Genomic DNA, 55,177 nt, shown 5'->3' with positions numbered 1-55,177 from the left:
GACCTGCGGCTCGGGCTGGAAGCCCTCGGGAGCGCCGACGCGGACGTGCATGCCCGCGGTGGCGCCGGCGAGCAGGTACGACTGGCCCATGTTGCTGCGACCGTCGCCGACGAACGCCACGGTCAGCCCGGCGAGGGTGCCCTTGGACTCGCGGATCGTCTGCAGGTCGGCGAGCAGCTGGCAGGGGTGGAAGTCGTCGCTGAGGGCGTTGACCACGGGCACGGTCGTGCCGGCCGCCATCTCCTCCAGGCCGGACTGGGCGTAGGTGCGCCACACGATGGCCGAGACCATGCGCTCGAGCACGCGGGCCGTGTCGGACGGGGTCTCCTTGCCGCCGAGCTGGCTGTTCGCCGTGGCGATGATGAGCGGGCTCCCGCCGAGGTCGGCGATGCCGACGGCGAACGACACCCGCGTGCGGGTCGACGACTTGTCGAAGATGACGGCGACGGTCTGCGGGCCCTCGAGCGGACGCTGCGACCAGCGGTCGCGCTTCAGCTCGTCGGCCAGGTCGAGCACCTCGAGCTGCTCGGCGGGGCTCAGGTCGTCGTCGCGGAGGAAGTGGCGGGTCATGCGAGACCTTTCAGGACGGAGGAGAAGATGCGGGTGAACTCGGCGACCTCGGCGGCGCCGACGATCAACGGCGGGGCGAGGCGGATGCTCGAGTCGTTCGGGGCGTTGACGATGAGGCCCGCCTCGAGGCACCGGGCGGCGATCTCGGCGGCCACCGGCTGCGACAGGCCGACGCCGACGAGGAGGCCGAGCCCGCGCACCTCGGCGACGAGGGGCGACTGCAGCCCGGTGATCGCCGCGCGGAGCTCGTCGCCGCGGACGACCGCGTTCTGGACGAGGCCCGACGCCTCGATCTCGCCGATGACGGCGTTGGCCGCGGCGGTGGCCAGCGGGTTGCCGCCGAACGTGCTGCCGTGCTGCCCCGCCTCGAACAGGTCGGAGGCGTCGCCGAACGTGACCAGGGCCCCGATCGGGACGCCGCCCGCGATGCCCTTCGCGACCGTGACCGCGTCGGGCGTGACGCCGAGCTGCTGGAACGCGAACCACGAGCCGGTGCGCCCGATGCCCGTCTGGATCTCGTCGAGCACGAGCAGGGCGCCGTGCTGCGTCGCGAGCTCGCGCGCCCGGGCGAGGAACCCGTCGGGCAGGTCGACGACGCCGGCCTCGCCCTTGATCGGCTCGACGAACAGCGCGGCGACGTCGTCGCCCATGGCAGCCTCGAGCGCCTCGATCGTGGTGTCGATGTGCTCGACGCCGGGCATCATGGGCTCGAACGGCTCGCGGAGCGCGGGCTTGCCGGTGAGCGCGAGCGACCCCATCGTGCGGCCGTGGAACGAGTTCTGCAGCGCGAGGATGCGCGTCCGACGGCCGTCGCCGCGGTTCAGCCGGGCGAGCTTCACGGCCGCCTCGTTGGCCTCCGCGCCGCTGTTGCCGAAGTAGACGCGGCCGCGGTCGCCGGCGCCCGTGATGCGGACGAGGGTCTCGGCGAGCTGGAGCTGCGGGGCCGTCGCGAAGTAGTTCGACACGTGGATCAGGGACGAGGCCTGGGCGCGGATCGCCTCGACCAGCACGGGGTGCGCGTGCCCGAGGGCGTTGACCGCGATGCCGGCGAGGAAGTCGAGGTAGCGCTTGCCGTCGGTGTCCCAGACCTCGCAGCCGAGCCCGCGCTCGAGCATCACCTTCGGGGTGGACAGGGATCGCATGAGCGAGTCGCCGAACCGGCGCTGCCAGGTACCGCCCTGGGTCTGTGTGGTGGTCACGACTGTCCTTCCTTCTCGGTGCCGGACGATCCGGCGCTGGCGTGGTGGGTGACGACGGGGGCCGACGCGCGGTCGTCGGGGACGACCTCGGTGCCGGAGCCCCGCTGGGTGAAGACCTCGAGCAGGATCGAGTGCGGGATGCGGCCGTCGATGATCGTGGCGCCGCCGACGCCCCCGACGACCGACTCGAGGCATGCGGTCATCTTCGGCACCATGCCCGACTCGAGGCTCGGCAGCAGCTCCGTCAGGGCGCTGACGCTGATCGCCTCGACCAGCGACTCGCGGTCGGGCCAGTCGGCGTAGAGCCCGGCGACGTCGGTGAGCACGACGAGCTTGCGGGCGCCGAGCGCGATCGCCAGGGCGCCGGCCGCCGCGTCGGCGTTGACGTTCAGGGCCGAGCCCTCCTCCGCCTCGTTCGTCGCGATCGACGACACGACCGGGATGCGGCCCGCACGGATCTCGTCGAGGACGGCGTCGGGTCGCACCACGGTGACGTCGCCGACGTGGCCGAGGTCGACCGTCTCGCCGTCGACGACGGCCCCGCGCCTCCGGCCCTCGAACAGCGTGGAGCCCTCGCCCGAGACCCCGCGGGCGAGGTCGCCGTGCTCGTTGATGAGGTCGACGATCTCGCGGTTGACCTCGCCGGCGAGCACGTCGCGGACGACGGAGATGGCCTCGGTGCTCGTGTACCGGTAGCCGCCCCGGAAGTCGCTCTCGATGCCGGCGGCCTCGAGGGCGGCGGAGATCTGCGGCCCGCCGCCGTGGACGACGACCGGGTGCAGCCCGGCGTAGCGGAGGTAGACCATGTCCTCCGCGAAGGCGCGCTTCAGGGCGTCGTCGACCATGGCGTTGCCGCCGAACTTGACGACGACGACCTGACCGCTGAACTCCTTGAGCCACGGCAGCGACTCGATGAGCGTCGCCGCCTTGACCGCGGCGAGTTCCTGCTCGCCGCCCCCTGCTCTCTCGTGCGCAGCCATCAGCTGGAGTACGCGCTGTTCTCGTGCACGTAGTCGTGCGTGAGGTCGTTCGTCAGCACCGTGGCCTGCTCGGCTCCCGTGCGGAGGTCGACGAGCACGTGCACCGAGCGGGGCGTCAGGTCGACCTCGTCGACCGGGCGGTCGGGGGCGCCGGCGTGGCAGACGCGCACGCCGTTCATCGAGACGTCGACGTCGTAGGGGTCGAACGCCGCCTGCGTCGTGCCGATGGCGGCCAGGACGCGGCCCCAGTTGGGGTCGTTGCCGAAGACCGCGGCCTTGAAGAGGGCGTTGCGGGCGATCGAGCGCCCCACCTCGACGGCGTCGTCCTCGCTCGCGGCGCCGACGACCTCGATGCGGATGTCGTGCGAGGCGCCCTCGGCGTCGCCCTGCAGCTGCTCGGCGAGGTCGGCGCAGAGCTCGGCGACGGCGGCGGCGAACTCGGCCGGGTCGGGGACGACCTCGGACTCGCCGCTCGCGAGGAGCACGACCGTGTCGTTGGTCGACATGCAGCCGTCCGAGTCGAGGCGGTCGAAGGTCGTGCGCGTCGCGGCCCGCAGCGCGGCGTCGAGCTGGTCGGCGGGCACGTCGGCGTCGGTCGTGAGCACGACGAGCATGGTCGCGAGGCCCGGCGCCAGCATGCCCGCGCCCTTGGCCATGCCGCCGACCACCCACCCGCCGCGCGCGACGGTGGCCTGCTTGGGGCGCGAGTCGGTCGTCATGATGGCCGTCGCCGCGTCGAGCCCGCCCTCGGTGCTGAGCGCCGTCGCCGCCTCGGCCGAGCCGGCGAGGACCTTGTCGCGGAACTCCTGACCGCCGACGCCGATGAGCCCGGTGGAGCAGACCACGACGTCGCCGGCCGAGACGCCCAACGCCTCGCCGACCGTCTCGGCCGTCGCGTGGGTCGTCTGGAAGCCGGCCGGACCGGTGAAGCAGTTCGCGCCTCCCGAGTTGAGGACGACCGCCTCGACCACGCCGTCGGTCAGCACCTGCTGCGACCAGAGCACGGGGTGGGCCTTCGCCCGGTTGCTCGTGAAGACGGCGGCGGCGGCCTTGCGGCGACCGGTGTTGACCACGAGGGCGACGTCGGGACGGCCCGAGGCCTTGAGGCCGGCGGTGACGCCGGCGGCGGTGAATCCCTGGGCGGCTGTGACGCTCACGGGGCGACTCCGTTCACGGTGAGGCCGGTCGCCTCGGGCAGGCCGAGGGCGATGTTGGCGGACTGGACGGCAGCGCCGGCGGTGCCCTTGACGAGGTTGTCGATGGCGCTGACCACCACGAGGCGGTCGGCGTCGTCGTCGACGGCGAGCCCGAGCAGGGCGGTGTTCGCGCCGACGGTGTCGGCGGTGCGCGGGAACTGGCCGGCCGGCAGGAGGTGGACGAACGGCTCGGACCCGTAGGCCTGCTCGTACGCGGTGCGGACGTCGTGCTCGCCCACGCCCGGCGACAGGGTCGCGGTCGACGTCGCGAGGATGCCGCGCGACATCGGAACGAGCACCGGCGTGAAGGAGATGCTGACGTCGGTCGCCCCGGCGGCCCGCAGGTTCTGCTGGATCTCGGGGACGTGACGGTGCGTCCCGCCGACGCCGTAGGCCGAGGCGGAGCCCATGAGCTCGCTCGCGAGCAGGTGCGTGGCCAGGGCCTTCCCGGCCCCGGAGGGACCGACCGCCAGGACGCTCACGAGGTCGGTGGCCTCGACGAGCCCGGCGCGGACGGCGGGCGCCAGGGCCAGCGTGACCGCGGTCACGTTGCAGCCGGGGACGGCGACGCGGCGTGCGCCGACGAGGAGGTCGCGCTGGCGTGCGCCCGCGCCCTCGAGCACGAGCTCGGGCAGGCCGTAGGCCCAGGAGCCGTGGTGCTCGGTGCCGTAGAAGCGCTGCCAGGCGGCCGCGTCGGTGAGGCGGTGGTCGGCACCGCAGTCGACGACGAGCACGTCGTCGTCGAGCTGGGCCGCGACGGCCCCGGACTGGCCGTGGGGCAGCGCCAGGAAGACGACGTCGTGACCGGCGAGGTTCTCGGTCGTCGTCTCGACGAGCGTCAGGTGCGCGAGCGAGCGCAGGTGCGGCTGGAGCGCGATGAGGGGCTGACCGGCGTTGCTGTGGGCCGTGACGGTCTGCACGTGGAAGTCGGGATGCTCGGCGAGGAGGCGGAGCAGCTCGCCTCCGGCGTAGCCGCTCGCGCCGGCGACGGCGACGGAATGTGGCATGGGTCCACCCTAATGTTCGAGTCGGTCGAGGATCGGGGGCGGCGACGCCGGGCGAGTGTCAGTCGCGGAGCGCCGCCCCCAGTCGCTCGGACGCGAGCCGGACGGCCCCCTGCTTGGCCTCGGTCGCCTCGGCGGCGGTGAGGGTGCGGTCGGGTGCACGGAAGCGGAGGGCCACGGTGAGCGACTTCGAGTCGTCGGGCAGGCCCGCTCCCCGGTAGTCGTCGACCAGTCGCGCCGACTCGAGCAGCTCGCCCGCGCCCTCGCGCACGACGGCGAGGACGTCGCCCGCGGGCACGTCGACGGCGACGACGAGCGACAGGTCTTGGGTCGCTGCGGGGTAGGACGAGATGGCGGCGGGCGTCACGTCGACGTCGCTGAGCGCCAGCACGCGGTCGAGGTCGACCTCGCCCACGGCCACGACGCGGGGCAGGTCGAGCTCGCCGGCCAGCGCCGGGAGCAGCTCGCCGGCCACGCCCACGACCTCGCCGGCGACCAGGACGTCGGCGGTGCGGCCGGGGTGCAGGGACGGGTGCGTGCCCTGACGGAACGTCGCCTCGGCCCCCGCGGCGCGGACGGCCGTGCGCAGGTGGTCGAGCACGTCGGCCAGCGACGCGGCGACCGCTGCCTGCCCGGGCTCGCGGTCGACGGACGTGCCGAGCGCGAGCACGGCGAGGTGGCGGGGCTGCGGCGGCAGGCTGGCGGCCAGGGCGTCGAGCACCTCGGCGGTCGGCTTCTCGGCACCGGCCGGGACGGACGACGTGCCGTACGACGCGCCGTCGACCGGGAGGAAGACCGTGCCCGACTCGAAGAGGGCCAGGTCGACGAGGCCACGCGCCGCGTTGCGGCGGGCGACGTCGAGGAGACCGGGCACGAGCGAGCGCCGGAGCTCGGGCGCCGCGGTGTCGAGCGGGTTCGCGAGGCGCACGGCCGGGGCCGCACCGCCCTCGACGGCCCCGAACGAGGCGTTCTGCGCGGAGGAGACGAAGGGGTAGGCGGAGACCTCGACCAGTCCCGTCGCGGCGAGCGACGACGCGACCTGGCGGCGGAGTCGCTGCTCGCGGGTGAGGCCACGGCCTGGAGGCGCGACGGGAAGCACCGACGGGATGCGGTCGTAGCCCGTGATGCGAGCCACCTCCTCGACGAGGGAGGCGGAGTCGACGAGGTCGGGTCGCCAGGTCGGCGGCGTGACGAGCCAGCCGTCGTCGCGGGGCTCGACGGAGGCGCCGATCGCGGTCAGCGCGTCGACCACCTCGGTCTCGGTGTACTCGACGCCCATGAGGCTCGAGGCCCGGTCGCGGGCCAGGCGCAGGGCCGGAGGCGCGACCGACTCGTCGAGGACCGACCCGAGCGGATCGGCGGTGCCGCCGGCGAGCTCGACGAGCAGGTCGACGACGCGCTGCGCGGCCACGGCCGACACGGCGGGGTCGACGCCGCGCTCGAAGCGACGCGACGCCTCGCTGGGGAGCTTGTGGCGACGGGCGGTGCGGGCGATCGACACCGGGTCGAAGGTCGCCGCCTCGACGAGGACGTCGGTGGTGGAGGCTCCGATCTCGGTGCGGGCGCCGCCCATGACGCCGGCCAGGCCGACCGGCCCGGTGCCGTCGGCGATGACGAGGTCTTCGCCGTGGAGGGAGCGCACCTGGCCGTCGAGCGTCTCGAGCGTCTCGCCCGGGGCCGCGCGGCGCACCACGAGGCCGCCGTCGAGGGCGGAGAGGTCGTAGCCGTGGATGGGCTGGCCGAGCTCGAGCATCACGTAGTTCGTGACATCGACGGGCAGCGAGATCGAGCGGACCCCGGCGAGGCGCAGCCGCGACCGCAGCCACGGCGGCGTCGGACGGGACGCGTCGACGCCGCGGACGACCCGGGTGACGAACGTCGCGACGGCGGCGCGTCCGCGGACGGGCGCCTCGTCGACGACGGCGACCTCGAAGCCCGTCGCGCCGACCGGCTCGAGGGCGAGGGCCGGGTCGCGGAACGTCGCGCCGGTGGCGTGCGAGTACTCGCGGGCCACGCCGCGGATGCTGAACGCGTAGCCCCGGTCGGGCGTGACGTTGATCTCGACGGCGGCGTCGTCGAGCCCGAGCAGCGGGATCGCGTCGGTGCCGACCTCGGGGTCGAGCCCGAGGGAGCTGAGCAGGAGGATGCCGTCGTGCTCGTCGCCGAGGCCCAGCTCGCGGGTCGAGGCGATCATGCCGTCGGAGACGTGCCCGTAGGTCTTGCGCGCGGCGATGGGGAACGGCCCGGGCAGCACGGCACCGGGCAGCGAGACGACGACCTTGTCGCCGACGACGAAGTTGTGCGCGCCGCAGACGATGCCGCGGACGTCGTCGGGACCGACGGCGACCTGGCACCAGTTGATCGTCTTGCCGTTCTTCTGCGGCTCGGGCGCGAGCTCGAGCACCTGGCCGACGACCAGCGGACCGGTGACGTCGCCGACGTGCACGTCTTCTTCTTCGAAGCCGACCGACACGAGGGCGGCGTGCAGGTGCTCCAGCGTCACGTCGTCGGGCAGGTCGACGTGCTCGCCCAGCCAGCTCAGCGGAACCCGCATCAGACCACCATCCCGAACTGCTCGCTGAACCTGACGTCGCCCTCGACCATGTCGCGCATGTCGTTCAGGTCGTTGCGGAACTGGAGGGTGCGCTCGATGCCCATGCCGAACGCGAAGCCCTGGTACTCGTCGGGGTCGATGCCCGCGGCGCGCAGCACGTTGGGGTTGACCATGCCGCACCCGCCCCACTCGACCCAGCGGGCGCCGCCCTTGGCGCCGGGCTGCCAGACGTCCATCTCGGCGCTCGGCTCGGTGAACGGGAAGTAGTTGGGGCGCAGGCGGATCTGCGCGTCGGCGCCGAACATCGAGCGCGCGAGGTGCTCGAGCGTGCCGCGGAGGTGCGCCATCGTCAGGCCGCGGTCGATCGCGATGCCCTCGATCTGGGTGAAGACGGGGGTGTGCGTCGCGTCGAGCTCGTCGGTGCGGTATACCCGGCCCGTGGCCACGTTGTAGACCGGCAGCTGCTTCGACAGGAGCGTGCGGATCTGCACGGGCGAGGTGTGCGTGCGCAGCACGAGGTGCTCGTCGACGGGGTCGACGAAGAAGGTGTCTTGCATGGCGCGCGCCGGGTGGTCGGCGTCGAAGTTCAACGCGTCGAAGTTGAACCACTCGTGCTCGAGCTCGGGGCCCTCGCTGACCTCCCACCCCATGCCGACGAAGAGGTCGACCATCAGCTCTTGCAGCAGCGCGAGGGGGTGGCGGGCGCCCGCCCGGCGGCGGCTGGGCAGCGCGGTGACGTCGACGGCCTCGCCGGCGAGCCGCGCGGCCTCCTCGAGCTCGGCCAGCTCTGCCTCGCGGGCGGCGACGGACTGGCCGACGCGGGCCCGGGCCTGGCCGACGAGCTTGCCGGCCGCGGCCTTCTGGTCGTTCGGGAGGTCGCGGAGCCCGGCGTTCATGCGTGCCAGGACGGACGCCTCCCCCACGTGCTGGGCGCGGGCGGTCTTCAGCTCGGCGACGGAGGCGGCGGTCGTGACGGCCGCGAGCGCGGCGTCGACCGCCGACGCGACGGCGTCTTCGGAGATGGGGACGGTGTCTGACACGAGAACCAAGCTTAGCGATCGTTCGGGGGCCGGCCCGCGCCTCCCGGTCGGGAGGTGCCGGAGGCGCGGGCCGGGTCGGCTGGGGAGGGGTCAGGGGGCGGTGGGCTGTGCGGCGCCGGTGGCGGCGTCGACCTCGGGACGGCCCGCGCGGGCGAGGAGGCCGGGCCCGCCGAGGCCGCCTCGGCCCCGACCGCGCCCGCGGACCACGCCGCGTCGCCCGGTGCGACGGTCGACGATGCGCACCACCCACGACAGCAGGAGGTTCGTCACGAGGTACACCACGAGCACCACGGCGAAGAGGGTGAACGTGTACCGGCTGCCGTAGTACGTGCCCAGGTACGTGAGGCCCTGACGGGTCAGCTCGACGTAGCCGACGATGTACCCGAGCGAGGTGTCCTTCAGCAGGACGACGAGCTGCGCCAGGATGATCGGCAGCATCTGGCGGAACGCCTGCGGGAACTCGATCAGGAACCGCGTGCTCGTCGGCGTCAGCCCGAGGGCGAGCCCGGCTTCGCGTTGGCCCTTCGGCAGCGACGCGATGCCGGCACGCAGGGCCTCGCCGATGAGGGCGCCGTTGTAGATCGACAGGGCGATGACGACGGCCCAGAAGGCCCCGGTCGAGAAGACCAGCAGGATGAACAGCATCATCAGCAGCACGGGCATGCCGCGGAAGAACTCGAGCACCACAGTCGTGGGCACCCGCACCCAGCGGCTGCGCGCGGTGCGGAGGAACGAGAAGAGGACGCCGACGACGACCGCGAGCACCGAGGCCAGCGCGGCGGCGCGAAGCGTGTTCAGCCAGCCTCGGCCGATGGCGCGCCAGAGGGCGAGGTCTTGCAGGATGTCCCAGCGGCTCGGGTCGAGCACCCCGGGCGTCACGGCGCCGTTGGCGCTGACCCGGGGGCGGCCGAGCAGGTACAACACGTACCCGACGAGGGCCAGCACGAGGACGACGCCGACGACGGAGACGATGCGAGAGCGACGCCGGGCGACGGGACCGGGTGCGTCGTAGAGGACGGTGGTGCTCATCGGAGGGCTGCGACCTTCTGCTCGACGACGGCGGCGACGCGGCCGAGCGTGACGGTGATGACGAGGTAGAAGAACGCCACCGAGAGCAGGACCGTCACGACGGCGTCGCCGCGGTCGTTGGCGATGAAGCGACCGGCCGCGAACATCTCGGCGACGAAGAACGCCCCGGCCACGGAGGTGTTCTTGGTCAGGGCGATGAAGACGTTGATGAGCGGCGGCACGACCATGCGGAGGGCCTGCGGCATGACGACGAGCGTCAGCGTCTGGCCGAAGCCGAGGCCGATGCTGCGCGCCGCCTCGGCCTGCCCGACCGGCACGCCGTTGACGCCGGAGCGGATCGCCTCCGCGACGAAGGGCGACGTGTAGACCGTCAGGGCGATGATCGCCAGCGGGAAGTACGACCCGAAGTCGACCCCGAGGTACGGCAGCACGAACGCGCAGAAGAAGAGCACGAGCGTGAGGGGCACGTTGCGGATGCCCTCGGTCCACGCCGTCGCGGCGGCCCGCAGCGAGGCGACGGGCGAGATGCGCATCGCGGCGACCACGGTCCCGATCACGAGCGCGCCGAGCCCCGAGAGCACGAGCAGCTGCAGCGTCGTGACGAAGCCGGCCCAGAAACGGGGCCAGTTGTCGGTCACGGCGTCGAAGCCGGGGATGACGTCCAAGGGGTTCACGGGGTGGTCTCCAGGTCGAGGCCGCACGACCGGTCAGGTCGCACGGCGGGTCTGCGAGGGCGCAGGAGGCGGTGGCGGGCACCGCGCGCAGGTCGCGTCGCGGTGCCCGCCGGGTGTCTCAGTAGCGGTCGATCGCCGGCGGGGTCGGCGTGGGCAGCACGGCGCCCGCGGTCTTCTCCCACAGCTCGTCCCAGGTGCCGTCGTCCTCGGCCTCCTGCAGCGTGTCGTTCACGAACTCGCGGAACTCGGTGTCGTCGAGCGCCAGGCCGATGCCGTAGGGCTCCTCGGTGAACGGGGCGTTGACGACCTCGAACTCGCCCTCGTTCTGGTCGGCGAGGCCCGCGAGGATCACGTTGTCGGTGGTGACCGCCGCGACGGCGCCGGTGCGGAGGGGCTCGAGGCAGTTCGAGTAGGTGTCGGTCGCGATGACGTCGCTCGTGTACTCGGCGATGTTCGCCTCGCTCGTCGAGCCGCTGACGGTGCAGACGGCCTTGCCCTCGAGGTCGTCGGGACCCTCGATGCCCTCGGGGTTGCCCTCGAGCACGAGGAGGTCCTGGCCGGCCTGGTAGTACGGGCCGGCGAACGAGACGACCTGCTTGCGCGCGTCGTTGATGGTGTACGTCGCGATGACGAGGTCGACGTCGCCGTTCTGGATGAACGGCTCGCGGTTGGCCGACACGGTCTCGACCCAGGTGATGTCGTCCGCGGCGATGCCGAGCTTCGCGGCGATGAGCTTGCCGATCTCGGGGTCGAAGCCCTCGGGCACCCCGTCGGGGTTCGAGAGGCCGAAGAGCGGCTGGTCGAACTTGGTGCCGATGGTGATCTCGCCGGCCTCGGCCAGGCGCGCCATGGTGCTGCCCTCGGCGAAGTCGGCTGGCGTCTCGACGTCGACGGCCGGGGCCGACGAGTCGGTGCAGGCCGTCAGGCCGAGCACCACGACGGCGGCTGCGGCAGCGGCGACGAATCCCTTGCTGAGTCGCATTCTGTTCTCCTTGCTGGGTGACCCGGGCGTCGGACGACGACCGGGAGTCAGTGGGTGAGGATCTTCGACAGGAAGTCGCGGGCGCGCTCGGACGCCGGGGCGGTGAAGAACTGCTCGGGCGTGGCCTCCTCGACGATCTGGCCGTCGGCCATGAACACGACGCGGTCGGCCGCCTTGCGGGCGAAGCCCATCTCGTGGGTGACGACGATCATGGTCATGCCGTCCTTCGCGAGCTGCACCATGACGTCGAGCACCTCGGTGATCATCTCGGGGTCGAGGGCGCTGGTGGGCTCGTCGAGCAGCATCACCTTCGGGTCCATCGCGAGGGCGCGGGCGATCGCGACGCGCTGCTGCTGCCCGCCGGAGAGCTGGGCGGGCATCTTGCCCGCCTGGTCGGCCACCCCGACGCGCTCGAGCAGCTCCATGGCGCGCTTCTCGGCCTCGGCCTTCGAGCGTTTGCGCACCTTGACCTGGCCGAGCGTGACGTTCTCGAGCACGGTCTTGTGCGAGAAGAGGTTGAAGCTCTGGAAGACCATGCCGACGTCGGCGCGCAGCTTCGCGAGGCCTGCGCCCTCCTCGGGCAGGCGGACCCCGTCGATGGTGATGAGGCCGTCGTCGATGGTCTCGAGCCGGTTGATCGCCCGGCAGAGGGTCGACTTGCCCGAGCCGCTCGGCCCGATCACCACGACCACCTCGCCGCGGCCGACCGTCGTCGTGACGTCCTTGAGGACGTGCAGCTCACCGAAGTGCTTGTTGACGTGGTCGACGACGACGAGAGGTTCCATGCGCCCACACAACCAGACGGTCGTCAGGGGAACAAACTCACAGCTGATTCGTAACAGAACCGAAACGAGCCGTCTGGCAAGCTCAGGAGCGGTGCGCGAAGGCGCTCTCGTACAGACAGACGGAGGCGGCCGTCGCCAGGTTCATCGACTCGGCGTGGCCGTAGATGGGCACCACCACCGCACGGTCGGCACGCGCGAGGTCGTCGTCGGTGAGGCCTCGGGCCTCGTTGCCGAAGAGCCAGGCGGTCGGCTTCGCGAGCAGCCCCTCCTGGCGCGCCTCGAGGAGGTCGCCGCCCTTGACGTCGGCGGCGAGCACCTGCACGCCGGCCTCCGCGCAGCGCGCGATGACGCTCGCGAGGTCGACGCCGAGGGCCACGGGCACGTGGAAGAGCGACCCGGTCGTCGCGCGGACGACCTTGGGGTTGTAGAGATCGACGCTGCGGCCGGTCATGATGACCGCGTCGGCGCCGGCCGAGTCGGCGGCGCGGATGATCGTGCCCGCGTTGCCGGGGTCGCGGACCTCCTCGAGGATGGCGATGAGCCGGGGAGACGTGCCGTCGACGCCCTGGAAGACGTCCTTCACGCTCACGGGGAACTGCTTGCACACGGCGACGACGCCCTGCGGGGTCACCGTGTCGGCCATCACGTCGAGCACGGCCTCGGTCACGAACTCGACGTCGAGCCCGGCGGCCTCGGCGGCCTCCCCCAGCGCCGGGTGGCGCTCGAGGGCCGTCGGCGTCACGTAGAGCTCGAGGACCAGCTCGGGACGGAACGCCAGCGCCTCCGACACGGCCTGCGGCCCCTCGAGGAGGAACAGGCCCGTCTCGGTGCGCGCGTCTCGCTTCGAGAGCTTCGCCACCGCCCTGACACGGGGCGAGCGGGGGTTGTCGAGCAGGGGTGCGTTCACGCCACGAGCATCCCACACGACGGACGACGGGCCCGACAGCAGATGCTGTCGGGCCCGTCGTCAGGGGGTGTGCTGCCGGGTCAGGCCGCGGCCTTGGGGGCCGACGTGTCGGCGGGCAGGGCGGCCTTCGCCGTCGCGACGATCGACGCGAACGTGGCGGGCTCGTTGACGGCCAGCTCGGCGAGGATGCGGCGGTCGACCTCGACGCCGGCCAGGGCGAGGCCCTGGATGAGGCGGTTGTAGGTCAGGCCGTTCGCACGCGACGCGGCGTTGATGCGCTGGATCCACAGGCGGCGGAACTCGCCCTTGCGCGCACGGCGGTCACGGTACGAGTAGACGAGCGAGTGGGTGACCTGCTCCTTGGCCTTGCGGTACAGGCGCGAACGCTGACCGCGGTAGCCCTCGGCGCGCTCGAGGACGACGCGACGCTTCTTGGCGGCGTTGACCGCTCTCTTGACTCTTGCCATTTTCTTGTTCCTCTACGTTCGTGTCAGCGGTCAGTGACCGAGAAGCTTCTTGGCGACCTTGGCGTCGGCGGGGGCGAGCACCTGGTCCTGGTTCAGGCGAGCCTTGCGCTTGGCGCTCTTCACCTCGAGGTTGTGGCGCATGCCGGCCTGCTGCTTCATGATCTTGCCGGAACCGGTGACCTTGAAGCGCTTCTTGGCGCCGGAGTGGGTCTTCTGCTTGGGCATGTCTTACTTGCTCTCTTCTGTCGGTGCGTCGGCCGGTGCATCGGCCGGGACCTGGTCGGACGTCGGGTGCTTGGGGGCCTTGTTCGCCGCCTTGCGGGCTTCGGCCTCGGCCTTCGCCTCGGACTTGTTCTTGTGGGGGCCGATGACCATGACCATGTTGCGGCCGTCGATCGTCGGCGTCGACTCGACGCTGCCCCACTCGGAGACGTCCTCCGCGAAGCGCTGCAGGAGGCGGACGCCCTGGTCGGGACGCGACTGCTCGCGACCGCGGAACAGGATCATGGCCTTGACCTTGTCGCCGCCCTGCAGGAAGCCCTCGGCGCGCTTGCGCTTGGTCTCGTAGTCGTGCTTGTCGATCTTCAGGCGGAAGCGCACCTCTTTGAGGATGGTGTTCGCCTGGTTGCGACGAGCCTCCTTCGCCTTCTGCGCAGCCTCGTACTTGAACTTTCCGTGATCCATGATCTTGGCCACGGGAGGCTTCGAGTTCGGGGCCACCTCGACCAGGTCGAGCTCGGCCTCTGCGGCGAGGCGCAGGGCCATGGCGATGGGGACGACGCCGACCTGCTCTCCGCCAGGCCCGACGAGGCGGACCTCGGGGACGCGGATTCGGTCGTTCGTACGGGGATCGCTGATGCGGGACTCCTCTGTTGATTCTCTCGACGCTGCGGAGCCGGTGGCACCGCAGGGAAAGGGGAGGTCCGCGTCGCGACGCACCACGGGGGTGCGAGGACGTCGCTGCACCCTGGCTGCCTGCCTCGCCACGAGATGGTGCTTCGTGACGACACCGACGGGGTGCCAACAACCCGGTAACCTAGTTCAACGGTCAAGCGCGGGTGGGAGAATCTCCACTTTCGCACGGAGCAGACGCTCCGAGCCTGGACGATGTTAGCAGAGGAACAGCCCGTGAGCCACACCCCCGACCACCAGCCCGACAGCCCGGCCGACGAGGCCGTCCGCGACATCGCCGACGTCAACGCCGTCGAGGTGATCAACACGGTCGCCGTGCACCTCATGAGCGCGGCAGCCGTCAAGGTGGGGCTCGCCGACGACCCCGCCGCCCAGACCGACCTCGACGAGGCGCGCAAGCTCATCACCTCCCTCGCCGGGCTGGTCACGGCCAGCGCACCCGAGATCGGCGACCAGCACGCCCGTGCCCTCCGCGACGGCCTGCGGTCGCTCCAGCTGGCCTTCCGCGAGGCCAGCGCCATCCCTGACGCCGTGGGCCAGGGACCCGGCGAGAAGCTCACCGGTCCGGTCAACTAGCCGATCGCGCCGGGCGGACGTTCCGCGGCGACGACCTTCACGGCCATGCTGTCGACCCGCTCGGTGATCACCGGGTCGGCCGACCACCGCGCCTGCAGCCGCTCGAGGAGCTCGCCGAGCCGCTGGGCGTCGAGCCCTGCCCGCACCGCGAGCTGGACCACGACCTCGGGCGGGCCGAGGCGGGCCGAGCGGTAGCCGGGTGCGATCGCGACGCCGACCAGCGCCTCCTCGTCGGCCGACGCCTCGAGGAAGGCCCTCAGCACGCCGTCGTCGACGTGGCTCGGCCGCCAGGGCAGACCCTGGGCGACGGCCCACAGCGCGGGGCGCCGCACGCCGAACTCGGTCGCCGAGCCGGGGTCGAGCACGAGCCGGTCGGTCGACTCCGCCGCTGCCGCGAGGGCGATGCGACGCGACTCGACCGGCACCGGGCGGGCGCGCGGGTCCCAGGCACGCAGCGTGTCCACCGACGTGAAGGCGGGCAGCACGTCGCGCCCGTCGGGGCCGGCGACCGTGACGATCGAGAGCTCCTGGGTCTTGTCGACGCGCACGCCCCGGTCGTCGAGCCCCTCCTCGCCGGCGACGGCGACGAGCGGCACGAGCAGACGCGCCTCGCGGAGGGCGTCGACCACGTCGACCTCGCCCACCTCGTCGGCGTGGAAGCGACGCAGCGCCTCGAGGAGGCGCGGGTCGGCAGAGCCGTCGTCGCCGGCGTACGCCGTGTCGTGGTGCTGGAAGGTGCGACCCGCCCACGGCTGACCGGCGCTGTCGGCCCCGGCCGCGTGGCCGCCGTGGGCGTGGGGCCCGGGGTGCCCGTCTGCCGCCCCGGCCATCAGTCGGAGGCGACGTCGAGCGCGGCGGCGAGCGTGAACGCGCCGGAGTACAGCGCCTTGCCCACGATGGCGCCCTCGACGCCGAGGGGCACCAGCGCACGGAGGGCGGCGATGTCGTCGAGGCTCGAGATGCCGCCGGAGGCGACGACCGGGCGGTCGGTGCGCTCCGTCACCTGGCGCAGCAGGTCGAGGTTGGGGCCCTGGAGGGTGCCGTCCTTCGTGACGTCCGTGACGACGTACCGCGCGCATCCGGCGTCCTCGAGGCGGGCGAGCACGGTCCAGAGGTCCCCGCCCTCCTCGGTCCAGCCCCGGGCGGCGAGCGTGGTGCCCCGCACGTCGAGGCCCACCGCGACGGCCTCGCCGTACTCGGCGATGACGTGGGCGGCCCACTCGGGGTTCTCCAGCGCCGCGGTGCCGAGGTTGATGCGCTTGACGCCCGTCGCGAGCGCGTCGTCGAGCGAGCGGTCGTCGCGGATGCCGCCGCTCAGCTCGACGTCGATGCCCTTGACCTGGCGGATGACCTTCTTGATGACCGAGCGGTTGTCGCCCCGGCCGAACGCAGCGTCGAGGTCGACGAGGTGCAGCCACTCGGCGCCCTGGTTCTTCCAGTCGTCGGCGGCGGCGACGGGGTCGCCGTACCCGGTCTCGCTGCCGGCCTCGCCCTGGGTGAGGCGGACGGCCTGGCCGCCGGCCACGTCGACGGCGGGGAACAGGGTGAGGCCGGGAGTCGTGCAGAAGTCGCTCATGGTGTCTCTCTCGCGGGGACGCGCGTGGTGACGAGGGCCCGCCGGGCAGCGGACGTGGACGGGTCAGGGGATCAGAGGGTGCCGAGCCAGTTCGAGAGCAGGCGGATGCCCGGCTCCCCCGACTTCTCGGGGTGGAACTGCGTGGCCCACAGCGGCCCGTTCTCGACCGCGGCGACGAAGCGGCCGCCGTGGTCGGCCCAGGTCACGTGGGGCTCGGGGAAGGGGCGGATGACGTCGAGGGTCCACTGCTGCGCCGCGAACGAGTGGACGAAGTAGAAACGCTCGTCGCGGACGCCGTCGAACAGGACGCTGCCCTCGGGGGCGTCGACGGTGTTCCAGCCCATGTGCGGCAGGACGTCGGCCTTCAGCTCGTCGACGACGCCGGGCCAGGCGCCGAGGCCGCCCGTCGTGTTGCCGCGCTCGACGCCGCCCTCGAAGAAGACCTGCATGCCGACGCAGATGCCCATGACGGGGCGACCGCCTGCCAGGCGCCGGTCGACGAGCTCGCCGCCGCGCACCGACTCGAGCTGGCTCATGACCGCCGAGAACGCGCCCACCCCGGGCACGAACAGCCCGTCGGCCGCCTGGACGCGACCGCGGTCGGCGGTGAGCTCGACGTCGGCGCCGGCGAGCTCGAGGGCCTTGACGGCGGAGTGGACGTTGCCGCTGCCGTAGTCGAGGACGACGACGCTCGGACGCGCCGTCACAGGGAGCCCTTCGTCGACGGCACGCCCGAGACGCGTGCGTCGGGCTCGACGGCCTGACGGAGCGCCCGGGCGAAGGCCTTGAACTCGGCCTCGGCGATGTGGTGCGGGTCGCGACCGGCGAGCACGCGCACGTGGACGGTGATGCCGGCGTGGAAGGTGATGGCCTCGAGGACGTGGCGCACCATCGACCCCGTGAAGTGGCCGCCGATGAGGTGGTACTCGAAGCCCTCGGGCTCGCCCGTGTGCACGAGGTACGGCCGGCCCGAGACGTCGACGACGGCCTGCACGAGCGCCTCGTCGAGCGGGACGAGCGCGTCGCCGTAGCGCGAGATGCCCCGCTTGTCGCCGAGGGCCTGCCTCAGCGCCGTGCCGAGCGTGATGCCGATGTCCTCCACCGTGTGGTGGACGTCGATGAGGGTGTCGCCCGTCGCCGTCACGTCGAGGTCGATCAGCGAGTGCTTGGACAGCGCGGTCAGCAGGTGGTCGAAGAACGGCACGGACGACGACACGGTGGAGGCGCCGGTGCCGTCGAGGTCGAGGGACAGGGAGATGCTCGACTCGCTCGTCGCCCGCGAGAGGGACGCCGTGCGAGGGCTGCGCTGATCGGTCACGAGGAGAGCCTAATGTCGCGCAGCGCGTCGAGGAACGTGGTGGTCTCGGCCTCCGTGCCCGCGCTGACGCGCAGGTGCCCCGGGATGCCGAGGTCGCGGACGATGACGCCCTTCTCGAGCAGGCGCCGGAAGACGTCGCCCGGGTCGTCGACCCCGCCGAAGAGGACGAAGTTCGACCAGGTGGGCCAGGGCTCGTAGCCGAGCTCGGTCAGCACGCGCATGATCCGGTCGCGCTGCTCCTTGATGTCGTCGACCATGGCGAGCATCTCGTCGGCGTGCTGCAACGCGGCGACCGCGGCCGCCTGTGTCAGGGACGACAGGTGGTACGGGAGGCGCACGAGACGCATCGCGTCGGCCACCGCCGGGTGCGCGGCCAGGTACCCGACCCGGGCGCCGGCGAACGCGAAGGCCTTGCTCATGGTGCGGGACACCACGAGGCGCGGACGCCCCTCGAGCAGGGTGAGTGCGGTCGGCTGCCCCGTGGGCATGAACTCGGCGTAGGCCTCGTCGACGAACACGATGCCGTCGGTCGCGTCGTACGCGGCCGCGATGGTCTCGAGCTCGAGCGGGGTGCCGGTCGGGTTGTTCGGGCCGCAGAAGAAGACGATGTCGGGCGCGTGGCGACGGATCTCGGCGACGGCGGTCTCGGGCGAGATCGCGAAGCCGGCGTCGCGGACGCCCTCGATCCACCGGCTGCCGGTGCCGGCCGCGATGATCGAGTGCATCGAGTACGTGGGCGGGAAGCCGAGCACCGACCGGCCGGGCCCGCCGAAGGCCTGCAGCAGTTGCTGGATGACCTCGTTCGAGCCGTTCGCGGCCCAGATGTTGTCGCGGGTGAGACCGTGGCCGAGGTATCCGGCGAGAGCGTCGCGCAGGGGCGTGAACTCGCGGTCGGGGTAGCGGTTCACCTCGAGCACGGCCCGGGCCACCGACTCGACGATGTCGCGCGCGACGTCGTCGGGGATCGGGTGCGTGTTCTCGTTCACGTTGAGGGCTACGGGCACCCTGGCCTGCGGGGCACCGTAGGGCGCCAGACCCCTCAGGTCGTCGCGGAGGGGGAGGTCGTCGAGACTGAAGGACACGCCCTCCATGGTAGGCGTGCGGCCGTCGGGTCTCGACCGGGGCCGGCCGACGTCACGGCGACGCCGCGAGCGGGTCGGTGACGACGGCGTCAGTCGGTGTACTTCTCCGGGACGGCCAAGCTCTGGCCGGCGCTGACCTCGGCGCTGCCGAGCGCGTTCAGGCGGACCAGGTCGCTCACGACGTCGCGGGGGTCTTTCGTGGGGGCGATGTCTTGGGCGACCTGCCACAGCGACTCGCCGCCCTGCACCGTCACGTACTCGAACGACGTCGACGACGCCGTGTCGGAGGCGACGGCGCCCGGGCCGGCGAGGAGCACCCCGCCGACGATCGACGCGGCGAGGAGCGCGACGGCACCGGCCACCACGCGACGACCCCGGCGCGTGATGCGGAGGCGGGTGCGGACCGGCACGGGCGAGGCCTCGACCGGGGAGGCGGAACCGACCGCGGCACCGCCGCTCGTCGCCGCGGTCGTGCGGGCGGTGCGCACTGAGGGGCGCGTCGAGGCACTGCGGGGGGTGATGGTGCTGACGATGGCGCTCATGAGGTGGTCCTTTCACCGCGAGAGAAGTCGTACGAGTTCGTGCCCGGCACTCGGCCGGGAATGCCGGACACGAAGACGTGTTCCGAACATATCTTCGATCAGGCTCGATCTCAAGCCCTGCAGTCGAACATCGGACTGCATTTCTCGCGACACACTCGAACATGTGTTTCGCCCCGGACCCGTGATCGGATACGGTTTCGATCGATGGTGGGAGTCAAACAGCGACCACCGACATCCGACGGCAGGAGAGACATGAGCGACCCGCAGCGTGCGAGGACGGTCGACGGCACGACGCCGCGCAAGGCCCTCACGGCCAAGCAGGAGTCGATCCTGGCGGCGATCCAGGCGAGCATCGCCCAGCGCGGCTATCCGCCGAGCATGCGGGAGATCGGCGACGACGTCGGCCTCAGGTCGCTCTCGAGCGTGACCCACCAGCTGAACCAGCTCGAGCTCGCCGGCCGCATCCGCCGCGACCCGAACCGGCCCCGGGCCCTCGAGGTGCTCACCGACGAGGCGACTGCCCCGCTGGCCCCCGTCACGAGCATCCTCACGACGAGCGACGACGGCGACACCGCGCACGTGCCGATGGTCGGCCGCATCGCGGCGGGCATCCCGATCACGGCCGAGCAGCAGGTGGAGGACGTCATGCCCCTGCCCCGCCAGCTCGTGGGCAAGGGCGACCTCTTCATGCTCCGCGTCGTCGGCGACTCCATGGTCGACGCGGCCATCTGCGACGGCGACTGGGTGGTCGTCCGCCAGCAGCAGAGCGCCGAGAACGGCGACATCGTCGCGGCGATGCTCGACGACGAGGCGACCGTCAAGGTCTTCCGGCAGCGTGACGGCCACACCTGGCTGCTCCCCCGCAACAGCGCCTTCGAGCCGATCCTCGGCGACCACGCGCAGATCGTCGGCAAGGTCGTCGCCGTGCTGCGGTCCATCTGACCGCTCCGGGCGAGAGGCCTCGGGGCGGCGGCCCGCGCCTCCTCGAGGCGGACGCAGCGAAGGCCCCCGTCGGAGGACGGGGGCCTTCGTCGTGCGCGGGAGCTAGCGGGTCGCCGCGACCGGCTGCACGAAGGGCTCGAGGCCCGCGACGTCGCTCGGGTAGACCCGGGCGTGGAGGCGCGTGCCGCCCTCTTCGTAGTCGGTGGTGACGACGCGGCCCGACTCGTGCAGGTGCGAGACGACCTCGCCCCGGTCGTAGGGCACGAGCAGGTCGAGCTCGACCTCGGGCTCCGGCAGGATTCCCGCGATGCGGTCGAGCAGCTCGGTCATGCCCTCGCCCGTGCGGGCCGAGACGAACACGGCGGTGGGCTCGAGGCCCTGCAGCACGAGACGCTGGTCGTCGTCGACGAGGTCGCTCTTGTTGAAGACGACGATCTCGGGGATGTCCCGCCCGTCGACCTCGTGTATGACGTCCCGCACCGTCGCCAGCTGCGCCGACGGGTCGGGGTGCGACCCGTCGACGACGTGCACGATGACGTCGGAGCCGGCGACCTCCTCCAGCGTCGAGCGGAACGCCTCGACGAGCTGGTGCGGCAGGTTGCGCACGAACCCGACCGTGTCGGCGTAGGTGAAGGGCCGGCCGTCGGGGGTCGTGCTCTTGCGCACGGTCGCGTCGAGCGTCGCGAACAGGGCGTTCTCGACGAGCACGCCCGCGCTGGTCAGGCGGTTGAGCAGGCTCGACTTGCCCGCGTTCGTGTAGCCCGCGATGGCGACCGAGGGGACCTCGTTGCGGTCGCGGTTGGCCCGCTTGGCGTCGCGTGCCGGCTTCATCTCCTTGATCTGGCGACGGAGGCGCGCCATGCGCGTGTGGATGCGCCGGCGGTCGAGCTCGATCTTCGTCTCGCCCGGACCTCGGCTGCCCATGCCGGCCCCGGCGCCGCCGACCTGGCCACCGGCCTGACGGGACATCGAGTCGCCCCAGCCGCGGAGGCGCGGGAGCAGGTACTCGAGCTGGGCGAGCTCGACCTGCGCCTTGCCCTCGCGGCTCTTCGCGTGCTGGCTGAAGATGTCGAGGATCACGGCCGTGCGGTCGATGACCTTGACCTTCACCACGTCCTCGAGGGCTCGGCGCTGGCTGGGCGCGAGCTCGGTGTCGGCGATGACCGTGTCGGCGCCGAGCGCCGCGACCGTGGCGCGGAGCTCCTCGGCCTTGCCCTTGCCGAGGTACGTGCTCGGGTCGGGGTTCGGTCGACGCTGCAGCAGGCCGTCGAGCACCACGGCGCCCGCGGTCTCGGCCAGCGCGGCGAGCTCGCGCAGCGAGTTCTCGGCGTCGGTGGACGAGCCCTGCGGGTACACGCCGATCAGGACCACGTTCTCGAGCCGGAGCTGCCGGTACTCGACCTCGGTGACGTCCTCGAGCTCGGTCGAGAGGCCCGCCACGCGCCGGAGCGCCGCGCGGTCCTCGCGGTCGTACTGGTCGCCGTCGGAGCCCACGTCGGCGAGGGACCGCGTCTGGATCGCCTGCGCGGGCGAGAAGACGGTGTAGGCCGAGGCCCGGGACGCCGCACGGTCGAGCACGCGGGCGACGACGTCGTCGGCCTGGCTCACCTCGTCGGGGTCGCGAGGGGTCGTGGGGGTGTCTGTCATCGGAGTGATACTAGCCCTTTCGTCAGGCGGTCAGCAGGGAGCCGGGTGGGTCGCCCCGTCGGTGTTCGGTAGGTTGTGGGGCATGTCGAGCGAGCACTACTTCACCCCCGAGCCGGGGAGCGAGATGCGTCGCCGGACCATCACGGCGACCCTCGCGGGGCGCACGATGACGATCACGACGGCCGCGGGCGTCTTCAGCCCCGACCGCGTCGACCCGGGCACCGGCGTCCTCCTGGCGGGCACTCCCGTGCCCCCCGCCACCGGCCACCTGCTCGACGTGGGGTGCGGCTGGGGCCCGATCACGCTGAGCCTCGCCGCGCTGTCGCCCGAGGCGACGGTGTGGGCCGTCGACGTGAACGAGAGGGTGCTGCAGCTGGTGCGCGAGAACGCGCAGGCCGCAGGCCTCACGAACGTCAACGCCGTCACGCCCGACGATGTTCCCGAGGGCCTCCGCTTCGCGACCCTCTGGTCGAACCCCCCGATCCGCGTCGGGAAGGACGAGCTGCACGGGCTGCTCCGCCGCTGGCTCCCCCGGCTGGAGGAGGGCGCCGACGCCTGGCTCGTCGTGCAGAAGAACCTCGGCTCGGACTCGCTGCAGCGCTGGATCGCGGACGACCTGGGCGACACGGTGGACGTGGCCCGCGCCTCCACCAGCAAGGGCTACCGGATCTTGCGCGCACGCCGCCGCTGATCACGCCCGGACGCCGACGGAGCTTGCCGGGTGCCGGGTGCCGGGCGCCGCGAGACGGCGACCGTCCCGGGTGCGGCGCCTACAGGCCCAGCGCGCCGCTGAAGACGAGCTCGGCGGGGCCGCTGAGCGTGACGTGCTCGCCGTCGTCACCGGGCACCATCGTCACGCCGACCACGCCGCCGGGCACCTCGACGAGCCACGACGACGGGGCCGCCGACCCCGCCCAGTGGCGGGTGGCGAGAGCCGCCGCGGCGGCGCCCGTGCCGCAGGAGAGCGTCTCTCCGCTGCCGCGCTCGTGGACGCGCATGCGGATGCGTCCGACGCCGTCGACGACCAGCGGGTCGGAGGGCACGACGAACTCGACGTTGGCGCCGTCGGCCGGCGCCGGGTCGAGCACGGGGACGTAGGTGAGGTCGAGGGCGTCGAGCTCGTCGTCGCTCGCGAGCGCGACGACGACGTGCGGGTTGCCGACCGAGAGCGGCAGGCCGGGGCGTGCCGCGTGGAGCTCGCGGGCACGGACGGTGGGCTCGCCGTCCTCCAGGCGCCACGCGCCGAGGTCGACCCTGAAGCCGTCGGGCGAGCGCTCGACGACCCGAACGCCCGCGCGGGTGCCGACGCGAAGGGGCTCGCCCTCGGCCAGGGTGACGAGGCCCCGCTCGGTGAGGAAGCGCGCGAAGACTCGCACGCCGTTGCCGCACATCTCGGCGAGGCTGCCGTCGGCGTTGTGGTAGTCCATGAACCACTCGGTGCCGTGGTCGGCACCGACGTACTCGACGGCGCCGCCGGGCATCGCCCGGGTCGCGACGGCGCGGATGACGCCGTCGCCGCCGACGCCGAACCGGCGGTCGGTGAGCGCCCGGATCGTCACGGGATCGAGGTCGACCTCGCCGTCGGGATCGGCGAACAGCACGAAGTCGTTGCCCGTGCCCTGGCCCTTGCTGAACTGCAGCGTCGTGGTCACCGGAGCAGTCTATCGGCGGCCCGCTGCACGGCCCCGTCGTCGCCGGACGACGACCAGGCGACGTCGGGGTACCGCCGGAACCAGCTGACCTGGCGCCGCGCGTAGCGCCGAGTGAGCCCCTGGGTGAGCTCGATCGCCTCGGCCTCGCCCAGGTCGCCGCGGAGCTGGGCCGCGGCCTGCGCATAGCCGATCGCCCGGCTCGCGGTCACGCCGCGCTCGAGGCCGAGCGGCAGCAGGCCGGCCACCTCGTCGATCAGGCCGTCAGCCCACATCCGCTCGACCCGGCGGTCGAGGCGCTCGACGAGGACGTCGCGCTCCTCATGGACGCCGATGACGGCGGAGGCGCGCCACCGGGCCGCCTCGTCGGGCAGGGAGGCGGAGAACGGCTCCCCCGTGATCACGCCGACCTCGAGGGCGCGGACGAGTCGCCGGGCGTTGTGCGGCCCGATCGAGGCCGCCGCCCTCGGGTCGGACTCGCGGAGCAGCTCGTGGAGCGCCCGGGGCCCGGACGCCTCGGCCAGCGCCTCGAAGCGGGCCCGCACCTCGGGGTCGGTGCCGGGGAAGCGGAAGTCGAAGAGGACGCTCGACACGTACAGGCCCGAGCCGCCGACGAGCAGGGGCACGGCACCGCGGGCGAGCACCTCGTCGACGACGCGCCGCGCCTCCGCCTGGTACCGCTCGACGGTGGCCTCGGCCGTGACGTCGAAGACGTCGAGGAGGTGGTGCGGCACGCCGCGACGCTCGGCGGGCGGCACCTTGGCCGTGCCGACGTCCATGCCCCGGTAGAGCTGCATCGCGTCGGCGTTGACGACCTCGGCGGGGCGGCCCGCGGCCGCGAGGCGCTCGGCGAGGTCGAGGGCGAAGGCCGTCTTGCCCGTGCCCGTCGCACCGACGATGGCGGTCAGCACGTCAGCGGAGGTCGTCGGACGGGCTGTAGATCGGCGTCGTGGCGACCCGCAGCGTGGGGAGGCCGAGCGAGACCCGCGCGGCGCGGCCGGCCCCGTCGGCCACGCCGCCCGCCCTCGACCCGGCCGCGGGCACGCCGCACGAGGCGGCCTGGGCGGCGTCCCACGCGTCGCCCGCGCGGGTGCGGCGCACGTCGAAGAGAGACCCCGGGGAGGCGTCGGCCAGGAGGTAGAAGGGGGCCGCGTCGGTCACCACCACCGAGACGACGTCGCCCGGCCGCGGCACCGCCACGCCCGAGGGGACCTCGACGTGGACGAGACGACTGTCTTCGGCCCGACCCGAGAGACGGTGCGTGGTCGCGTCCTTGCGTCCCTCGCCGGCCGCGACGAGCACCTCGACCCGTCGGCCGACCTGACGGCCGTTCTCCTCCGCCGAGATGCGGTCCTGGAGAGCGGTGAGGCGTTCGTAGCGCTCCTGTACGACCGCCTTCGGCAGCTGGTCGGCCATCTCGCCCGCGGGCGTGCCGGGGCGGACCGAGTACTGGAAGGTGAAGGCGGAGGCGAAGCGCGCCTCCTCCACCACCCGGAGGGTCTCGGCGAAGTCGGACTCGGTCTCGCCCGGGAAGCCGACGATGATGTCGGTGCTGATGGCGGCGTCGGGCATCGCCCGCCGCACCCGCTCCAGGATGCCGAGGAATCTCTCGCTGCGGTAGCTGCGCCTCATGGCACGGAGGACGCGGTCGGAGCCCGACTGCAGGGGCATGTGCAGCTGCGGCATGACGGCGGGGGTCTCGGCCATGGCCGCGATGACGTCGTCGGTGAACGACGCCGGGTGGGGGCTCGTGAACCGGACCCGTTCGAGCCCCTCCACGGCGCCGACGGCGCGGAGCAGCTTGCCGAAGGCGAGCCGGTCGCCGAACTCGACGCCGTAGCTGTTGACGTTCTGCCCGAGGAGGGTGACCTCGACGGCGCCGTCGTCGACGAGCGCCTGGACCTCGGCCAGGACGTCGCCCGGCCTCCTGTCTTTCTCCTTGCCCCGCAACGACGGCACGATGCAGAAGGTGCAGGTGTTGTTGCAGCCGACCGAGATGCTGACCCAGCCGCTCGACGTCGAGTCGCGCTTGGTCGGGAGCGTCGACGGGAAGACCTCGAGCGACTCGAGGATCTCGAGCTGCGCCTCGTCGTTGTGCCGGGCCCGCTCGAGCAAGGCGGGGAGGGAGCCCATGTTGTGGGTGCCGAAGACGACGTCGACCCAGGGAGCACGGTCGAGGACCACGCCCTTGTCTTTCTGGGCGAGGCAGCCGCCGACCGCGATCTGCATGCCGGCACGCTTCTTCTTCTGGCCGGCCAGCTGGCCCAGCGTGCCGTAGAGCTTGTTGTCGGCGTTCTCGCGAACGGCACAGGTGTTGATCACGACCAGGTCGGCGTCGCCGCCCTCGGCCGAGACGTAACCGGCAGCCTCGAGCGAGCCGCTGAGCCGCTCGGAGTCGTGCACGTTCATCTGGCAGCCGTAGGTGCGCACCTCGTACGTGCGCGGGGCGGGAACGACCGTCGTCATGGTCACCCAGTGTAGATCGGCGGTCGCGGCCGACCCGTCACTCGAACCGGACGCCGCCGCCTCGCGGACCGCCGCCCCGCGGCAGGGCCTTGTCGATCGACCGCCGGATGGTCTCGGACCGGTAGCCACGTCGCATCAGGTAGCCGTGGAGCCGACGCTGGGCCGTCTCGTGGTCGAGGCCGCGGAGGGAGCCAGCCCTCTTCAGGGCCCACTCGTCGCAGCGTGCCTGCTCGTCGTCGTCGTCGATCTCGGCCAGCGCTTCCTCGACGACGGAGGCGTCGAGACCACGCTGGCGGAGCTCGGACGTGACGGCACCCCTGCCGAGGCCCTTGCGCTCTTGCTTGGCCCGGACGAGGTCGTCGGCCAGCTCGCGGTCGTTGAGGAGGCCGACGCCCTCGAGGCGCTCGACCTCGTCGACGACCACCTGCTCGTCGAGGTCTCGCGAGAGCAGGAGCTTCGTCATCTCGGACGAGGAGACGCCCCGGCGGGACAGGGCGTGCAGACTGACGTTCTCTGCACGGCGACGCTGTGACTCGAGGTCTTCAGGCTCGTCCTCGTCGTCGTCGACGTCGTCGACGGGTGCGATGCCACGCGTGTCGCGCCCTGACGCCGTCGGCGCGGACGAGGCCCGCACGGCCTTGCCCTCGGTGTCGGCGCCGGTGTCGGCCGCCGACCAGTGCGAACTGATCGCCTCGAGTCGGGCCGCCGTCTCGGCGACCGCGTCGCCCGCCGAGGAGGCGTCGACGTGCGTCTGGGTGCGAGGGACCGCTGCCTGCGCGGCGCCCCGCGGCCCAGCCGATCGATCTGCCGAGCCCGCGCCCCGCCGCCCGAAGAGCGGCGTGACCGGAGCGAGCTCGGTCTCGTCAGATCGACCGGCCTGGTCGTCGTGTGAGGTCATGCGCCCTTCCGAGCGGCGATCTTGGCCTCGATCGACTCGACGGGTGCCTCGACGGGCTTGGCGCCGCCCACGCCGAGCTTCGCGAGGATCTTCTGCTCGATCTCGTCGGCGATGGGCTTGTTCTTGATGAGGAAGTTGCGCGAGTTCTCTTTGCCCTGGCCGAGCTGGTCGCCCTCGTAGGTGTACCAGGCACCGGACTTGCGGACGATGCCGTGCTCGACGCCGAAGTCGATGAGGCTGCCCTCGCGCGAGATGCCGACGCCGTAGAGGATGTCGAACTCGGCCTGCTTGAACGGCGGTGCCATCTTGTTCTTGACGACCTTGACGCGCGTGCGGTTGCCGACCGCGTCGGTGCCGTCTTTCAAGGTCTCGATGCGACGGATGTCGAGTCGCACCGAGGCGTAGAACTTGAGCGCCTTGCCGCCTGCGGTGGTCTCGGGGCTGCCGAAGAAGACGCCGATCTTCTCGCGGAGCTGGTTGATGAAGATCATGGTGGTACCGGTCTGGCTGAGGCCGCCCGTGAGCTTGCGGAGGGCCTGTGACATCAGGCGGGCCTGGAGGCCGACGTGCGAGTCGCCCATTTCGCCCTCGATCTCGGCACGGGGCACGAGCGCCGCGACGGAGTCGATCACCACGAGGTCGATGGAGCCGGACCGCACGAGCATGTCGGCGATCTCGAGTGCCTGCTCGCCGGTGTCGGGCTGCGAGACGAGGAGGGCGTCGATGTCGACGCCGAGCTTCTTGGCGTACTCGGGGTCGAGCGCGTGCTCGGCGTCGATGAAGGCCGCGATGCCGCCGTTGCGCTGCGCGTTCGCGATGGCGTGGAGCGTCAGCGTCGTCTTTCCCGACGACTCGGGGCCGTAGATCTCGACGATGCGCCCACGAGGGATGCCGCCGATGCCGAGCGCGACGTCGAGGGCGATGGAGCCGGTCGGGATGACCGCCACGGGAGCCCGCTCGTCGCTGCCGAGACGCATGACGGCACCCTTGCCGAACTGACGGTCGATCTGCGCGAGGGCGGTCTCGAGGGCCTTCTCGCGGTCTGCTGCTGAGGGCATGGTGTTCTCCTTCGTGGTGGGTGTCCGTGCGCCTGTAGGCTGTCGCGTCGCCGCCGACCGGTGGAGCAAGGTCGAGGACGGGACGACAAGGCGGTGCCCCCGCCGCCTCGGTGGAGCCGAGTCGGTCGGTGACGGTTGGACGTCGATGCCGGGAACGCTACGGACGACCACCGACATCCGCAGACGCCGCCGAGCCGACCGTGCACTTCTCGGGCGATCGCCGCCCTGGGGAGGACGCTACCACCGGACCGAACATGCGTTCGAGAGCGACGGGCGGCGTGTCGAACGCCTGGACGACGCCGACCAGCGCTCCCCCGGGGACGCGGTCGGCTCCTCAGCGACGCGGCTCCGGGAGGCCGACGCCGTGCCGACGCTCGATGGGGACGCCCTCCGCGGCGCAGAGCGCCAGCCAGACCTCCCGGGGCGGGACTCCCCCGGCCAGCGCGTCGTCGGCGGTGCGATCGCCGAGCGCCGCGATGACGAGGTCTCGGGTGACGACACGCCCGTATGCCTCGCCGAACTCGTCGGTGACCGCCGTCGTGAACTCGCTCGTGCGCATCAGTCGAGGCTACCCGCGCCCGAGGACGCACGAAGGCCCCCGGCGGTGCCGGGGGCCTTCGTGGTGGTCAGGTGACGCGTCAGCGGACCGCCAGGTCGTCACCGAACTCGGCGACGAGGTCGTCGGGCAGCGTGTCGGGGATCGGGTTGAGGCCCTCGATCACGGCCATGCGGTCGCCGACCTCGCGCATGATGACGGAGATCGGGGTCTCGAGGGCGTCGGCCACGGACGCGAGGATCTCGGAGCTGGCCTCCTTCTGACCTCGCTCGACCTCGCTGAGGTAGCCGAGCGCGACGCTCGCCTTGCTGGCGACCTGACGCAGGGTCCGGCCCTTCTGCAGGCGGAAGTCGCGGAGGACGTCGCCGATTTCTTGACGTACCAGAACCATGGGACCCTCCTTCATGAGGACGCCCACCATGACGGGATTATCGGTGGTGGGTTGAGTAACACTAGTGCGCGGTGACCGCCACTGTAATGAGCAGGGTCTGCGAGACGCTTGTGAACCTGGCAGATGTAACGAGACCGAAATGCGTGCTATTCCCGCGCCTCGTCGAGCCACGTGGCGAGCATCGACAGGAGTTCGGAGACGGACCCCGATCGGATGGCCGCGCGGTCGCCGGTCAACGCCAGCTCCCGCACGCGGGTCTCGTCGCCCCACGAGACCGCGACGAACACCGTGCCCGGGGCCTTGCCGTCCTGCGGGGACGGGCCTGCGACCCCCGTCGTGGCGAGGCCGACGTCGGCGTCGGCGTCGTGGGCCCGCAGCGCCCGGCGCACGCCCTCGGCCATGGCGGCGGCGACGTCGGGGTCGACTGCGCCCCGCTCGGCGAGCAGCGCCGCGTCGACGCCGAGGAGGCTGTGCTTGAGCTCGGTGTCGTAGGCCACCACCCCGCCCCGCACGGCAGCCGACGCACCGGCCACCCCCACCAGTTCGGCGACCACCAGTCCCCCGGTGAGCGACTCGGCCACGGCCACGGTGAGACCGCGCTCGACGAGCGAGCCGACCACCCGCGCGGCCGAGGTCACGGCTTCGGGCGCCCGTGCGCGAGGGCCACGCGCATGTAGTCGGCACCCGAGACGAGGGTCGCCACCGTCGCTGCGGTCATGAGCACGCCGTTGACCCAGTGCATGCCCGGCCCGACCACGTTCCACAGCGGGAACAGCGCGAGGGTCACGGCCACGGCCTGCAGCACCGTCTTGAGCTTGCCGCCCCGCGAGGCCGGGATGACGCGGTCGCGGATGACGACGAAGCGGTACACCGTGATGCCGACCTCACGGACGAGGATGAGGATCGTGACCCACCACGGCAGCTCGCCGAGGATCGAGAGCGACACCAGCGCCCCGCCGATCAGGACCTTGTCGGCGATGGGGTCGACGATCTTGCCGAAGTCGGTGACGAGGTCGAGGCCCCGGGCCAGCATGCCGTCGAGGCTGTCGGTGAGGATCGCGACCACGAAGAGCACCGCCGCCGCGATGCGGAGGCCGCCGTCGGCCCCGTCGTCGACGAGCAGCCACGTGATGAAGACGGGTGCCATCAGGATGCGCACGACCGTGACGACGTTCGCGATGTTCGCCGTGCTGGCCGGGCCCGGGCCCCTCCGGGCGAAGCGCCCTCGGAAGGGGAAGGCGCTGCGGGCGGAGGGCGAGCCTCCGGTGGTGTGGTCGCTCATGCGTCAGTCCCTCCCCGTCAGGCCCCAGGCGTCGTCCGACCCCTCGTCGCCGTCGACCTCCTCGTAGCCCCGTGTCATCTCCGCCACGGCGTCGTCACCGTAGTCGAGGCCGCCCGCGACCATGCCGGCAGCCGCGCCGCCGGCCGGGCCGCCGGCAGACGGCCCGGAACCGGACGGTGCCTCGCCGCCGCGGAGCTTCGCGAGCACGCCGGGCAGCTGCTCGGCGGTGACGAGCACGTCGCGAGCCTTCGAGCCCTCGGAGGGGCCGACGATGTCACGCGACTCCATCAGGTCCATGAGGCGCCCGGCCTTGGCGAAGCCGACGCGGAGCTTGCGCTGCAGCATCGAGGTCGACCCGAACTGCGTGCTGACGACGAGCTCGGCGGCCGCGAGCAGCAGCTCGAGGTCGTCGCCGATGTCGCCGTCGATCTCCTTCTTCTCGACCACGGCCGCCACGTCGGGCCGGTAGTCGGGACGCGCCTGGCGGGTGACGTGGGCGACGACCTCGGCGATCTCGCCCTCCTGCACCCAGGCGCCCTGCACGCGCATCGCCTTGGAGGCGCCCATCGGCAGGAAGAGCCCGTCGCCCTGGCCGATCAGCTTGTCGGCACCGGGCTGGTCGAGGATGACGCGCGAGTCGGTGACGCTCGACACCGCGAAGGCGAAGCGCGACGGCACGTTCGCCTTGATGAGGCCCGTCACGACGTCGACCGAGGGGCGCTGCGTCGCGAGGACGAGGTGGATGCCCGACGCCCGCGCCAGCTGCGTGATGCGGACGATGCTGTCCTCCACGTCGCGCGGCGCGACCATCATGAGGTCGGCGAGCTCGTCGACGACGACGAGCAGGTACGGGTAGGGCTTCAGCGTGCGCGCGCTGCCGGCCGGCAGCACGATCTCGTTCGCGACCACGGCACGGTTGAAGTCGTCGATGTGGCGGAAGCCGAAGCTGGCGAGGTCGTCGTACCTCATGTCCATCTCCTTCACGACCCACTGGAGCGCCTCGGCGGCCTTCTTGGGGTTCGTGATGATGGGCGTGATGAGGTGCGGCACCCCGGCGTAGATGGACAGCTCGACGCGCTTCGGGTCGATGAGCACCATGCGCACGTCGGTCGGCTTGGCGCGCATCAGGAGCGACGTGATCATCGAGTTCACGAAGCTCGACTTGCCCGAGCCCGTGGCGCCGGCCACGAGCAGGTGGGGCATCTTCGCGAGGTTGGCCACGACGTAGCCGCCCTCGACGTCCTTGCCCACGCCGATGGTCATCGGGTGCACGCTCTTCGCCGCGGCGGACGAGCGGAGCACGTCCCCGAGCGAGACGATCTCGCGGTCGGTGTTCGGGATCTCGACGCCGATCGCGCTCTTGCCCGGGATCGGCGACAGGATGCGGACCTCGTTCGAGGCGACGGCGTACGAGAGGTTCTTGCTGAGGGCCGTGACCTTCTCGACCTTGACGCCGGGGCCGAGCTCGATCTCGTAGCGCGTCACGGTGGGGCCGCGGCTGAAGCCGACGACCTTCGCGTCGACGCTGAACTGGCGCAGCACCTCGGTGATCGAGCGCACGATCTCGTCGTTGGCCTCGCTGCGGGCCTTCGCGGGCGGCCCGACGCTGAGGGTGGAGGCGGCCGGCAGCCGGTAGGGAGCCGCCGGCGAGTCGTCGGCCACGTCGAGCGAGGCCAGGACGTCCTCGTCGTCGTCGGGTGCGAGCACCTGGGCCGCGACGTCGCTCTCGGAACGGTCGATCACGGGAGCGACGGCCGACGGGACGGGCAGCACCGACGTCGCGGCGGCGTCGTCGTCGTGCCGGGGGACGTCGACGCCCTGGGCGCGGACGGCCTCCTCGGCGTGCTCGAGCTCGTCGAGGAGGTCGTGCGTGAAAACGTCGGTCGGCGCCTCGGCGGCCGTGGGCGCGACCGGCTCGGGACCGAGTATCTGCGCGGCCTCGTCGACGAAGCGCGGAGTCGCCTCGGAGCCGCGCTTGCCGCGGCGGCCCCGCGGGACGACCTCGGTCGGCGCGGTGGCCGCGCTCGTGCCGACGACGGGGGTGTCGTAGGCCGGGTCTTCTTCACGGCCGCTCTTCGTGCGACGCCACCACGGCAGGGTGTCGGGGGCGCCGTCGCCCTCGTCTCCGGACGCGGCCGCCGCGGCCTCCGCCTCCGCCTCGGTGGTGGTCGCGCCGAAGAGGTACTCGTACAGCTCGCCCAGTCGGCGGCCGATGCGGTTCGGCGGCGTCTTGGTCATGATGAGCACGGACAGCACGAGCAGGACGATCACGAGCGGCACGGCGACCCACTCGGTCGCGAGGGCGACGAGCCACGACGAGACCAGCCAGCCGAGCACTCCCCCGCCGGTGGCCAGGGCCCGGACGCCCTCGGCGGCCTGGGGCTGGCCGCCGAAGATGTGGCAGAGCGCGCTGACCGAGACGAGCAGGAGGCCGAGGCCGATGCCGAGCCGGGTGTTGTCGTGCACGGACGACGGGTGCCGGAAGAGCCATCCCGCGAAGAGGATCATGATGACCGGGAGCGCGTAGGCGACGCGGCCCAGCAGGCCGCCGAAGGTGTACGCGTCGAAGCTGATCGCGAGGGCGCTCGTCGGGTTGAGCCACTCGACGACCGCACCGGCGATGGCCAGCAGCACGAGGAAGAACGGCACGCCGTCGCGCCGCTCGGACTTGTCGAGGGTCTCGTGGCCGAGCACGCGGAACGCGCCGCCCGTCATGTGCGCCAGACCCATCCACGCCGCGGCGAGGACGTTGGTGCTCGACTCGTCGACCGACGGGGCCGGCGCCGCCGGCGCCTTCTTCGTCGCGGGGAGCTTCTTGGTGGCGGCGGTGTCGCCGCCGCGGCCGCCCGACGCGCGCGAGGAGGACCGCGAACGCGGGTTCTGCTTGGTGGGCGTGGCCATGGGCTCCACGGTACCGCCCGCCTCCGACGTGGGCCGGAGGCGGGCGGCGCGTCAGTAGCGGATGGCGTCGATGACCTTGACCCGCACCGCCACGAGCGCGGGCAGCAGCCCGGCGACCGCCCCGATGAGGGTCGCGGAGCCGAGCCCCACGAGGGCCGCGGAGACCGGGAAGGGCGGCAGGTCGTCGAGCGACCCCTGGCCGACCCAGCCCTGCACCGTCGGGTTCTCGACGACGAGCACGGCGACCATGACGCCGACGGCCCCCGCGACGACCGTGCCCGCCACGCTCTCGAGCATGACCGAGAAGAACACCCGGGGCGCGGTCGCGCCGAACGAGCGCCGGACGCCGATCTCGCGGATCCGCTGGCGGACCGTCACGAGGGCGATGTTGACGAGCCCGAGGCCGCCGAGCAGCAGCACGAGCACGCCGACGCCGGTCACCCCGAGCTTGATCGGCAGGAAGGGGTCCTCGCCGCCGTAGGCGAGGTAGTCGTTGCGGCTCACGTCGACCTGGACGTCGTCGCCGAGCGCGGACTCGACGTTCGCGGCCACGGTGGCGCTCAGGTCGTCGCCGATCTCCGGCGGCAGCCACATCTCGTACTGCGGGGTGTCCGAGTAGCCGTACGCCCCGGACGAGGCGGGCGTCAGGTCGTAGGCGTCCGAGGGCAGGACGTACATCGACCCCGTCCCGCCGGAGTACTGCTCGGCCGAGACGCCGACGACGACGCCGACGACGGTGTCGGCCCCGACCATCTCGACGGTCGGGTGCGACGAGACGGGCGGTGAGCCGAGGGTGCGCCACAGGGGCTCGTCGACGACGACCGCCGGGGCGAGGCGGGACGCGTCGGCCTCGTCGAACCAGCGGCCCTCGACGATGCCCACGCGGTGCATCTCGCCGTAGGGGACGTCGACCACCTGCGTCGGCAGCTCGACGAGGCCGTCGCCGAGCTGGAGGGCCCGCGACGAGTACGAGTTCGCGCTCGCGTAGGTGATGTCGTAGCGCGTCACGGCCGAGCGGAACGCCTCGTCGACGGCCGCCGGCGGCACCTCGGCGGACCCCGTCGAGGACGTGTAGAGCACGTAGCTGGCCGGGCGGCCGGTCGCGCGCTCGTTGGACTCGCGGGTCGACTGCTCGACGATGCTGCCGAGCCCCACGACCGCCGTCAGCGAGCACACCGCGACGGCGACGCCGACGAGGCTGAGCAGGACGCGCAGCTTGTTGACGCGCAGCTCCGCCCACGCCTCGACGAACGCGCCGACGACGCTCGTCAGGAACCCGGTCACGCGATCACCGCCGGCGCGGACGCGGGGCCCGGCTCCGGCGCGGGCGCGACGGGCCCGACGGCCGCGGCGGGCGCGACCGCCTCGACGCGGGGCCGCGCCGCCGACAGCACGCCCGCGTCGAGCGCGTAGTGCCGCGACGCGAGCGCCGCGACCGCGAGGTCGTGCGTGATGGTCACGAGCGCCGCCCCGGTGTCGGAGGAGATGTCGTCGAGGAGGCGCATGACGGTCGCCCCCGTCTCGATGTCGAGCGCCCCGGTCGGCTCGTCGGCGAGGATGACGCGCGGGTCGCGCACGAGCGACCTCGCGATGGCGACGCGCTGCTGCTCGCCGCCCGAGAGCCGGTGCGGCATCGCCTCGGCCCGGTGACCGAGGCCCACCTTCTCGAGCATCGCCCCGGCGATCGCGCGACGTCGCCAGAAGCGGCGACCGCTCGCGTAGAGCAGGGGGGTCATGACGTTCTCGAGCGCCGTGCGCCCCTGCAGCAGGTTGAACTGCTGGAAGATGAAGCCCACCTGGGCGCCCCGGAGCCGGTCGCGCGTCCCGCTGCGGAGCGTGCTCACGTCGCGGTCGTCGAACCAATGGCCACCGGTGGTCGGCGCGTCGATGAGCCCGAGGATGTTGAGCAGGGTCGACTTGCCCGAGCCCGACCGCCCGACGATGCTCACGTGCTCGCCGGCGTCGACCTCGAGGTCGACGCCCCGGAGGATGTCGAGGGTGGCGTCGTCGGCCAGCGGGACCGTCTTCGTCACGCCCTCGAGTCGGATGAGCGGCATCAGCAGACGACCTCGCCGGTCGACGGGTCGACGCAGGGGTCGACGGCGGCCGCCCCCGGCACGAACTCGAGCACCATCTCGCCCTCGGCGAGGCCGCCGGTGACCTCGACGGTCGTGCCGTCGTTGATGCCGAGGTCGATCTCGCGCTCCTCCTCGGTGCCGTCGTCGCCGACGACCGTGACGATGCCCTTGCCCGCGGCGCCCTCCACGGCGGTCAGCGGCACGGTGAGGACGTCGGTCGCGACGCCGGCGGGGATCGTGAGCTTCGTCGCGAGGCCCGCGAAGACGGTGACGTCGCCCGGCACGGCGCAGGTCACGGACTGCCCGCTCGAGGCCGCGCCCGCGTCGGTCGAGCCCGCGTCGCCGGTCGTCTCGTCGCTCGCGGCCCCTCCCCCGAGACCGCCCACGGCGAGGCCGGTGCAGGGGAACGGCGCGGGGCCGCCGGCGATGGTCGCCGTGCCCTCGGCCGGGCGGCTCACGAGCCGGTACAGCTGGTCGGCGGCGAGGGCTCCCGTGACGTGGAACGTGGGAGGCGCGACCGACGCCACCGCGTCGCCCACGGTGACCTCCTGGTCGCGGATCACCCCGAGGGCGCCGACGGTGCCGGCGACCGGGGCCGTCACCACGGCCGTCTTGACGATCGGCTTGCGCTCCGTCACGGTGCCGTCAGACTGGACGACGGGGTCCTGCGGCGTCTCGCTGCGGAGCGAGGCGAGGCGGTCGCCGGCGGCGACGGCCTGACCCTGCGTGACGAAGACCTCCGTCACGGTGCCGGCGAGGGTCGCCGGGGCAGCGACCGCGGCGTCGGCCTCGACCGTGGCGTCGACGGCGACATCGTTCGTCACGGTGCCGATCGCGACGGCCACCTGCGGCTCGACCATCTCGCCCGTCGGGACGGCGCTCGATCCCGAGGCCGCCTCGACCGGCGCGAAGAAGGCGAGCTTCACGAGGGCGACGGCGATCGCCGCGAAGATGAGGATCCTGAGGATCGGGAAGATCCAGGTCTTGGCGACGCGCATGGTGTGTTCCCCCGGGATTCGTGGTCGTTCGACCCTCGAACCTTAGGGGAGCCTGAGAACGGGGCGCCTCACCCTCCCGGATGACTTCGGCGACCGAGGAGGACGAGGCGACCCGCGCCTCCGGCGGGGTCAGGCGCTGATGACGACGGGCACGATCATCGGGCGGCGACGGTGCTGCGTGGCGACCCAGCGGCCGACCGTGCGGCGCACGACCTGACTGAGCGCGTGGGTGTCGCGCGTGCCGTTCTCGGCGGCCTCGACGAGCGCGGCGAGGATCTTCGGCATGACGTCGTCGAAGACCTTCTCGTCCTCCGCGAAGCCCCGCGACTGGATCTCGGGGCCGACCACGACGCGGCCCGTGCTCGCGTCGACGGCGAGGAAGACGGAGATGAAGCCCTCTTCGCTGAGGATGCGGCGGTCCTTCAGGTCGGCGTCGGTGATCTCGCCGACCGTCGACCCGTCGACGTACACGTAGCCGAGGTCGAGCTGGCCGACGACCTCGGCGACCCCGTCGCGCAGGTCGACGACGATGCCGTCCTCGCCGAGGATCGTGTTCTGCTCCGGGACGCCGGTGCGCACCGCGAGGGCGGCGTTGGCGTACAGGTGGCGGTGCTCGCCGTGGACCGGCATGACGTTCTTCGGCCGCAGGACGTTGTAGCAGTAGAGGAGCTCGCCGGCCGAGGCGTGGCCGGAGACGTGCACCTTCGCGTTGCCCTTGTGCACGACCTTCGCCCCGAGCTTCGTCAGCCCGTCGATCACGCGGTAGACGGCGTTCTCGTTGCCGGGGATGAGGCTCGACGCGAGGATGATCGTGTCGTCGCGCCCGATCTCGATCTGGTGCTCGAGGTTCGCCATGCGCGCCAGGACGGCCATCGGCTCGCCCTGTGAGCCCGTGCTCATGTACACGATGCGGTCGTCGGGGAGGTCCTTCGCCTTCTTGGCGTCGATGAGCACCCCCTCGGGCACGATGAGGTAGCCGAGGTCGGCGGCGATGCCCATGTTGCGCACCATCGAGCGTCCCATGAACGCCACCCGGCGACCGTTGGCGTGCGCGGCGTCGAGCACCTGCTGCACGCGGTGGACGTGGCTCGAGAAGCTCGCGACGACGACGCGGCGCGGCGCACGGCGGATGACGTCGTCGAGCACCGGCCCGATGTCGCGCTCGAGCGCGGTGAAGCCGGGCACGTCGGCGTTGGTCGAGTCGGGGAGGAAGAGGTCGACGCCCTCCTCGCCGAGGCGGGCGAACGCCCGGAGGTCGGTGATGCGGTCGTCGAGGGGCAGCTGGTCCATCTTGAAGTCGCCCGTGTGGAGCACCAGGCCCGCCGAGGTGCGGATCGCCACGGCCAGGGCGTCGGGGATCGAGTGGTTCACGGCGACGAACTCGAGCTCGAACGGGCCGAGCGTCTCGCGCCCGCCCTCCTTCACCGTCAGCGTGTAGGGCTTGATGCGGTGCTCCTTGAGCTTCGCCTCGATGAGGGCGAGCGTCAGCTGGGAGCCGATCAGCGGGATGTCCTGGCGGAGGCGCAGGAGGTAGGGCACAGCGCCGATGTGGTCTTCGTGCCCGTGTGTCAGCACGACGGCGAGCACGTCGTCGAGCCGGTCGCGGAGCGGCGAGAAGTCGGGCAGGATCAGGTCGACCCCGGGCTGGTGCTCCTCCGGGAAGAGGACGCCGCAGTCGACCACGAGCAGCTTGCCGTCGATCTCGTAGATCGTCATGTTGCGGCCGATCTCGCCGAGCCCGCCCACGGGCACCACGCGGAGCGTGCCGTTCTCGAGGGGGCGCGGGACCTGGATCGTCGTGGGCATCTGTTCCTTCGTGGCTGGTGGGGCGCCGTGCCCCGGGAGGAGGACTCCGTCGGCGGGCGGCGCACCGCCCACGGGGGTCAGCGGGTGGTGCCGTGCACCTTCGGCAGCGCACCGCCGGCGGCCGCGTTGCGATCGGGCCGGAAGCGGCTCAGGTCGAGGCCGGGGATCGCGCCGACGTGCGAGAGCTCGTCCTCGATGAGGGCCGCCTCGGTGTCCTCCGGGCCGACGAGCGGCAGGCGGACGCGCGGGCTCGAGATGCGGCCGAGGCCGTGGAGGATGTACTTCGCCGCGACCGTGCCGGGCACGTGCGTCATGACGGCGCGGACGAGCGGCTCGAGCATCTTGTGCGCGGCGGTCGCCGTGTGGAGGTCGCCGGCGTTGACCGCGTCGATCATGGTGCGGTACGGCGCCGAGACGATGTTGGCCGTCACGCCGATGAGGCCCGACGCGCCGATCGAGAGGTGGGGCAGCACGTTGGAGTCGTCGCCCGAGAAGTAGAGGAGGTCGGTCTGGTTGAGGACCCGGCTGACCTCCGCGAAGTCGCCCTTGGCGTCCTTCACGGCGACGATGTTCGGGTGCTTGGCGGCCCGGAGCAGCGTCTCGTACTTGATCGGGATGCCCGCCCGGCCGGGGATGTCGTAGAGGATCACCGGCAGGTCGGTCGCGTCGGCGATCATGCGGAAGTGCGTGAGGACGCCCGCCTGGGTCGGCTTGTTGTAGTACGGCGTGACGATCATGACGCCGTCGGCGCCGGCCTTCTCGCTGGCCTTGTAGAGCTGGATCGCGTGCGCGGTCTCGTTCGAGCCGCCGCCGGTGATGATCTTCGCCCGCCCGGCCGAGACCGACTTGCCCACCTCGACGAGGCGGAGCTTCTCGGGGTCGGTCAGCGTGCTCGTCTCGCCGGTCGTGCCGGTGACGACGATGCCGTCGGCGCCGCCCGTGATGCAGTCGTCGATGTGCTTCTCGGTCGCCGGCCAGTCGACCTCGCCGTCGGCGGTGAAGGGAGTGACGAGAGCGACGAGGACCTGCCCGAAGGGGTTGCTGATGTCAGACACGACGACCAGCGTACTGTCTCGGCCCCTCGGGGCGACCCCGGCGGAGGCGGGTCGTCGCCGACGACCCGGAGGCGTCAGGGGGCGACGCGACCGTTGGTGCCGAAGGCGGCGTAGGTCATCGGCATGAGGCCGGCCCAGAGGTCTTCCATCTTCTCGGCGCACATCTCGATCTCGCGCTGCGGGAACGACGGGAAGTGCGTGCCCTCGCGCTTGGTGCGCAGGCTGAGGAAGTTCATCAGCGAGCGCGCGTTCACCGTCACGTACATCGACGAGTAGATGTTGAGCGGCAGGACGATGCGGGCCACCTCGCGCGCGACGCCCGCGTCGAGCATCCGCTTGTAGGAGGCGTACGCCTCGCGCGACGTGCGCTCGGTCTCGGCGCGGACGAGCTCGCTCTGCTCGGGCGTGCCGGGCAGGAAGTCGTAGGCGCCGGGCTTGCCGACCTGCTGCAGGTTGCGGGTGGGGGCGGGCACGTAGAAGACCGGGTTCAGCTCGCGGTAACGGCCGCTCTCTTCGTTGTAGCTCGCCATGCGGTGCCGCATGAACTCGCGGAAGACGAAGATCGGCGCCTGGACGTAGAAGGTCATCGAGTTGTGCTCGAACGGCGAGCCGTGACGGTCGCGCATCAAGTAGTTGATGAGGCCGGCGCCCTTGGTCGCCTGCTCGCCGTCGGCCGAGGCCTGCGCGCCCTCGAGCGTCAGCTCGCCCATCGTCGACACGCGCGCGGCGAAGAGGACGTCGCTGTCGTGCGCGCTCGAGCGCACCAGCTCGACCGTGACGTCGGAGCGGAACTCGACCTGGGGGGCGTCGGGGGCGTCGGGCGAGGAGGCAGGAGCGTCGGTCACGGCGACGACTCTACCTCCCGCCGGGCGGCCCCCGGTCGGGCGGCCCCGAGGAGGCGCGCCTACGCTCTCGAGGACGGGGCGCGCCCGCCGAGGGCCCGCCCCGCGCCTCCCCCGCCCGTCTCCCGGAAGCCAGGACCATGACCGACGCCACCCTCACCGTTCTCGTCTCGGGCGCCTCCGGCCTCGTCGGCACGGAGCTCGTCCGGCAGCTGCACGAGGCGGGCCACGCCGTGCGGACCCTCGTCCGCGGCGAGGCCCGCGACGAGACGCAGACCACCTGGGTGCCCGCCGCCGGCATCGTCGACCCCACCGTGCTCGACGAGGTCGACGCCGTCGTCAACCTCAGCGGCGCGAACCTGGGCCGCCTGCCGTGGACGCCCGGCTACAAGAAGGAGATCCTCGCGTCACGGGTCGGCGCGACGCAGACCCTCGCGCGCGGCATGGCCCGCGCCGAGCACCCGCCGACGATCTTCCTCAGCGGCTCGGCCGTCGGCATCTACGGCGACCGCCCCGGCGAGCGGCTGACGGAGCAGAGCCCCCGCGGCACCGGGTTCCTCAGCGACGTCGTCGCCGACTGGGAGGCCGCCACCGGCGACGCGCCCTCCGGCACCCGCGTCGTGCACCTCCGCACCGGCGTCGTCGTCGGCCCCGGCGGCGCCCTCGCCCCGCTGCTGCCGCTCACCCGGCTGGGTCTCGGCTCGCGCCTCGGCACCGGCGACCAGTTCTGGCCGTGGATCAGCCTGCACGACGAGGCCGCGGCGATCGTGCACCTGCTGACCTCGAGCCTCGCCGGACCCGTCAACCTCGCCGGCCCGACCCCGGCCACGAGCGACGCCCTGACCCGCCGCCTGGCGGGCGACCTCGGCAAGCCCTACGCGCTGACCGTGCCCGAGTTCGTCATCGCGGGCCTCATGCAGGAGGCCGGCCGCGAGATGCTGCTGCCGAGCCAGCAGGTCGTGCCGGAGGCGCTCCTCGCCGACGGCTTCGCCTTCCGTCACCGCACGGTGGACGAGGCGGTCGACGCCCTCACCGCCTCGCTCTAGGCCCGCCGGGCTCGAGGGAGGCCCTCCGAGGTCGCGGGGGGGCGCGGCCGAGGCCGTTCCCGCCGTCAGACCGTCGCGCCGCCCGCCTTCGCCTCGAGCCCGATGGCCCAGCGCAGTGCCTTGCGGGCCCGTCGCCGGTCGCCGCAAGCGTCGTAGGCGAGCCCGAGCCGGAACCAGCGGCGCCAGTCGGCGGGCTCGGCCTCGACGGCCGCGGCGTACGCGGGGAACGCGGCGTCGGCCGCCTCGCGCTCGTACCGGCCGGAGGCGCGGCGCGGCACGTCGTCGACCGGCAGCTCGCCCTCCGACGCGAGCCTGCGCACGAGCTGCTGCGTCCGCCAGCCGAAGCGCAGCTCGACCACGAGCGCCCAGACGCCGATGACCGGCAGCACGACGAGGGCGACGCCGAGGACGACCGCCACGGGCTCGCCGGTCGTGATGAACAGCCAGGCCCGCTGCGTGGTGAGGACGATGTAGAGGAGGAGGAGCAGCGCCATGACGACGACGGCGACGCGGCCGCGCATCAGTCGAGCGGCAGGACGCGGTCGAGGCCGACCACGACGCCGGTGAGGCCGGGCACGGCCGCCAGCGCCACGAGGACGCCCTGCTCGTACGCGCGGTTCGACAGCGTGTCGTGGGTCAGGGTGAGGGTCTCGCCCTCGCCGCCGAAGACGACCTCCTGCTTCGCGACGACGCCGCGCAGCCGGAGGCTGTGCACCGGCACGCTCGCGACCTGCTGGCCGCGGGCGCGCTGGTCGGACGAGGGGGCGGAGACCGGCCCGAGGTCGCGCCGCGCCTCGGCGATGAGCTCGGCGGTGCGGACGGCCGTGCCGGAGGGCGAGTCGACCTTGCCCTGGTGGTGCGCCTCCACGATCTCGACCGACTCGTAGAAGCGGGCGGCGATCGTCGCGAACCGGGTGGCGAGCACCGAGCCGAGCGAGAAGTTGGGGACGACGAGCACGCCGGCGCCCTCGACCTCGGCGACGACCGTGGCGAGCTTCGCGAGGCGGTCGGCGTTCCACCCCGAGGTGCCGACGAGCACCGGGACGCCGGCCCGGACGGCGTGCTCGACGATGCCGGGGCTGACGGCCGGGTGCGTCACGTCGACGACGACGTCGGCGCCGCGCACCTCGTCGAGGTCGCTGCCCGACGACAGGCCCGCGTGCAGCTCGAGGCCCTCGGTGCGGTCGACGAGGTCGACGATGAACGAGCCGAGGGTGCCGGTGGCCCCGACCACGGCGATGCGGGAAGTCATGTCGCCCAACCTACCGGGAGCCCCCGACGCCGATCAGATGGGCTGCTCGACCGGCAGGCCGGTGCGCAGCTCGACCGGCAGGTGGCCGAGGTCGTTGTGCGTGACGAGCTCCGGCGGCTTGGCCGACCGCACGCGGATGATCGTCAGCCCGGCGTTGGCCTGGTTGACGCCCATCCAGCGCCAGTCGGGGGCGCCGAAGACCTCGCGCACGAACCAGCCGATGACGAAGTTGTGCGTGATGAGCAGGTCGTGACGGTCTTCACGGGCCGGGGTCAGCCACTCGGAGACCGCGTCGGCCATCTGGGCCTGGCCGGCCTCGATCTCCTCCTCCGTCACGCCGCCGAAGAACGGCTTGTACGCCGCGGGCATGTCCGGCGTCGGGCCGGAGGGCACGCAGTCGAAGAGCAGCGTCGACGGCTGCGACTCGAGGGCGGGCAGCCGCTCGGTCATGAGCCGGGCGGTCTCGGCGGCGCGCTCGAGCGGCGAGTGCCACGCGGCGGTGAAGGGGACGCCGCCGAGCCGCTCGGCGAGGAGCCGGGCCTGGCGCTTGCCGCGCTCGGACAGCGGCCCGTCGGGCAGGCCGTGCTCGGCGTCCTGCTGCTCGCCGTGGCGCACGAGGTAGAGGTAGTGGGACACCGTCGTCTCCTGGTTCATGGGGTCGCGGCGACCGGCGTCGTCGCCGGGGCCTCGAAGGTCGTGTCGTCGACGTCGCCGACGACGACGGTGGCCAGGGGGCCCGACCGGAGGGCCGCCGCGAGGTCGCGGACGTCGTCGGTGGTCACCCGGTCGAGCCGGGCGAGGGAGGCGTCGAGGTCGACGAACTCGCCGGTCGCGAGCTCGGCGCGCCCGAGGCGGTTCATGCGCGTGTCGCTGTCCTCGAGGGCGAGGGCCGCCGCTCCCCCGAGCTGCCCGAGCGCGCGGCGGTGCTCGTCGGGGCTGATGCCGTCGGCGGCGAGCCGGTCGACCTCGTCGAGCATGAGGCGGGCCACGTCGCCGGCGACCGCCGGGGCGCAGCCGGCGTAGAGGCCGAAGAGGCCCGCGTCGGAGTAGCTCGGCGCGAACGAGTAGACGGAGTACGCGAGGCCGCGGCGCTCGCGCACCTCCTGGAACAGGCGCGACGACATGCCGCCGCCGAGCACCGAGTTGAGCACCGCGAGGGCGGACCGCCGCTCGTCGGCCACGGCGATGCCGGGCAGTCCCAGCAGCACCGTCGCCTGCTCGAGCGGGCGGCGGACGACGGTGAGCGGCTCGGCGGGCACCGTGACGACGGCCTCGGACGCGCGACGGGGCACCGGAGGCGCGGCGTCGGTGGGCCAGTCCGCTCGCGCGAGCGCCGCCTCCAGCCGGTCGAGGAGGTGGTCGTGGTCGACCGCGCCGGCGACGGTGACGACGAGGTCGCGGGGGCGGTAGTTCGCCAGCCAGTGGGCGTGCACGTCGTCACGGCGGGCCGCGCGGATGCTCTCGGGGGTGCCGCCGATCGGTCGCCCGAGCGGGTGCTCGCCGAAGACGGCCTCGAAGAGGCGCTCGCCCGCGACGTCGGCCGGGTCGTCGTCGGCCATGGCGAGCTCGTCGAGGATCACGCCGCGCTCGGTCTCGAACTCGTCGGGGTCGATCGTCGCCGAGGTGAACATGTCGGCGAGCACGTCGACCGCGTCGTCGAGGTCGACGTCGCGGACCCGCGCGTAGTAGCAGGTGTACTCCTTCGCGGTGGCGGCGTTGTGCTCGCCCCCCACCGACTCGAACGCCACCGCGATGTCGAGCGCGGAGCGCGTCGCGGTGCCCTTGAAGAGGAGGTGCTCGAGGAAGTGCGTCGAGCCGCGCTCGCCCTCCTGCTCGTCGCGGGAGCCGACCGCGACCCAGAAGCCGACGGTGGCGCTGCGGGCGCCGGGCATGCGCTCGCTGAGGATGCGCACCCCGCTCGGCAGGACCGTGCGGCGGACGAGGGCGTCGCCCGTGGCCAGGAACGACAGCTGTGCCTCGTCGAGGGGAAGGGGGACCGGGCCGTTCATCGCGTCGAGCCTACGGGATGCCCCACGAGCGGCGTCACCCGAACTGGGGGACGTGAGTGTGGACAAACAGACGGGTCATTCTGTCCTCTCTGATGCTACAGTCGTGCTTACCGACGACCGAAGCACCCCCCTCGCTGACGTCGCCGGCGGCTGGTCGGACATCACCGAGGTCCAGGCGCGTTCCCCCCGACGTCGCTCTGCAGCCCCGATGTCCCAAGGAGCCACGCTGTGACGGTCGATTCCCCCCAACCGGCCGTCCAGCGTCTCCCTGGCCGTCCCCGGACGGACCAGGTCACGCCCGGCGCCCGAGCCCGCGTGCTGACGACCGCCGACCGCCTCTTCTACGACGAGGGCATCCGCGTCGTGGGCGTCGACCGCCTCATCTCGGAGTCGAGCGTCACCAAGGCCACGTTCTACAAGCACTTCGGCGCGAAGGACACCCTCGTGCTCGCCTACCTCGCCGGCCGCCACGAGCGCGACGTCGAGGCGATGGCCGCCCTCCTCGACCAGGACGTCGCCGGGGCCGACCGCGTGCGGGCGTTGCTCGACACGGTGGCCACGCGCCTCCAGGGGGCGGGGTTCCGCGGCTCGCCGTGGGTCAACGCGGCCGCCGAGTTCAGCGACCCCACCCACCCCGTCCGCACGGCCGTGGCCGAGCACCGCGAGTGGCTGACCGACGCCCTCGTCGGCCTGTTCAAGGACGCCGGGCACGCGATGCCGGGCGACGCCGCCGACGACTTCCTCCTCGCCCTCGACGGCGCCGAGTCGGGCGCCTACTGCGGCGACGCGATCGCGGCTACGGCCTCGCTGCGGCGCGCCGCCGATCGGCTGCTCGGCGCGTAGCCCGCGCGACGACCCCTAGGCGGAGACGCGGTCGAGCTCGAGCACCTGCGTGCGAGTCAGCTTGACCCGCGCCGCCTGGGCGAGCTCGACGACCTGCTTGGCGTTCGTCGCGCTCGCGACCGGGGCGACGACGTTCGGCTTCGCCAGCAGCCAGGCCAGCGAGACCGCCGCGGTCGACACCTCGTGCACCGAGGCGACCTTGTCGAGCTCGTGGAGCACGCGGAGGCCCTTCTTCGTCAGGTGCCGCGAGACGTCGCGACCACGACGGGTCGCCTGGAAGTCGGCCCGCGACCGGTACTTGCCGGTGAGGAATCCGCTCGCCAGGGCGAAGCGGGGCATGACGCCGAGCCCGAGCTGCGCGGCCACCTTCGAGAGGCCGCCCTCGTACTCGGCACGGTCGAGCAGGTTGTACTGGTTCTGCAGCGCCACCATCGGCGCCACTCCCAGCATGCCCGCCGCGATGCGCGCCTCGTAGAGCCGGTTGCCCGAGTGGTGCGCTCCCCCGAACCAGCGCACCTTGCCGGCGCGGATCAGGTGGTCGACGGCGAGGAGGGTGCGCTCGAACGCGACCTCGGTGTCGTCGACGTGCAGCCAGAGCAGGTCGATGCGGTCGGTGCCGAGCCGCTCGAGCGAGGCCTCGACCGCGCGCTCGATGGCCTTCGGGGTGAGGCCGGGGTTGTCGGCGCCCTTGCCGACCTTGGTCGACACGACCATGTCGTCGCGCGAGCGGCGGCGCTTCATCCACGAGCCGATCATGATCTCGCTGCGGCCGCCGGCGTAGGAGTCGGCGGTGTCGACGAAGTTGCCGCCGAGGTCGAAGTAGGCGTCGAGCACGGACTCGGTCTCGGGCTCGTTGGCCGTCCAGCCGAAGACGTTGCCGCCGAGCGCCATGGGGAAGACGCGGAGGTCGGACGACCCGAGCCGACGACGCGGCTGGATGATGCCGAGGTCGACCGGCACGGTCGCCTGGTCGACGACGGAGGGCACGGGTGGGCGGATGAGGGGCGTCGTCGCACCGGAGGCGCGCGCCGTCGTCTCGGCCACTCCGTCCCCTTCCTGAGACCTCGGGTCGTGCGGGCACGTCGGAGACGACGACCCGGTGGGAGGCGGACGACGGACCCGGTGCACCTGATCTGCGGCAAGGGATGCTGAACGCGTTCTCCGAGGTCGAGAGTACGTCCTGGAGGGCCCGTCGGCACGCCGCCGCACCCGATCGTTACGAGAAGTCGTGCCCCCACTTTCCGGGGCGCTCGCGGCACGTCGCGGAGCCCGTCGCGGAGCGCGTCCCGCACGCGGGAGAGCCCGCCGCGACCGAGGTCGGGGCGGGCTCTCTCGAGGTCGACGGCGCGGGGCCGCCGGACGCTCGCTACGCGTCGACGGAGTCGTCGGTGGACTCCTCCGTGGCGCCGCTCGAGTCGGTGTCGGCAGCGTCCGCGACGACCGGGGCCAGCGACAGCTTGCCGCGGTCGTCGGTCTTCGTGATCTCGACCAGGATCTTCTGGCCGACGCCGAGGACGTCCTCGACGTTCTCGACGCGCTTGCCGCCGGCGAGCTTGCGGACCTCGCTGATGTGCAGCAGGCCGTCCTTGCCGGGGAGGAGCGAGACGAACGCGCCGAACGACGCGATCTTGACGACCGTGCCGAGGAACTGCTCGCCGACCTCGGGGTTGGTCGGGTTCGCGATGGCGTTGACCTGGGCGCGCGCGGCCTCGGCCGACGGACCGTCGACGGCGCCGATGTAGACGGTGCCGTCCTCCTCGATGGAGATGTCGGCGCCGGTCTCGTCCTGGATCGCGTTGATCGTCTTGCCCTTCGGGCCGATCAGCTCGCCGATCTTGTCCTGCGGGATCTGGACCGAGATCACGCGGGGCGCGGTCGGGGCCATCTCGTCGGGGGCGTCGATGGCCGAGTTGAGCACGCTGAGGATGGCGGTGCGCGCCTCCTTGGCCTGCTTCAGCGCGGCGTCGAGCACGGCGGTCGGGAGGCCGTCGAGCTTCGTGTCGAGCTGGATGGCCGTGACGAACTCGGACGTGCCGGCGACCTTGAAGTCCATGTCGCCGAGGGCGTCCTCGGCGCCGAGGATGTCGGTCAGGGCGGCGTAGCGCGTCTGGCCGTCGACCTCGTCGGAGACGAGGCCCATGGCGATGCCCGCGACGGGCGCGCGCAGCGGCACGCCGGCGTTCAGCAGCGACAGGGTCGAGGCGCAGACGGAGCCCATCGACGTCGAGCCGTTGGAGCCGAGGGCCTCGGACACCTGACGGATGGCGTAGGGGAACTCCTCGCGCGACGGCAGCACCGGCACGAGGGCGCGCTCGGCGAGGAAGCCGTGCCCGATCTCGCGACGCTTCGGCGACCCGACGCGGCCGGTCTCGCCGGTCGAGTAGGGCGGGAAGTTGTAGTGGTGCAGGTAGCGCTTCTTCGTGACGGGGCTCAGCGAGTCGATCTGCTGCTCCATCTTCAGCATGTTGAGCGTCGTGACGCCCATGATCTGCGTCTCGCCGCGCTGGAAGATCGCGGAGCCGTGGACGCGCGGGATGACCTGCACCTCGGCGTCGAGCGGGCGGATGTCGGCGAGGCCTCGGCCGTCCATGCGGATCTGCTCGGTGAGGATGCGGTCGCGGACGACCTTCTTCGTCGCCGACTTGTACGCGGCGGAGACCTGGCCGGTCGCCTCGGCGGGCAGCTCGCCCGCGTCGACCTTGGCGGAGATCGCGTCCTTGACCTTGCCCTTGAGCACGTCGTCGGCGTCCTGGCGCTCGATCTTGCCGGCGATCTTGTAGACCTCGGCGAGCTCGGTGCCGGCCGCCTCGGTGACGGCGGCGAGGACCTCGTCGGTGTAGGGCAGGAAGACCGGGTAGTCGGCGATCTCCTTGAAGGCCTGCGCGGCCATGGCCGACTGGGCGTCGACGAGCTGCTTGAGGAACGGCTTGGCGGCCTCGAGGCCCTGGGCCACGACGGCCTCGTCGGGCTTCGTCGCGCCGCCCTGGATCAGGCCCCAGGCGTGCTCGGTGGCCTCGGCCTCGACCATCATGATGGCGACGTCGTCGTTGCCCGCGGCGTCGGTGACGACACGGCCGGCGACGGTGAGGTCGAAGACGGCCTCCTCGAGCTGCGAGGCCTTGGGGAAGGCGACCCACTGGTCGCCGATGAGGGCGAGGCGGACGCCGGCGATCGGGCCGGAGAAGGGCAGGCCCGAGATCTGCGTCGAGGCGCTGGCCGCGTTGATCGCGAGCGCGTCGTAGAACTCGTCGGGCGCGATGCTCAGGACCGTGATGACGACCTGGACCTCGTTGCGCAGGCCCTCGACGAACGAGGGGCGCAGGGGCCGGTCGATGAGGCGGCAGACGAGGATGGCCTCGGTGGAGGGACGACCCTCACGACGGAAGAACGAGCCGGGGATCTTGCCCGCGGCGTAGGAGCGCTCCTCGACGTCGATGGTCAGCGGGAAGAAGTCGAAGTTGTCCTTCGGCTTCTTGCTGGCGCTGGTGGCGGACAGCAGCATGGTGTCGTCGTCGAGGTAGGCGGCGACGGCTCCCTGGGCCTGCTGGGCGAGACGACCGGTCTCGAATCGGATGGTGCGCTTGCCGAACTTGCCGTTGTCGAGGACGGCTTCGCCGAACTTGATCTCTGGACCCTCCATGTGGGGGCTACTCCTCTTTGTTTTGCATCGAGGCCCCGTGTGGGCATCGATGTGCATCGGGAGCGGGCGGCGGGTCGGCACGTGGGCGTGCACGGGTCGCGGCGCGTCAGCACCGGTCGACCCGTCTGGTCAACAGTAGAAACGGTCGGACCTCGCTGCCCCGCCGCCGCGATCGCGACCCGGGGCTGGTTCCGCCTGTCACCACCGGTGACCAGCAGCCGTGACCGGCCTGCTCCGTGCGCGAGCCTAGCACCGAGGCCCCCGAGCCCCGGGGAGGCGCGGGTCGGCCCCCGGCGACCGCCCCCGTTCCGGGGCACCCGCGTCCGCCGGGGCCCGGGATAGGGTCGGGGGCATGAGCGCGCGACGACGACCCTGCCGCCTGCGGTCGGCGGGGCTCGCGGTCGTGGCGACCGGCGCCTCCCTGGCTCTCGGTGCCGTCCTGCTCGTGCCGGCGACGTCGGCCGAGGCCGCCGGGTACCCGCGGTGGTCCGACGTCGAGGCCGCGAAGGGCGACGCCGCCGCCACCGCCGCGCAGGTCGAGGCCGTCACCGGGGCGCTCGACTCGCTCGAGGCGACCGCCGCGACCCGCGGCGACGAGGCCGTCGCCGCCGACGCCCTCGCGGCGCAGGCGCAGGACGCCCTCGACGCCGCCGACTCCCGCGCCGACCAGCTCGCGGCCGAGGCGGCCGCCGCCGCGGACGACGAGCAGGAGGCGCACCGCCAGGCCGGCCAGCTCGCCGCCCACCTCTCGCGCGCCGGCAGCCCGCAGTCGATGTCGGTCGAGCTCTTCTCGAGCGACGACGCCGACGAGCTGCTCTACCGCCTCGGCAGCCTCACGCAGCTCGGCGACCGGTGGCAGGGCGTCCTCGCCGACGCCACGACCGCGAGCAACACCGTCTCGTCGCTGACGGACCAGGCCGAGGCGGCGCGCACCGAGCGCGACCGGCTCGCACGGGCCGCGACCGACGACGCCGCGACGGCGGCCACGGCGCAGGCCGCCGCCGACGCCCAGGTCGCCGAGGTGACGACGCGGTCGGACGAGCTCTACGCCCAGCTCGCGACCCTCAACGCGACGACCGCCGACGTCGAGCGGCAGTACCGCGAGGGCGAAGCGGCCCAGGCGGCCGCCGTGGCGCAGGCCCGGGCGGCTCAGGCAGCGGCGGCGGCCGCCGCGGCCCGGCCGGCTCCGAGCACGGGCGGTGGATCCGTCGCGGCTCCCGCACCGGCGCCCGCGCCCGCTCCGGCGACGGGCGGCGGTCCCGCGCCGGCCCCGGCGCCCGTGCCCGCTCCCCCGGTGACGGCCCCCGCGCCTCCCCCGGTCGTCGTCGCGCCGCCGTCCGCGGTCAACGACCCGGCCGGCGCGAAGGCCTACGCCGCGACGAAGGTCGGCGGCGGCGCCGAGTACACCTGCCTCGTGCAGCTCTGGAACAAGGAGTCGGGCTGGCGCACCAGCGCGACCAACCCGTACAGCGGCGCCTACGGGATCCCCCAGGCGCTGCTCGGCTCGAAGATGGCCTCGGCCGGCGCCGACTGGCGGACGAGCTACCGCACGCAGGTCGACTGGGGCGTCGGCTACATCCACGACCGCTACGGGACGATGTGCGCGGCCTGGGCCCACTCGGTCGAGAACGACTGGTACTGAGGCGCCCAGCCCTGCTCGCCGGCGGGGACGGTGTCGTCGTCGCGGGAGCCCGTGGTGCCCGAGGACGGAGAACGGCCCCCGTCCTGCGGGGCAGGACGGGGGCCGTGGTCGAGACGCTCGGGGCGACGACTAGCGACGCAGGCCCAGGCGGCCGATGAGCGTGCGGTAGCGCTCGATGTCGACCTTGGACAGGTAGCCCAGGAGACGACGGCGCTGGCCGACGAGGAGCAGCAGGCCACGACGCGAGTGGTGGTCGTGCTTGTGCTCCTTCAGGTGCTCGGTCAGGTCGAGGATGCGCTGCGTCATGACAGCGATCTGGACCTCGGGGGATCCCGTGTCGCCGGGGTGGGTCGCGTACTCTTCGATGATCCGGGTCTTGACCTCAGGTGCAAGTGCCATGTGGATCCCCTTTCAGCTCGTTGCGCGGTGCTCGTCACAGGATGTGCGAGCTCTCTTGATCCGCGGCCGTTCAGACGGCAACCTGACGAGACTACCAGACGGGTGACTGGCGAGGGGCCCGGCGTCGGGTGCGCGACCCGCGCCTCCCCCCGGCCAGGGCGAGCCCGACGCCGGCCGCGCCGATGGCCGCCCCGAGGGTGTTCATGGCGATGTCCTGCGGGTCGGCGAAGCGCGTCGCCGAGAGCACCGTCGACTGGTACGACTCGATGAACACGGTCGCGCCGAGGCCGACGACGATGCCGACCCACCAGAGCCGGCGCGGCAGCAGCAGGGCCGGGAACATGCCCATCGGCACGAACATCGCGACGTTCGCGGCGGCCTCCACCCGGGCGAAGGTGATCCATGCGGTCTCGTCGTGCCGGGAGAACAGGTCGAGGGCACGCCAGAGGAGCTCGGAGGTGCCGTCGCCGTAGACCGACGGACGCAGCGTCATCCACGCCACCCCCGCGAGGTAGAGGACGCTGAACAGGAGGAGGACGGCACGACGCATCCCTCGAGTGTGCGGCATATCGGCTGACCGCGGGCCTCGGGGGGCCGAGGACCATCCGCAGGGCGGAGGCGCGTCATCCGCGCGGCGGCTCCTCCGCGGTGACCCGCGCCCGGCACCGGCCGCCCGGCACCGGGCGGGCGCCCCGGGCGGGCGCCCCGGGCGGGCGCCCCGGGTGCTGCTCGTAGGCTGGCCGGATGTCCCCGACCGCCGACGCCCTCGCCGACCTGTGGGCGCGCGTCGTCCTCCGCGCCGACCCGCTGCCGACCGGCTCGACCCTCGCGGCGGTCGCCGTGGGGCTCGCGCTCGTGCTGCTGCCGACGACCTGGCGCACCGTCCGGCACGCGGTCACCGTCGTGCACGAGGGCGGCCACGGCCTGGCCGCCGTGCTCACCGGCCGCCGGCTGACGGGCATCCGCCTGCACTCCGACACGTCGGGGCTGACCGTGTCGCGCGGGCCGGTGCGCGGCCCGGGGATGGTCGCCACCCTGCTCGCGGGCTACACCGCCCCGGCCCTCGCCGGCCTCGGCGCGGCCTGGCTGCTCGGCTCCGGCTTCGCCGCCGGTCTGCTCTGGGCCCTGCTCCTCTTCCTCGCGCTGATGCTCGTGCAGATCCGCAACTGGTTCGGCCTCTGGGTGGTGCTCGTCGGAGCCGCGGTGGTCGTGCCGCTGACCTGGTTCGCCCCGGTCGTCTGGCAGCAGGCCTTCGGCCTGGCGCTCACGAGCGTCCTGGCGGCGGGGGCGCTCCGGGCGGCGCTCGAGCTGCAGGGCAGCCGACGCCGGGCGGCGAGGCAGGGGCGGCCCGCCGGCTCGGACGCCGACCAGCTGGCGCGGCTGACGCGCGTGCCCGGCCTGCTCTGGGTCGGCGTCTTCGTGCTCGTCGCGACGGCCTGCCTGCTCGGCGGCGCGGCCCTGCTCTTCCCGGGGTGGCCGGCGGCCTGACCGTGGCCCCGGGGTCGTCGCCCCGGCCGACGCGCGCTACGCCGGCGCCGTGGCCAGAGCGTGGACGGGGAGGCGCGACGCCAGCCGGTCGCGCCCGCCCAGCCCCTCGAGCTCGAGCAGCACCGCGACGCCGACGACCTCGTAGCCCGCGCGCTCGAGCAGGGTGACGGTGGCCTCGGCCGTGCCGCCGGTCGCGAGGACGTCGTCGACGACGAGCACGGCGGTGCCGGCGGGCAGCTGTGCGGGACGGAGCTCGAGGGTCGCCTCGCCGTACTCGAGCGAGTAGCTCTCGCTCAGGACCTCGCCCGGCAGCTTGCCGGCCTTGCGCACCGTGAGCACGCCGACGCCCTGCTCGATCGCGATGCCGCCGGCGAGCGCGAAGCCGCGCGCCTCGATGCCCGCGACCGCCGCGAACGCGCCGTCGAAGGGCTCGGACAGGGCCGCGGTCACCTGCGCGAAGGCGTCGCTGTCGGAGAAGAGCGGCGTGACGTCGCGGAAGAGGATGCCGGGCTTCGGGAAGTCGGGCACGACCGCGACGAGGCGGTCGACGAGGGCGGAGGCGTCGGTGACGGTCATCCGCACAACGCTACCGGCCCCGCCGACCGGCCCGATGACGGGGGTCGGTGCCAGAGTTCACGCATGACCCGGTCCATCGTCCCGCCGTACCTGCTCGCCCACCTCGCCGAGGCCGACGCCACGCGACTGACCCGCGCCCCCGAGGCCGCCCGCCACCTGCTCGCCCAGCTCGACGAGGTGCGCTCCGCCCGCTCGGCCGCTCCCCCGGTGCGGCAGGGCGCGATCGCGGCCGACCCGGTGCTCGAGCGCACGATCGCCGACGCCCACGGCACGGAGGAGCTGCCGGGCGACGTGGTCCGCCACGAGGGCGACCCGGCGGGCGACGACCCCGCCGTCACCGAGGCCTACGACGCACTCGGCGCCACCTACGCCCTCTTCGACGAGGTCTACGGCCGCTCGTCGATCGACGGCGCGGGCCTCCCCCTCGACGCCACCGTGCACTACGGCCTCGACTACGACAACGCGTTCTGGAACGGCGAGCGCATGGTCTTCGGCGACGGCGACGGCGAGGTGTTCCGGCGCTTCACCGCCTCGGTCAGCGTCGTCGGCCACGAGCTGACGCACGGCGTCACGCAGTACACGGCGAACCTCGAGTACCAGGGGCAGTCCGGCGCCCTCAACGAGTCGGTGAGCGACGTCTTCGGCGCGCTCGTCGAGCAGTACCTCCACCGCCACGACACCGCCGAGGCCACGTGGCTCATCGGCGAGGGCCTGTTCACCGACGAGGTGCAGGGACGGGCGCTGCGCTCGATGAAGGCGCCCGGCACGGCGTACGACGACGACGTGCTCGGGGTCGACCCCCAGCCGGCCGACATGGCCGGCTACGTCGAGACGGCCGACGACAACGGCGGCGTGCACCTGAACTCGGGCATCCCCAACCGCGCCTTCTACCTCGTCGCCGAGGTGCTCGGCGGGGCCGCGTGGGAGCGCGCGGGACAGATCTGGTACGACACGATCACGAACGGCTCGCTCTCGACGACGGCTGACTTCGCCGAGTTCGCGGCGGCCACGATCGCCGCGGCGACCGAGCGCTACGGCGACCGGTCGGACGAGGTGCGGGCGACGGTCGCCGGGTGGCGCGGCGTCGGCGTGACCGTCGCGGTCGAGGGGGGCATGTCCCACTGACGCGCCGGCGCTCCGCGCCTCCGGCCCGCCCGGGGGCGCGGAGTAGCATCACCGCCATGATGGTCACCGTGCAGCGCACCGGCGGGTTCGCGGGCCTCACCCGCACCTGGCAGGTCGACGTCGACGCCGAGCCCGACGCCGACTCGTGGCTGGTGCTCATCGAGGGGCTGCCCTGGGGCCAGGCCGACGACGCGCCGTCGACGCAGCGCGACCGCTTCGTCTGGCTGATCTCGGCCGAGACACGGCCCGCCAAGGAGGCCACGCTGCCCGAGCAGCAGGTCACCGGGCCCTGGCGCGAGCTCGTCGACCGCGTCCGACGCACGAGCGAGGCCGAGGCCGGCGACGGGTCGCCCCGCGACGACCGGCACGGTCGGGCCTGACCGTGGTGCGCTCGCGGCGCTGGCTCTTCCCCGTGGCCGCCGTCACGGTCGTCGCGGCCGGAGGCGTCGCCGTCGGCGTGGCCCAGGCCTCGAACCCGATCACGGTCTCGGGTGCCGAGACCGCGCCTCCCTGGCCCGTCCCCGCCGTCGCCGACCGACCCGAGCGGGCGCGGCTCGCCGGGCTGACGAACGTCTGGGGCGAGGACCTCGCCATGCACGTCCACGCGCACCTGTCGATCACAGTCGACGGCGAGGCGGTGACGCTGCCCGGCGACATCGGCCACGACTCGGGCACGAAGTTCGCCGCGCCCCTGCACACCCACGACACCTCGGGCATCGTCCACGTCGAGTCGCCCCGGAGGGAGGTGTTCGCGCTCGGGCAGCTCTTCACCGAGTGGGACGTGCACCTCGACGCCACGAGCGTCGGCGACCTCGGCGACGGGGACGGCCGACGGCTGACGTCGTTCGTGGACGGGTCGCGCTGGGCGGGCGACCCGGCGGACATCCGGCTCCGCGACTTCGAGGACGTGGCGCTCGTGGTCGGGCCGGCCGACGAGGCGGCCACCGCGCCTCCGGCGTTCCGCTGGCCCGACGACTACCGCTGATCGTCGGTCGGGGGTGGCGCGCGACGCACCCGAGGGGCACCCTGGTCGGATGAGCGACGTCGAGAGCCCGGAGAAGGACCACCTGCACCTCTACCTCCGTCGGCGGAGGGAGGAGCTGCTCGGGAAGCTCGACGGCCTCGACGAGTACGACGTGCGGCGGCCGCTCGTGCCGAGCGGCACGAACCTCCTCGGGCTCGTCAAGCACGTCGC

General features: G+C 72.8%; 58 protein-coding genes (2 of these 58 running past the window's edge). 11 read left to right on the top strand and 47 right to left on the bottom strand.

Features of this window, described 5'->3' with window-relative positions; genetic code table 11:
- From argF to infC, 15 genes are all read right to left on the bottom strand, one after another.
- Window positions 1-570: the 5' portion of an ornithine carbamoyltransferase gene (argF, locus tag EDF38_RS12965; RefSeq protein WP_123355856.1), read on the bottom strand. Its footprint begins 351 nt before the window's first position; only the first 570 of its 921 coding nucleotides appear in the window; it begins with the start codon at window positions 568-570; its stop codon lies off the left edge, out of view.
- Entirely contained in the window at window positions 567-1,769 is a 1,203-nt protein-coding gene (locus EDF38_RS12960) for an acetylornithine transaminase (RefSeq protein ID WP_199734744.1), read from the bottom strand. Before EDF38_RS12960 ends, argF begins: the two co-directional genes overlap by 4 nt.
- Entirely contained in the window at window positions 1,766-2,749 is a 984-nt protein-coding gene (gene argB, locus EDF38_RS12955) for an acetylglutamate kinase (RefSeq protein ID WP_123355852.1), read from the bottom strand. The genes EDF38_RS12960 and argB overlap by 4 nt, the downstream gene beginning before the upstream one ends.
- Window positions 2,749-3,906, bottom strand: a complete 1,158-nt coding sequence (gene argJ / locus EDF38_RS12950) for a bifunctional glutamate N-acetyltransferase/amino-acid acetyltransferase ArgJ (RefSeq protein ID WP_123355850.1) — start codon at window positions 3,904-3,906, stop codon at window positions 2,749-2,751. The genes argB and argJ overlap by 1 nt, the downstream gene beginning before the upstream one ends.
- Window positions 3,903-4,952 carry an N-acetyl-gamma-glutamyl-phosphate reductase gene (gene argC, locus EDF38_RS12945; RefSeq protein ID WP_123355848.1) on the bottom strand — a complete coding sequence of 350 codons (1,050 nt, stop codon included), beginning with the start codon at window positions 4,950-4,952 and terminating at the stop codon, window positions 3,903-3,905. Before argC ends, argJ begins: the two co-directional genes overlap by 4 nt.
- A 58-nt stretch (window positions 4,953-5,010) precedes the next feature.
- Window positions 5,011-7,503 (bottom strand): phenylalanine--tRNA ligase subunit beta, encoded by a 2,493-nt coding sequence (pheT, locus tag EDF38_RS12940; RefSeq protein ID WP_123355846.1) that lies wholly within the window; start codon window positions 7,501-7,503, stop codon window positions 5,011-5,013.
- Entirely contained in the window at window positions 7,503-8,543 is a 1,041-nt protein-coding gene (gene pheS / locus EDF38_RS12935; RefSeq protein WP_123355844.1) for a phenylalanine--tRNA ligase subunit alpha, read from the bottom strand. Before pheS ends, pheT begins: the two co-directional genes overlap by 1 nt.
- Before the next feature lie 90 nt (window positions 8,544-8,633).
- Window positions 8,634-9,572, bottom strand: coding sequence for an amino acid ABC transporter permease (locus EDF38_RS12930; protein ID WP_123355842.1), 939 nt, complete (start codon window positions 9,570-9,572; stop codon window positions 8,634-8,636).
- Window positions 9,569-10,237, bottom strand: coding sequence for an amino acid ABC transporter permease (locus EDF38_RS12925; protein ID WP_123355840.1), 669 nt, complete (start codon window positions 10,235-10,237; stop codon window positions 9,569-9,571). Before EDF38_RS12925 ends, EDF38_RS12930 begins: the two co-directional genes overlap by 4 nt.
- A gap of 127 nt (window positions 10,238-10,364) precedes the next feature.
- The gene (locus tag EDF38_RS12920; RefSeq protein ID WP_123355838.1) at window positions 10,365-11,228 is read right to left on the bottom strand and encodes a glutamate ABC transporter substrate-binding protein; all 864 of its coding nucleotides are present in this window, start codon (window positions 11,226-11,228) and stop codon (window positions 10,365-10,367) included.
- 47 nt (window positions 11,229-11,275) lie between these two features.
- Window positions 11,276-12,013, bottom strand: coding sequence for an amino acid ABC transporter ATP-binding protein (locus tag EDF38_RS12915; RefSeq protein WP_123355836.1), 738 nt, complete (start codon window positions 12,011-12,013; stop codon window positions 11,276-11,278).
- Window positions 12,014-12,095: 82 nt separating this feature from the next.
- Window positions 12,096-12,908, bottom strand: a complete 813-nt coding sequence (locus tag EDF38_RS12910; protein ID WP_123356093.1) for an RNA methyltransferase — start codon at window positions 12,906-12,908, stop codon at window positions 12,096-12,098.
- Window positions 12,909-13,000: 92 nt separating this feature from the next.
- Window positions 13,001-13,387, bottom strand: coding sequence for a 50S ribosomal protein L20 (rplT, locus tag EDF38_RS12905; RefSeq protein ID WP_123355834.1), 387 nt, complete (start codon window positions 13,385-13,387; stop codon window positions 13,001-13,003).
- A gap of 30 nt (window positions 13,388-13,417) precedes the next feature.
- Window positions 13,418-13,612 carry a 50S ribosomal protein L35 gene (rpmI, locus tag EDF38_RS12900; RefSeq protein WP_043596704.1) on the bottom strand — a complete coding sequence of 65 codons (195 nt, stop codon included), beginning with the start codon at window positions 13,610-13,612 and terminating at the stop codon, window positions 13,418-13,420.
- A gap of 3 nt (window positions 13,613-13,615) precedes the next feature.
- On the bottom strand, window positions 13,616-14,245 hold the full coding sequence (gene infC / locus EDF38_RS12895; RefSeq protein ID WP_123356091.1) for a translation initiation factor IF-3: 630 nt from the start codon (window positions 14,243-14,245) through the stop codon (window positions 13,616-13,618).
- A gap of 249 nt (window positions 14,246-14,494) precedes the next feature.
- Here infC and EDF38_RS12890 point away from each other — a divergent pair, with 249 nt between their 5' ends.
- Window positions 14,495-14,875, top strand: a complete 381-nt coding sequence (locus EDF38_RS12890) for a DUF1844 domain-containing protein (RefSeq protein WP_123355832.1) — start codon at window positions 14,495-14,497, stop codon at window positions 14,873-14,875.
- Here the strand turns inward: EDF38_RS12890 and EDF38_RS12885 are convergent.
- The 6 genes from EDF38_RS12885 to EDF38_RS12860 all read right to left on the bottom strand — a co-directional run bounded on the left by EDF38_RS12885 (window position 14,872) and on the right by EDF38_RS12860 (window position 19,393).
- Window positions 14,872-15,705, bottom strand: a complete 834-nt coding sequence (locus tag EDF38_RS12885; protein ID WP_123355830.1) for an SseB family protein — start codon at window positions 15,703-15,705, stop codon at window positions 14,872-14,874. The genes EDF38_RS12890 and EDF38_RS12885 overlap by 4 nt on opposite strands.
- Window positions 15,705-16,451 (bottom strand): bifunctional 1-(5-phosphoribosyl)-5-((5-phosphoribosylamino)methylideneamino)imidazole-4-carboxamide isomerase/phosphoribosylanthranilate isomerase PriA, encoded by a 747-nt coding sequence (gene priA / locus EDF38_RS12880; RefSeq protein ID WP_123355828.1) that lies wholly within the window; start codon window positions 16,449-16,451, stop codon window positions 15,705-15,707. The genes EDF38_RS12885 and priA overlap by 1 nt, the downstream gene beginning before the upstream one ends.
- A gap of 71 nt (window positions 16,452-16,522) precedes the next feature.
- On the bottom strand, window positions 16,523-17,158 hold the full coding sequence (hisH, locus tag EDF38_RS12875) for an imidazole glycerol phosphate synthase subunit HisH (RefSeq protein ID WP_123355826.1): 636 nt from the start codon (window positions 17,156-17,158) through the stop codon (window positions 16,523-16,525).
- Complete coding sequence (gene hisB / locus EDF38_RS12870) at window positions 17,155-17,769, bottom strand: imidazoleglycerol-phosphate dehydratase HisB (RefSeq protein WP_123355824.1); 615 nt, start codon at window positions 17,767-17,769, stop codon at window positions 17,155-17,157. Before hisB ends, hisH begins: the two co-directional genes overlap by 4 nt.
- Window positions 17,766-18,860, bottom strand: coding sequence for a histidinol-phosphate transaminase (locus EDF38_RS12865; protein ID WP_123355822.1), 1,095 nt, complete (start codon window positions 18,858-18,860; stop codon window positions 17,766-17,768). Before EDF38_RS12865 ends, hisB begins: the two co-directional genes overlap by 4 nt.
- Window positions 18,861-18,940: 80 nt before the next feature.
- Window positions 18,941-19,393: a hypothetical protein gene (locus EDF38_RS12860; RefSeq protein WP_370275630.1), complete on the bottom strand. Its 453-nt coding sequence runs from the start codon at window positions 19,391-19,393 to the stop codon at window positions 18,941-18,943.
- Window positions 19,394-19,645: 252 nt separating this feature from the next.
- On the opposite strand from EDF38_RS12860, the gene lexA reads away from it, so the two are divergent.
- Entirely contained in the window at window positions 19,646-20,335 is a 690-nt protein-coding gene (lexA, locus tag EDF38_RS12855) for a transcriptional repressor LexA (protein ID WP_123355820.1), read from the top strand.
- A gap of 102 nt (window positions 20,336-20,437) precedes the next feature.
- On the opposite strand, the gene hflX is transcribed toward lexA, so the two are convergent.
- Complete coding sequence (hflX, locus tag EDF38_RS12850; RefSeq protein ID WP_123355818.1) at window positions 20,438-21,982, bottom strand: GTPase HflX; 1,545 nt, start codon at window positions 21,980-21,982, stop codon at window positions 20,438-20,440.
- Between the two features lie 82 nt (window positions 21,983-22,064).
- On the opposite strand from hflX, the gene EDF38_RS12845 reads away from it, so the two are divergent.
- Window positions 22,065-22,673 carry a class I SAM-dependent methyltransferase gene (locus EDF38_RS12845; RefSeq protein ID WP_123355816.1) on the top strand — a complete coding sequence of 203 codons (609 nt, stop codon included), beginning with the start codon at window positions 22,065-22,067 and terminating at the stop codon, window positions 22,671-22,673.
- Between the two features lie 79 nt (window positions 22,674-22,752).
- Here EDF38_RS12845 and dapF read toward each other — a convergent pair whose 3' ends face one another.
- The 16 genes from dapF to thyX form a co-directional block, all read right to left on the bottom strand.
- Window positions 22,753-23,634, bottom strand: a complete 882-nt coding sequence (gene dapF / locus EDF38_RS12840; protein ID WP_123355815.1) for a diaminopimelate epimerase — start codon at window positions 23,632-23,634, stop codon at window positions 22,753-22,755.
- A complete protein-coding gene (miaA, locus tag EDF38_RS12835; RefSeq protein WP_123355812.1) occupies window positions 23,631-24,542 on the bottom strand; it encodes a tRNA (adenosine(37)-N6)-dimethylallyltransferase MiaA in 912 nt (303 codons plus the stop codon). Before miaA ends, dapF begins: the two co-directional genes overlap by 4 nt.
- A 1-nt stretch (window position 24,543) precedes the next feature.
- Window positions 24,544-26,097: a tRNA (N6-isopentenyl adenosine(37)-C2)-methylthiotransferase MiaB gene (gene miaB / locus EDF38_RS12830; protein ID WP_123355810.1), complete on the bottom strand. Its 1,554-nt coding sequence runs from the start codon at window positions 26,095-26,097 to the stop codon at window positions 24,544-24,546.
- Between the two features lie 37 nt (window positions 26,098-26,134).
- Window positions 26,135-26,995 (bottom strand): regulatory protein RecX, encoded by an 861-nt coding sequence (locus tag EDF38_RS12825; protein WP_123355808.1) that lies wholly within the window; start codon window positions 26,993-26,995, stop codon window positions 26,135-26,137.
- On the bottom strand, window positions 26,992-28,053 hold the full coding sequence (gene recA, locus EDF38_RS12820; RefSeq protein WP_123355806.1) for a recombinase RecA: 1,062 nt from the start codon (window positions 28,051-28,053) through the stop codon (window positions 26,992-26,994). The genes EDF38_RS12825 and recA overlap by 4 nt, the downstream gene beginning before the upstream one ends.
- A gap of 334 nt (window positions 28,054-28,387) precedes the next feature.
- Window positions 28,388-28,612: a DUF3046 domain-containing protein gene (locus EDF38_RS12815; RefSeq protein ID WP_123355804.1), complete on the bottom strand. Its 225-nt coding sequence runs from the start codon at window positions 28,610-28,612 to the stop codon at window positions 28,388-28,390.
- 79 nt (window positions 28,613-28,691) lie between these two features.
- Entirely contained in the window at window positions 28,692-29,000 is a 309-nt protein-coding gene (locus EDF38_RS12810; protein ID WP_123356087.1) for a helix-turn-helix domain-containing protein, read from the bottom strand.
- A 146-nt stretch (window positions 29,001-29,146) separates the two neighbouring features.
- Window positions 29,147-29,638 carry a CinA family protein gene (locus tag EDF38_RS12805; protein WP_123355802.1) on the bottom strand — a complete coding sequence of 164 codons (492 nt, stop codon included), beginning with the start codon at window positions 29,636-29,638 and terminating at the stop codon, window positions 29,147-29,149.
- Complete coding sequence (gene pgsA / locus EDF38_RS12800; protein ID WP_123355800.1) at window positions 29,635-30,282, bottom strand: CDP-diacylglycerol--glycerol-3-phosphate 3-phosphatidyltransferase; 648 nt, start codon at window positions 30,280-30,282, stop codon at window positions 29,635-29,637. The genes EDF38_RS12805 and pgsA overlap by 4 nt, the downstream gene beginning before the upstream one ends.
- A 3-nt stretch (window positions 30,283-30,285) precedes the next feature.
- Window positions 30,286-33,183 (bottom strand): DNA translocase FtsK, encoded by a 2,898-nt coding sequence (locus tag EDF38_RS12795; RefSeq protein ID WP_123355798.1) that lies wholly within the window; start codon window positions 33,181-33,183, stop codon window positions 30,286-30,288.
- Window positions 33,184-33,234: 51 nt separating this feature from the next.
- Window positions 33,235-34,467, bottom strand: coding sequence for an ABC transporter permease (locus EDF38_RS12790; protein ID WP_123355796.1), 1,233 nt, complete (start codon window positions 34,465-34,467; stop codon window positions 33,235-33,237).
- Window positions 34,464-35,240 (bottom strand): ABC transporter ATP-binding protein, encoded by a 777-nt coding sequence (locus EDF38_RS12785; protein ID WP_123355794.1) that lies wholly within the window; start codon window positions 35,238-35,240, stop codon window positions 34,464-34,466. The genes EDF38_RS12790 and EDF38_RS12785 overlap by 4 nt, the downstream gene beginning before the upstream one ends.
- Window positions 35,240-36,259, bottom strand: a complete 1,020-nt coding sequence (locus EDF38_RS12780) for a biotin/lipoyl-binding protein (protein WP_123355792.1) — start codon at window positions 36,257-36,259, stop codon at window positions 35,240-35,242. Before EDF38_RS12780 ends, EDF38_RS12785 begins: the two co-directional genes overlap by 1 nt.
- Before the next feature lie 129 nt (window positions 36,260-36,388).
- The gene (locus EDF38_RS12775) at window positions 36,389-38,065 is read right to left on the bottom strand and encodes a ribonuclease J (protein WP_123355790.1); all 1,677 of its coding nucleotides are present in this window, start codon (window positions 38,063-38,065) and stop codon (window positions 36,389-36,391) included.
- 77 nt (window positions 38,066-38,142) lie between these two features.
- Window positions 38,143-39,120, bottom strand: coding sequence for a 4-hydroxy-tetrahydrodipicolinate synthase (gene dapA / locus EDF38_RS12770; RefSeq protein ID WP_123355788.1), 978 nt, complete (start codon window positions 39,118-39,120; stop codon window positions 38,143-38,145).
- Between the two features lie 74 nt (window positions 39,121-39,194).
- Window positions 39,195-39,965 carry an FAD-dependent thymidylate synthase gene (thyX, locus tag EDF38_RS12765; RefSeq protein WP_123355786.1) on the bottom strand — a complete coding sequence of 257 codons (771 nt, stop codon included), beginning with the start codon at window positions 39,963-39,965 and terminating at the stop codon, window positions 39,195-39,197.
- Between the two features lie 137 nt (window positions 39,966-40,102).
- On the opposite strand from thyX, the gene EDF38_RS12760 reads away from it, so the two are divergent.
- The gene (locus tag EDF38_RS12760; protein ID WP_123355784.1) at window positions 40,103-41,008 is read left to right on the top strand and encodes a TIGR01777 family oxidoreductase; all 906 of its coding nucleotides are present in this window, start codon (window positions 40,103-40,105) and stop codon (window positions 41,006-41,008) included.
- A 65-nt stretch (window positions 41,009-41,073) separates the two neighbouring features.
- On the opposite strand, the gene EDF38_RS12755 is transcribed toward EDF38_RS12760, so the two are convergent.
- The 4 genes from EDF38_RS12755 to EDF38_RS12740 are packed head-to-tail and all read right to left on the bottom strand — an operon-like array spanning window position 41,074 to window position 44,269.
- Window positions 41,074-41,529, bottom strand: coding sequence for a hypothetical protein (locus EDF38_RS12755; RefSeq protein WP_123355782.1), 456 nt, complete (start codon window positions 41,527-41,529; stop codon window positions 41,074-41,076).
- The gene (gene dapB, locus EDF38_RS12750) at window positions 41,529-42,260 is read right to left on the bottom strand and encodes a 4-hydroxy-tetrahydrodipicolinate reductase (RefSeq protein WP_123355780.1); all 732 of its coding nucleotides are present in this window, start codon (window positions 42,258-42,260) and stop codon (window positions 41,529-41,531) included. Before dapB ends, EDF38_RS12755 begins: the two co-directional genes overlap by 1 nt.
- A 33-nt stretch (window positions 42,261-42,293) precedes the next feature.
- Window positions 42,294-42,896: a histidine phosphatase family protein gene (locus EDF38_RS12745; protein WP_123356085.1), complete on the bottom strand. Its 603-nt coding sequence runs from the start codon at window positions 42,894-42,896 to the stop codon at window positions 42,294-42,296.
- Between the two features lie 14 nt (window positions 42,897-42,910).
- Window positions 42,911-44,269: a pitrilysin family protein gene (locus EDF38_RS12740; protein ID WP_123355778.1), complete on the bottom strand. Its 1,359-nt coding sequence runs from the start codon at window positions 44,267-44,269 to the stop codon at window positions 42,911-42,913.
- A 315-nt stretch (window positions 44,270-44,584) separates the two neighbouring features.
- On the opposite strand from EDF38_RS12740, the gene EDF38_RS12735 reads away from it, so the two are divergent.
- Window positions 44,585-45,112 (top strand): TetR/AcrR family transcriptional regulator, encoded by a 528-nt coding sequence (locus tag EDF38_RS12735; RefSeq protein WP_233572427.1) that lies wholly within the window; start codon window positions 44,585-44,587, stop codon window positions 45,110-45,112.
- A 15-nt stretch (window positions 45,113-45,127) separates the two neighbouring features.
- On the opposite strand, the gene EDF38_RS12730 is transcribed toward EDF38_RS12735, so the two are convergent.
- Window positions 45,128-46,156: an aldo/keto reductase gene (locus tag EDF38_RS12730; RefSeq protein WP_233572426.1), complete on the bottom strand. Its 1,029-nt coding sequence runs from the start codon at window positions 46,154-46,156 to the stop codon at window positions 45,128-45,130.
- A gap of 322 nt (window positions 46,157-46,478) precedes the next feature.
- On the bottom strand, window positions 46,479-48,752 hold the full coding sequence (locus EDF38_RS12725) for a polyribonucleotide nucleotidyltransferase (RefSeq protein ID WP_123355774.1): 2,274 nt from the start codon (window positions 48,750-48,752) through the stop codon (window positions 46,479-46,481).
- Between the two features lie 352 nt (window positions 48,753-49,104).
- On the opposite strand from EDF38_RS12725, the gene EDF38_RS12720 reads away from it, so the two are divergent.
- Window positions 49,105-50,394: a lytic transglycosylase domain-containing protein gene (locus EDF38_RS12720; protein WP_148061495.1), complete on the top strand. Its 1,290-nt coding sequence runs from the start codon at window positions 49,105-49,107 to the stop codon at window positions 50,392-50,394.
- Between the two features lie 129 nt (window positions 50,395-50,523).
- Here EDF38_RS12720 and rpsO read toward each other — a convergent pair whose 3' ends face one another.
- Window positions 50,524-50,793 (bottom strand): 30S ribosomal protein S15, encoded by a 270-nt coding sequence (gene rpsO / locus EDF38_RS12715; RefSeq protein ID WP_123355770.1) that lies wholly within the window; start codon window positions 50,791-50,793, stop codon window positions 50,524-50,526.
- Between the two features lie 91 nt (window positions 50,794-50,884).
- Window positions 50,885-51,343 carry a VanZ family protein gene (locus EDF38_RS12710; RefSeq protein WP_158613375.1) on the bottom strand — a complete coding sequence of 153 codons (459 nt, stop codon included), beginning with the start codon at window positions 51,341-51,343 and terminating at the stop codon, window positions 50,885-50,887.
- Between the two features lie 194 nt (window positions 51,344-51,537).
- Here EDF38_RS12710 and EDF38_RS12705 point away from each other — a divergent pair, with 194 nt between their 5' ends.
- Complete coding sequence (locus EDF38_RS12705; protein WP_123355766.1) at window positions 51,538-52,281, top strand: M50 family metallopeptidase; 744 nt, start codon at window positions 51,538-51,540, stop codon at window positions 52,279-52,281.
- Window positions 52,282-52,317: 36 nt separating this feature from the next.
- Here the strand turns inward: EDF38_RS12705 and EDF38_RS12700 are convergent, their stop codons facing one another.
- Window positions 52,318-52,857, bottom strand: coding sequence for an adenine phosphoribosyltransferase (locus EDF38_RS12700; RefSeq protein ID WP_123355763.1), 540 nt, complete (start codon window positions 52,855-52,857; stop codon window positions 52,318-52,320).
- Between the two features lie 63 nt (window positions 52,858-52,920).
- On the opposite strand from EDF38_RS12700, the gene EDF38_RS12695 reads away from it, so the two are divergent.
- The 4 genes in view from EDF38_RS12695 to EDF38_RS12680 are tightly spaced (at most 56 nt apart) and all read left to right on the top strand, a layout consistent with a single transcriptional unit that may run on beyond the window.
- On the top strand, window positions 52,921-53,982 hold the full coding sequence (locus EDF38_RS12695; RefSeq protein ID WP_123355762.1) for a M4 family metallopeptidase: 1,062 nt from the start codon (window positions 52,921-52,923) through the stop codon (window positions 53,980-53,982).
- A gap of 56 nt (window positions 53,983-54,038) precedes the next feature.
- Window positions 54,039-54,362, top strand: coding sequence for a protealysin inhibitor emfourin (locus EDF38_RS12690; protein WP_199734721.1), 324 nt, complete (start codon window positions 54,039-54,041; stop codon window positions 54,360-54,362).
- A 32-nt stretch (window positions 54,363-54,394) separates the two neighbouring features.
- A complete protein-coding gene (locus EDF38_RS12685; RefSeq protein ID WP_148061494.1) occupies window positions 54,395-54,967 on the top strand; it encodes a hypothetical protein in 573 nt (190 codons plus the stop codon).
- A 49-nt stretch (window positions 54,968-55,016) separates the two neighbouring features.
- Window positions 55,017-55,177, top strand: partial view of a DinB family protein gene (locus EDF38_RS12680; RefSeq protein ID WP_123355758.1) — the start only. It continues 457 nt past the right edge of the window; only the first 161 of its 618 coding nucleotides appear in the window; its start codon is at window positions 55,017-55,019; its stop codon lies beyond the right edge, outside the window.

Source organism: Frigoribacterium sp. PhB160 (assembly GCF_003751785.1).
GTDB lineage: Bacteria > Actinomycetota > Actinomycetes > Actinomycetales > Microbacteriaceae > Frigoribacterium.
The sequence above is the reverse complement of the archived record's forward strand: the minus strand, read 5'-3'. Positions and strand labels throughout refer to the sequence as shown.

What these genes read in the sequence shown, in the direction of transcription:
- argB (WP_123355852.1), bottom strand. Translation starts at nt 2,749, where the DNA reads ATGGCTGCGCACGAGAGAGCAGGGGGCGGCGAGCAGGAACTCGCCGCG.
- argC (WP_123355848.1), bottom strand. Translation starts at nt 4,952, where the DNA reads ATGCCACATTCCGTCGCCGTCGCCGGCGCGAGCGGCTACGCCGGAGGC.
- pheT (WP_123355846.1), bottom strand. Translation starts at nt 7,503, where the DNA reads ATGCGGGTTCCGCTGAGCTGGCTGGGCGAGCACGTCGACCTGCCCGAC.
- EDF38_RS12930 (WP_123355842.1), bottom strand. Translation starts at nt 9,572, where the DNA reads ATGAGCACCACCGTCCTCTACGACGCACCCGGTCCCGTCGCCCGGCGT.
- EDF38_RS12920 (WP_123355838.1), bottom strand. Translation starts at nt 11,228, where the DNA reads ATGCGACTCAGCAAGGGATTCGTCGCCGCTGCCGCAGCCGCCGTCGTG.
- EDF38_RS12915 (WP_123355836.1), bottom strand. Translation starts at nt 12,013, where the DNA reads ATGGAACCTCTCGTCGTCGTCGACCACGTCAACAAGCACTTCGGTGAG.
- rplT (WP_123355834.1), bottom strand. Translation starts at nt 13,387, where the DNA reads ATGGCAAGAGTCAAGAGAGCGGTCAACGCCGCCAAGAAGCGTCGCGTC.
- rpmI (WP_043596704.1), bottom strand. Translation starts at nt 13,612, where the DNA reads ATGCCCAAGCAGAAGACCCACTCCGGCGCCAAGAAGCGCTTCAAGGTC.
- EDF38_RS12890 (WP_123355832.1), top strand. Translation starts at nt 14,495, where the DNA reads ATGTTAGCAGAGGAACAGCCCGTGAGCCACACCCCCGACCACCAGCCC.
- EDF38_RS12885 (WP_123355830.1), bottom strand. Translation starts at nt 15,705, where the DNA reads ATGGCCGGGGCGGCAGACGGGCACCCCGGGCCCCACGCCCACGGCGGC.
- priA (WP_123355828.1), bottom strand. Translation starts at nt 16,451, where the DNA reads ATGAGCGACTTCTGCACGACTCCCGGCCTCACCCTGTTCCCCGCCGTC.
- EDF38_RS12865 (WP_123355822.1), bottom strand. Translation starts at nt 18,860, where the DNA reads ATGGAGGGCGTGTCCTTCAGTCTCGACGACCTCCCCCTCCGCGACGAC.
- EDF38_RS12860 (WP_370275630.1), bottom strand. Translation starts at nt 19,393, where the DNA reads ATGAGCGCCATCGTCAGCACCATCACCCCCCGCAGTGCCTCGACGCGC.
- lexA (WP_123355820.1), top strand. Translation starts at nt 19,646, where the DNA reads ATGAGCGACCCGCAGCGTGCGAGGACGGTCGACGGCACGACGCCGCGC.
- hflX (WP_123355818.1), bottom strand. Translation starts at nt 21,982, where the DNA reads ATGACAGACACCCCCACGACCCCTCGCGACCCCGACGAGGTGAGCCAG.
- EDF38_RS12845 (WP_123355816.1), top strand. Translation starts at nt 22,065, where the DNA reads ATGTCGAGCGAGCACTACTTCACCCCCGAGCCGGGGAGCGAGATGCGT.
- miaB (WP_123355810.1), bottom strand. Translation starts at nt 26,097, where the DNA reads ATGACGACGGTCGTTCCCGCCCCGCGCACGTACGAGGTGCGCACCTAC.
- EDF38_RS12825 (WP_123355808.1), bottom strand. Translation starts at nt 26,995, where the DNA reads ATGACCTCACACGACGACCAGGCCGGTCGATCTGACGAGACCGAGCTC.
- recA (WP_123355806.1), bottom strand. Translation starts at nt 28,053, where the DNA reads ATGCCCTCAGCAGCAGACCGCGAGAAGGCCCTCGAGACCGCCCTCGCG.
- EDF38_RS12815 (WP_123355804.1), bottom strand. Translation starts at nt 28,612, where the DNA reads ATGCGCACGAGCGAGTTCACGACGGCGGTCACCGACGAGTTCGGCGAG.
- EDF38_RS12810 (WP_123356087.1), bottom strand. Translation starts at nt 29,000, where the DNA reads ATGGTTCTGGTACGTCAAGAAATCGGCGACGTCCTCCGCGACTTCCGC.
- pgsA (WP_123355800.1), bottom strand. Translation starts at nt 30,282, where the DNA reads ATGAGCGACCACACCACCGGAGGCTCGCCCTCCGCCCGCAGCGCCTTC.
- EDF38_RS12795 (WP_123355798.1), bottom strand. Translation starts at nt 33,183, where the DNA reads ATGGCCACGCCCACCAAGCAGAACCCGCGTTCGCGGTCCTCCTCGCGC.
- EDF38_RS12785 (WP_123355794.1), bottom strand. Translation starts at nt 35,240, where the DNA reads ATGCCGCTCATCCGACTCGAGGGCGTGACGAAGACGGTCCCGCTGGCC.
- EDF38_RS12780 (WP_123355792.1), bottom strand. Translation starts at nt 36,259, where the DNA reads ATGCGCGTCGCCAAGACCTGGATCTTCCCGATCCTCAGGATCCTCATC.
- EDF38_RS12775 (WP_123355790.1), bottom strand. Translation starts at nt 38,065, where the DNA reads ATGCCCACGACGATCCAGGTCCCGCGCCCCCTCGAGAACGGCACGCTC.
- EDF38_RS12760 (WP_123355784.1), top strand. Translation starts at nt 40,103, where the DNA reads ATGACCGACGCCACCCTCACCGTTCTCGTCTCGGGCGCCTCCGGCCTC.
- EDF38_RS12755 (WP_123355782.1), bottom strand. Translation starts at nt 41,529, where the DNA reads ATGCGCGGCCGCGTCGCCGTCGTCGTCATGGCGCTGCTCCTCCTCCTC.
- dapB (WP_123355780.1), bottom strand. Translation starts at nt 42,260, where the DNA reads ATGACTTCCCGCATCGCCGTGGTCGGGGCCACCGGCACCCTCGGCTCG.
- EDF38_RS12740 (WP_123355778.1), bottom strand. Translation starts at nt 44,269, where the DNA reads ATGAACGGCCCGGTCCCCCTTCCCCTCGACGAGGCACAGCTGTCGTTC.
- EDF38_RS12725 (WP_123355774.1), bottom strand. Translation starts at nt 48,752, where the DNA reads ATGGAGGGTCCAGAGATCAAGTTCGGCGAAGCCGTCCTCGACAACGGC.
- EDF38_RS12720 (WP_148061495.1), top strand. Translation starts at nt 49,105, where the DNA reads ATGAGCGCGCGACGACGACCCTGCCGCCTGCGGTCGGCGGGGCTCGCG.
- rpsO (WP_123355770.1), bottom strand. Translation starts at nt 50,793, where the DNA reads ATGGCACTTGCACCTGAGGTCAAGACCCGGATCATCGAAGAGTACGCG.
- EDF38_RS12710 (WP_158613375.1), bottom strand. Translation starts at nt 51,343, where the DNA reads ATGCGTCGTGCCGTCCTCCTCCTGTTCAGCGTCCTCTACCTCGCGGGG.
- EDF38_RS12705 (WP_123355766.1), top strand. Translation starts at nt 51,538, where the DNA reads ATGTCCCCGACCGCCGACGCCCTCGCCGACCTGTGGGCGCGCGTCGTC.
- EDF38_RS12700 (WP_123355763.1), bottom strand. Translation starts at nt 52,857, where the DNA reads ATGACCGTCACCGACGCCTCCGCCCTCGTCGACCGCCTCGTCGCGGTC.
- EDF38_RS12695 (WP_123355762.1), top strand. Translation starts at nt 52,921, where the DNA reads ATGACCCGGTCCATCGTCCCGCCGTACCTGCTCGCCCACCTCGCCGAG.
- EDF38_RS12690 (WP_199734721.1), top strand. Translation starts at nt 54,039, where the DNA reads ATGATGGTCACCGTGCAGCGCACCGGCGGGTTCGCGGGCCTCACCCGC.